Below are 57671 nucleotides of genomic sequence, written 5' to 3' on the forward strand. Positions count from 1 at the left end.
TGTAAGCAATCAAGCAAACAGATCACTTCGCACAATCAACAGCAGAATCAGCAGAATCAAGTAAAACAGGAGAAACATTGATGCGTCACTTCATGAAACAACGTTTCGCCAATCAGCAGATTTTTGTTCGTAAATGCACTGTTATTGCCATAATTTTTGCATTTATCAGTATAGGTGCAATAGTAAAGCTGAGCTTTATTCAACTGGTTAACGCTCGTTCTACGGCACAAGCAGCACAAGCAGAGCGTAGCCGTGTGCGGCCGATTCTTGCACGACGTGGGCGGATTTTGGACGCTAATGGCGCTGTTTTGGCGCAAAGTGTAGAACGATTTAATATTATTGGTGACCCTCTTAATGCGCAGGCTTTTAAACCGACACCATGCACGAAACAAACTGAGGGTAATTGTCACATGATTGATGGCAAGCCAGTGGAAGGTACGGGTGCTGTGGCGGTTGCTCGTTTACTTGCACCGTTGTTGCATATGAGTTCTGTAGAACTTGGTGGCAAATTAGCTGGTGTTGGCCGTTACGTATTGTTGAAACGCAACGTTACTCCGGCTGTGAAGCGTGCTATCGATAAGCTTAATCTTTCCGGCTGTATTTATGCCGAAAATAGTAGTGAACGCGTGTATTCTAGTGGACCAATTCTTGGTTCTGTTATTGGTGCTGTAACTCATGCGGATGAAGTTAACCGTAAAGGTATGAAAGGTCGTAAAGGCGAAGTTGGTGTTACTGGTCTTGAATTTACGCATGATTCAACACTGAATGGTGTAGATGGGTATCAGCGTTACCAAGGCAATAACGCGGGCAATGAGAAAATTCCTGGTACTGTAACTGAGTCTAAACCTGCGGTTAATGGAAGCGACGTTAAGCTTACTATCGATAGTGATGTTGATTGGTATGTAAAAAAAGTGTTACTTGACGGTAAGAAACAGTATCATGCAGCTTGGGGTGTGGCTGTAGTACAGGATGTTCATACTGGTGAAATTCTTGCTTTGGAAGATACTGATGATATTAAAGCCGGTACCACTGCTGCTAAAGTAAACGTTTCACGTGCGGTAAGTCAAACTTTTGAACCTGGCTCTATTGGTAAAGCTTTCGCAATGTCGGGTATGCTGCAAACTGGTGCGCATAAGCTTACCGATCAATTTGCAGTACCGAATAATCTTAATAAAAATGGGCAAACGTATCATGATGCTGTTGATCATGGTGTAGAACGTTGGACGTTAGCTGGTATTCTTGCTGAATCTTCAAATGTTGGCATGGTAATGGCTGGTGAAAAGTACCCATTGGACAAGCGTTATGAATATCTTGCTAAGTTCGGTCTTGGACAATATTCTGGTTTGAATTTGCAAGGTGAATCTCGCGGCTTACTTCCTAGCGTACAATCTTGGGATGGTCGCAAAAAAGATACGGTACTATTCGGTCAAGGTTATGCTGTGAATGCTTTGCAACTTACGAATGCCATGGCAACTATTGCTAATAAAGGTGTTAAGTTGCGTCAATCATTAATAAAGTCAGTTATTGATGCTAATGGTCATGTCACAAAACCTGCTCGTCCTGAAGCAACGCGTGTTTTGGATGAAAATGTTGCGGCACAGATGATGAATGCTTTGGAAAATTCTGGTGAACATTATCACCGCTTTGCTGGAGTTGATGGTTATCGTGTTGCAGCAAAGAGTGGTACTGCTGAAGTTGCTGGAGCTGATGGTCGACTCAGTTCTACGATTAGTGACTGGTCGGGTGCTATTCCGGCAGATAATCCTCGTTTTGTTATTACTGTTGTATTGCGTGATCCTCAAGGTGTGTATGGTGGTATGACTGCAGGTCCATTGTTTAAGACCATTGGTGAATTCCTTATGCAGAAGTATGATATTCCAGCTTCGGCTCCGCGCACAAATCCAGTTGCAGTAAATTGGTGATGCACGTATTACAATATTTGTTATACGTAGGGTAGGGTGTGCGATGAATGCTGTTGATGAATATGCAAGAGTAAGAGTGACCTTAGGTTTTGCTGCTAAGAACTATGGTTTTGAAGTTGTTCCAGCTTTTGCTGCTGGAGTAACTATTACTTCACTCGCTCATGATGTGCGTCAAGTGCGTCCCGGCTGCTTATTTGTGCCAGTTGGTCATGTTGATTGTCGCCAGATTGAAGCTGCACGTGATGCTGGAGCGTATGCTGCGTTAGTTCCTCCAGAGATTCGTAGTGAAGCATCTACACTTGGTTTGCCATTATTAGTATCGTCAGCTAATCCTGTTGCGTTGGGGAAGCTTGCTTGTGATATTAACGGTGATCCTTCTTCATGCGTTGCAACATTTGCTGTTGCTGGAGATGATGACGATGAAATCCATGCTAATGTGTTACGCTTAGCTGATTTCTTGCATATGCTTGGCAATCCAGTAGGTATTATGAGCGACGCTGGATCTATGTCGTTACAGCGCGAATTATCTTTGCAATACCCGCTGAATATTGCAGATGTTCAGCACACGTTGTCGGTGTGTGCAGAAGATGGTGCGGCTGCTGTGGTTATTGCGCTTAATGCTGCTACTTTAGCAAAGAATGCGTTACAGTCAGTAAATATTGATGTACTTGGTGCCGAGCTTACTCAACAAAATAAGAGTGCTAGTACTACACCTACGGTTGCGAAAGTAAAGTCAACAGCATTAACCAATGATGCCTCTAGTGAAGCAACTATTGCCAATGCGAAAGTTACGAAAATTCCTGTACCATCGCTCGATTTGCCACCAAAACCGACAATGAGTTTTTATTCATTGCGTCAACGTTATGGTTTTATGAGTCGAGAGCACTCATATTGTGTTTATCGCTCAGCCGAATCCGATGAACTAGCCGAATTAGCTGATCAAATTGGTGGTCGTGATGTTCATCGACATCTTTCCTTAGCTATTGCTATGGTACTTGCTGCTGGTGTGCGTAAGGGGACTATTAAAAGCGCATTGCGCGTTTCGCATGAGTTACGGTAGACATATGTTGCGTTATGTGATGATGGTGCTGTGACAATTGTGGATGTTATGAATAATTATTTTTTGGAGGATGTTATGAGTTGTGAAGTTTCGTGTGCGAATAATCATGAAAAGGTTTCGCACGCGAATATGATGCCGATGACAGTTCATGAAATTGCTGTTGCAGTACGCGGCACAGTTAGTAATAACAATAGTAGTCATGCGGTTGCTGATACTGGTGTTGCTGAAATTGTTGTTACATCAGCTTGTAGTGATTCTCGGCAAGTGCGTCATGGTGCTGTTTTTGTTGCTATTGCTGGTGAGCATGTAGATGGTCATGATTACGTTCAGCGTGCGGAACAAGCAGGTGCTGTGACAGCTATTGTTGAGCATGTAGTTGAGGGTGTTGAGTTTCCTCAGATTGTAGTGTCTGATTCTGTTGAAGCATTAGGGCTTCTTGCCAAGCATAATTTGGAACGTCGTCGCGCATTAGAACAACCATTTACTATTATCGGTATTACTGGTTCTGTTGGTAAAACAACAACCAAAGATATGTTGCACGCTTTGTTGAGTACAGTGGGTGAAACTGTTGCTCCAGTTGGTTCGTTCAATAATAATATTGGATTGCCACTTACAGCGTTGCAAGTGGGGAGTAAGACTCGATTTTTGATAGCTGAAATGGGTGCTAACCATGTTGGTGAGATTGCTAATTTAACGCGTATTGCTCCGCCGGATCTTGCCGTAGTGTTGAAGGTTGGCGTTGCGCATTTAGGTGAATTTGGTTCAGTTGAGCGCATTGCACAAGCAAAAAGTGAAATTGTGCGAGGACTTGTGCCTCATGGTGTAGCTGTGTTGAATGCTGACGATGCTCGCGTTGCTGCAATGGCTCATCTTGTTGAGAATAAGCATGTGCGCTGGTTTGGTCGAAATGTTAACCATAAGATGCTTGAATCAGCGCGTCAAGATGAATATCAATTGTTAGCAAGTGATGTATCGTTAGATTCCTTTGGAAAAGCGATGTTTACTCTTACAGAACGCGTATCTTCTGATTGTATTCATGCAACTCAAGTTCATCTTGCTATACAAGGTGAACACAATGTTATGAATGCGCTTGCTGCAGCGAATGTTGCTCGATCTTTAGGTGTGACTTTATCAACTATTGCTGCGGTATTGGGCGAAGTTTCGCATATTAGTCCTCATCGTATGCAATTAAGCACGGTATCGCATGGTGATGAACAGTTCACGCTTATCGATGATTCGTTTAATGCTAATCCTGATTCTATGAAGGCCGGTATTGACGGTTTATGTGCATACGAGCATACTGCAGATAGGCAAGTGCATAGTCTTTTCCGCATTGCTGTACTTGGTTCAATGCTTGAGCTTGGCAGTAATGAAGATGAATTGCATACGGATATTGGTGAGTATGCTGCTCAATCGACTGTTGATGCGGTTGTAGCAGTTGGTTCTCAAACGGATGCTGAATTAGATAGATTAGCTCAATGTATTGCTCGAGGTGCACAAAGCTCGTGGCAGCATAAGCAACTTTCAGCTATTCATGCAGTACATTGGGTGCACAGTGCGGATGAAGCTGATGCATGTGTTTGGAAACTTGTGGCTGGTCATTCGAGTAGTGTTGTGTTATTGAAAGGTTCACATGCTTCAGGATTAAGCGTGTTAGCTGAGTGTTGGAAAAAACTTTCAGATGATGCGCACTCTCACTGTTCACAATGAACATGTAAGTATGTTTACGAAACATACCATAAAAGAATAATAGTACAAAATAATAAAGCAAAATAACAAAGCAAACGAAACAGTAAACGGAGGTTTAAGCGGTGATTGCGCTTATTGTAGGAATTGTGGTGTCACTCGTAGTGACGATTGTTGGCACGCCTTTGCTTATTCGTTTGGTGCATCGTTTGCACTACGGTCAGTACATTCGTCAGGATGGTCCACAATCTCATCTCGTTAAACGTGGCACACCAACCATGGGTGGAGTGGTTATTAATCTTGCAGTTGTAACAGGTTGGGCTGCTTCAGCGTTATACCGCTACTTGTCTGTAGGTCGTACGCCTTCTTGGTCTGCTGTGCTGGTGTTATTTGCTATGCTCTCTATGGGTTTGCTTGGTTTTATTGATGATTTTGCTAAAGTTCGTAAAAAGCAGAATTTGGGTCTTTCTGTGCATGCTAAATTTATGGGTCAGATTATTTTTGCTAGCATTTATGCGCTTCTTGCATTATTGTTACCGACACAATCTGGTATTGCGAGCGCACAGGCAGGTATGAGTTTTATCGAGCGACCGTTCTTTGATTTTTCAATGCTTGGTAGAGGCGTGGGTATTGTTGTATTTATTGTTTGGGTGAATTTTCTTATTGCTGCATGGTCTAATGCTGTAAATTTGACTGATGGTCTTGATGGTTTAGCTGCAGGATCTTCGATGATTGCTTTTGCTGGTTATGCGTTGATTGCTTTTTGGGAAAGCTATCATGTGCGTGGTGGCGGTCATTTTGGTTTCTCTTATGCTGTTTCTGATCCTCTTGATTTATCGATTATTGCTGTGTGTGCTGCTGTTGCTTGCTTTGGATTCTTGTGGTTTAACTCTAATCCTGCGCAAGTGTTTATGGGCGATACTGGTTCTTTAGCATTGGGAGGCTTATTTGCGGCGCTTTCTATTGCTACGCATACAGAATTTTTGGCAGTAATTTTGGGCGGATTATTCGTTATGGAAGCAGCTAGTGATGTTATACAAGTTGGCTTCTTTAAAGCTACTCATAAGCGCGTTTTCAAAATGGCTCCTATTCATCATCATTTTGAATTGCTTGGTTGGACGGAAACGAAGGTTGTTGTGCGTTTCTGGATGATTGAGCTCATGTTTGTGCTTTCTGCGCTTATGATGTTTTATGCTGATTGGGCTGGACGTTCAGGTTTACTTATTTAATCTGACTTGACGCATGCTGAGCGTAATGAGTACGGCAAATATTCATATGCTTGAAAAAAGAAATAATACTATAACGCAAGCAGTGCCGCATGCAGCATTGTGAACATGGTAACTAATCGGAAGGTTTCAGTATGAATACTGTTATGAATCATGATGCATCTATTTCATCGCAGCTGTGTGCGCGTAATCGTGTATTTCCGTTCCGACGCGTGCTAGTAGCTGGTCTTGGTGTTTCTGGTCGTGGTGCAGTTGACGTGCTGCGTGCGGTTGGTGTTGATTTTCTCACAGTTGATGAGCATAAGCCTGAAGCTGATATTCATGATTTTTCTGCTATCGATTGGTCTGCTATTGATGCTGTGGTGACTTCTCCGGTATTTAATCCGCGTACACCATTTTTGCAAGAAGCTTCAGCGCATCATATTCCAGTAATGAGTGAAGTTGAATTAGCATGGCGGTTGCGTGTGCCTTCTCAGCGCACAAATCATCCTGCTTCTTGGGTTGGTATTACTGGTACGAATGGTAAAACTTCTACTACTGAAATGACTTCTGCGATGCTTACGGCTTGCGGTTTGGATGCTCCGGCAGTAGGTAATATTGGTAAATCTGTTTCTCGCGCAGCTTTAGAAGCTCGTCATGATGCTTTATGCGTTGAATTAAGTTCTTTCCAGTTACATTTTACTGATTCGTTAGCACTCGATTGTGCTGCTATTACCAATATTGCTGCCGACCATTTGGATTGGCATGGCGGTATGGAAGCGTATGCTCGTGACAAGTCAAAAGTATTTCATAATGTTCGTAAAGCTTTAGTTTATAATGCGCAGGATGCGCGTGTAAGCTCGTTGGCTGCTGCAGCAACAGTAGCTGATGGTTGTAAAAAGATTGGTTTTACGTTAGAAGAGCCTCAAGATGGTGAAATTGGCGTACAGGATGGCTGGATTGTTGACAACAGTGGTGTTGCTGGCGGTTTTCCTGGCACGTTGAAGCGTATTGTTGCTTTGCGTGATTTGCAGCATTTATGTGAACCTGATGGCACAGTATATCCGCATCTACTAGCTGATGCGCTTACTGCTTTAGCGTTGGCTCTTGGCTTAACTGGGAATGTGGATGCTGCAGTTCGTGCTTTATGTGAGTTTGCTCCAGGCGGGCATCGAATTCAAACTGTTGCAACTTTGCCGGCTCAAGATTGTAATCCTTCGCATAGTATTCGATTTGTTGATGATTCTAAAGCAACTAATGCGCATGCTGCTGCTGCATCTTTAGCAAGTTTTGCTAATAATTCAGTTGTTTGGATTGCTGGTGGGTTAGCTAAAGGTGGTCATTTTGAAGATTTGGTAGCGCGTCAGCGTCATGTGATGAAGGCTGCAGTAGTTATTGGTGTAGATCAGCGCCCTATTGTTGAAGCTCTTCACTCGCAGGCGCCGAATTTGCCAGTAACACTTGTTGCTCCTGATGGTTCGTCTGCGCAATCGTATAGCAGTGTGGATGATTTGGTGTGTGCGCAAGTTGAGGACCGTTCGCTTATGAATGCTGATTCTTCATTTGGTGAAGCTGTTATGCGTCAAACTATAGAAGCTGCTGGCAGCTATGCTAAACCTGGTGATATTGTGCTGCTTGCTCCAGCATGTGCTTCTATGGATCAATTTGTTTCATATGCTGATCGTGGCAATCGCTTTGCTCAAGAATCTCAACGATGGGTACGTAATCATGGTATTCAATAGTAAGAAGCTCAAGCAGGGGTTACTTTCGCTAGGGCATAAAGTGTCAGAAGTTATGATTCACGATCATATTGAGGCTGATACTGACTCCATTCGCCAAGACAATACTTCCAAGTCAAGCAATACTCGTAAACAGCGGGTAAATTCCATGCGGACTTTTGTAAATAGGTCGTTTAAAAAATCAACTCGTACTCATGCAGGCACTGATACGCCGATGAAACCGGCAGAAGCACCTAAACCTACCAGTCAATCTACTCAGCCTACTCAGCCTGCTAAGTCTACTAAGTCTGCTCAGCAACCTGCTACGTTGTATCGTCGCGTAAATCTATTTCGTACTTTTGCTCATATCTTTGCAACGAAAAAAGATTCGTCTTCGCAATCTTCTTTACAACAAGCGCAAGAGTCTGTATTTAAGCAGTATATTGGTTGGCGTAGTGTGACTAATCCACTATGGTGCTTATACGGTATGCGGGTATCGGTTATTGTTTTATCGATTTTTGGCTTATTTATGGTGTTTTCTAGCTCGTCTGTCACCATGATTACATACGGTGTAGCACCTTGGGGCCAAGGCATAAACCAAACGCTATATTGCATTTTGGGCATGATTGGATACATATTCGCTTCTCGTGTGCCTGTTACATATTATCGCAGGTATGTTGCTATTATTTATACCGTTTCTGCGGTAGCACAGTTCCTCACATTTGTACCAGGTTTACGTCGAGAAGTTAATGGTAACGCTGGTTGGATTGCATTTGGTCCTATTACTTTACAGCCTGCAGAAATTACTAAACTTGCTCTTTGTATTTGGCTACCAATAGGGCTTCTTGCTGCAAAACGAGCGTATGAACGCGTACGCATGCGCGCTTATATTCCGGTAGCTGTGGGTCTTGGCATATCGTTGCTGCTTGTTATTGCCGGTAAGGATCTTGGTACTGCTCTTATTATTATTCTTATTGCTCTTATAGCGTTTTATCTTGGTGGTTTCCCTACGCGCTGGTTAATAACGGGTATGATTGTTGCCAGCATTATGGTTGCGTTGCTTGTATTAACTAGTCAAAATCGTATGCGACGTATTCTTGCTACCTTGCATGGTTGTGATGCAAAAGCAGCCAAAGGGGTGTGCTTCCAAGCAATCCACGCGCAATACGCTATGGCTTCCGGTGGTTTACTCGGTGTTGGTATAGGTAATTCTCGAGAAAAGTGGAATTATTTGCCATACGCTCATAATGATTTTATTTTCGCTATTATTGGTGAAGAAATGGGATTTTTAGTTGCTTCTGCAGTAATTCTGCTGTACATCATCATCGGATGGTGCATATTAGCTTCAGCATTGCAAACAGAATCAAAATTTATTTCTATCGCATTAATGTGTATTGCTACGTGGATTGTAGGACAAGGCTTAGTGAATATTATGGTAGTTGTGCAATTGCTGCCAGTAATGGGTGTACCAATGCCGTTTGTATCTGCTGGCGGATCTTCGCTGGTGATGTGCCTAGTTGCAGTTGGTGTAGCGGACGGTTTAATGCGCGCTAATCCACGGCTGACTGCAGCAAAATAGTAGTGATTTTGCCGTGTTTGCGTAGTAATGTCAAGATAGTACAGGTAAACATAGGGGGTAACAATGGATGCTAAGAGTGCTCATCATCAAGAAGTGCATATAGTGCTTGCAGGAGGGGGAACTGCAGGTCATGTTAATCCATTACTGGCTGTTGCAGATGCGTTGAGGAAACAGGAAACACAAGCACACGTCAGTGTTATTGGTACAGCTGTTGGATTGGAAAAAGATCTGGTGCCAGCAGCAGGTTATGAACTTGATACTATAGAAAAAGTACCGTTTCCTCGTAAGCTGAATAAAGACGCGCTTACATTTCCATTTCGTTGGATTCGTGAAAAACGTAAAGTGCGCAGTATTTTAGCTCAGCGTAAAGCAGATATTGTTGTTGGATTTGGCGGCTATGCTGCCGCTCCTGTATACACTCAGGCGCATGCACAACATATTCCCATTGTTATTCATGAGCAAAATGCAAAAGCGGGTATGGCAAATCGTTTAGGCGCGCATTGGGCTACAGCAATTGGAACAGTGTATGAGCATACAGGTTTGCGTACAAGTGAAGGAATAGAAGCTGAACGCGTTGGGTTACCGTTGCGTTCCGCTATTGCAAAGTTGTGCGAACAGTTTGAGCAGGATTATAGTTCAGCTCGAATTGAAGGTGCTCGCCAGCTTGGTCTCGATTTTCGCCGTCCAATTATTCTTGTAACTGGCGGTTCTTTAGGAGCAAAAAGCATTAATCTGGCTGTAGCTCAAGCTTCTAAAGAAATTTTGCAGCATGCGCAAGTCATACATTTAACTGGTCGCGCAAAAGCGGAAGAAGTGCGGAGTATAGTTGCAAAAAATGTTGGAGAATCACAAATAAACGATATTCATCCAAATCATGCTGGATTAGGTGATTATCATATTGCAGAATATTTAGAGCGTATTGACTGGGCTTTTGCTTGTGCGGATTTAGTTATTTGTCGTGCTGGAGCTGGAACTGTTGCTGAAATTTCCGCACTTGGTTTACCGGCTGTATATGTGCCGTTGCCTATTGGTAATGGTGAGCAACGTTTTAATGCAGCACCGGTAGTTCAGGCTGGTGGAGCCATCATGATAAACGACGCTGATTTTCATGCTCAATGGTTGTGCAACGAAGGTCTGTCATTATTGCAAAATAAGCAACAGTTACAAGCTATGCGTAAGCAAGCATGGAACTACGGTATTCGTAACGCTGCAGACGTTATGGCACAGCGTATTCTTGAAATCGCAACAGAAAGCAGAAAGTAATGACGAATCTTCATAGCAATACAACTTTATCGCTTAATAATATTGATTTAAACCCGGTAAAATTCGCATTTGATACTTCACAAACTATATCCAAATTAGGGCGAGTACATTTTATTGGCATCGGCGGTGCTGGTATGAGTGTTCTAGCAGAAATGCTTCACGAAGAAGGTGTAAGTGTTAGCGGATGCGACCGCGAAGCCAATGATCACACTCAACGTTTAGAAGCATTAGGTATTGAAGTAGCAATTGGGCAAAATGCTTCGCATGTTGAGCATGCAAATGTGCTTGTATACTCAAGCGCAATCAAACCAACAAATCCAGAAATTGTGGCAGCATACGAGCACGGTATAAAGTTAGTGCATCGCAGCGATATTCTCGCATTATTACTTGCTGCAAAAACTGGAGTTACTGTTGCTGGCGCACACGGAAAAACAACCACCAGTTCGCTTCTTGCGCATATATTAACCACTACTGGTACTGGTACTTTAGCTGATCCAAGTTATGCTATTGGTGGCTCAATACAAGCAGCAGACGGCACAGTTCTTGACGGTGGTCATGCAGGAAAAGGCAACATTATGGTTGCTGAAGCAGATGAATCCGATGGCAGTTTTGAAAAATATCACCCAAGTATTGCAATCGTAACAAATGCAGAAGCTGATCATCTTGATCATTACGGTTCGAGTGAACATTACCGCGAAGCTTTTGTTGAGCATGTAAGTCACGCTCTCCATCACGTAATAATATGCGCAGACGATGAAGGTGCTCGAAAAGTACTCGAAGCATTACCAGATTCGATTTTACGTACAACAATCGCGTATGGTGATGCTGATTCATGGCGTGCGAAAACTAGCGATCGTGTGCAAACTTTAGCAAAGTTCGCTGAAATCATGCATGAAAGTGAGCAGGCTGGCAGTGGGCGAGAAGTATTTACGCTAGTTTTGCCTCAAAGTATGGTAACTGCTGATGCTGAATCTCGTGTGCTAGTAAAGTTACTTATTCCAGGTTTGCACAATGCGCGTAATGCGTCCGCTGCTATTATTGCTGCAGTATTGCTTGGAATGAATCCGCAGGATGCTGCGCGCGGTGCTGAAAGTTTCCGTGGTGCTTCTCGACGTTTTGATATTCGTGGTTGTGTGAATGGCGTAACGGTGGTGGATGATTATGCGCATCATCCAACTGAAATAGCAGCTCTGCTTCATGCTGCGCGTAGACGGTATCCTTCAGCAAAACTGCGTGTTCTCTTCCAACCACATTTATTCTCGCGCACTCGTGCATTTTCTCGCGAATTTGCACAAGCGCTGGCTTTAGCAGACGACGTAATCGTTACGGGAATTTTTCCTGCTCGCGAAAAGCAGGAAGATTTTCCAAATATTCATGCAGAAACTCTTGTGGACGCTGCAAAATCGCAAAATCTTAATATAAACATTGAAGCGATTGACGATATGCGTGAAGCTGCATTGAAATTGACCGCGCGTGCAAAAGCTGGAGATGTTCTTCTTACTGTTGGTGCTGGAAGTGTTACTGCTATGACATCTGTTATGCTTGAAGCATTGTAAATAGCAATGTATATACGTTGTGTATACGTGTTATATTGCCCATACTGCATGCAGTCACTATGAGTATATTGGTAACGTAAATTGTAAAAAGGTTGCTACGAAAGGTAACGGTATGAGTCGCGTAGTAGTAAGTAAATCGAATGATACTGCTGCAGATAATTCGCATCATCGTACCGTTTCCAGCCTTAATTTAGTTCGTACTGCAAAATCTCGTACAGCAAAGTCTCGTACAGCAAAGTCTCGTACAGCAAAATCTTTGAGCTCAAAACCTCGGAGTGCGCAATCTGATAGCACGAAATCTCGCGTTACTGAAAAAAGTAATGCGAAATCGCGTAATATTGCATCACGCATATTCAAATCGCATACTACTAATACTCATATTGCTCAGCCTCGTTCCGCCGCATCATTACGTAAATCGCAGCGTGCTCATAGTCACATAATGAGTCAGCGTACAACGCAAATGCATATTGTTCATAATCATCATGAACAGCATCAAGATAAGTTTGTAGATGCGCGAAGTTTGCCTGGGCTTGATTTTGTGAAAAAAACTTTGAGTCAAAAAACTGGTTCTTTTGGTATGATGACTCGTCCTCATATCGTTGATTTTCGTGAACGTTTAAAAGAACGTAAGTCTGCTTATTTGCATTTTACGCTTCGTCGACTGATTGCTATACTGCTTGTTATTGTCACCATATCGATTATGGCTTGGCTGCTCTTTTTCTCGCCTCTGTTCCGGCTGACTGCTGATGATATTAGTGTTGCTGGCTCTAACGAGTGGGTGAGTGAAGAAAAGATTGCATCAATCGCTTCAACCCAAGTGAACAAATCGCTGTTCTTAGTATCCTCTCAAGAAGTAATCAACCAGCTTAACGACATTCCTGGCGTTACTGAGGCGAAGGTCGTAAAAGATTTTCCTCATAGCTTGCATGTTACAGTGCATGCGCAACGTCCTGCAGCAATGTTGAAAACATCTGATAATACTATGCTTACTGCTGTTGATGCTAAAGGTCGTGTGCTGAATTCTGTAGCGCACGCCTCTACGCAAGGCATACCAGTAATTGAAGTAGTTGATGTACAGCGCAGTTTGAATAATTGTGCTGTGCTAGAAGCTGTAAAAATCGTAAGTTCGCTGCCAGAATCGTTGCGTTCGCGCATTACAAAGGTGAGTGCAAAAACGCAGGATTCCGTTGAAACTGAGCTTGGTGGTGTAAAGCGAACTATTGTGTGGGGTAATGCTTCACAGCTTGAGTTAAAAAAAGCTATTGTTGCTAAAATTATTGATGATTCTAGCAAGATTGGTAATAAGCAACGTCTGGATGTTTCAGCTCCTGTGCGACCGATTCTTAAGTAGTGTGAGCTTTGTTATTTGCTTCAATAATAATATTGTCAAGCTTTGGTGTATAATAGTAACTCGTGTGTGCCAACGGCGTGCCTTATGTAATAGGCGTGCGGGTTGGGATATCCCAAGTGCCAAAGATAGCGCGCAGTAATGTGTGGCTGGAGGTGCAAGGGCCATCGGGCCGGTGGACTGTGGCTTTTACTCTTTAACCGATTCGTGCGTTAAGGTGTGCTGCAGTGTGGCGGTTTCACCAAATAGAACATAGTAATGAATCGGAGAACTTAAGTTGCCTACGATTGAACAACTCGTCCGTAAGGGACGTCAGGCCAAGCCGAAGAAGTCAAAGACTTTGGCCTTGAAAGGTAGCCCGTTGCGTCGTGGCGTGTGCACCCGTGTGTACACTACCACTCCTAAGAAGCCAAACTCTGCGCTTCGTAAGGTTGCTCGTGTGCGCCTCAGCTCAGGTATTGAAGTAACCGCCTATATTCCAGGCGAAGGTCATAACTTGCAGGAGCACTCCATCGTGCTCGTGCGTGGTGGCCGTGTGAAGGATCTCCCAGGTGTGCGTTACCACATCGTGCGTGGCGCGCTTGATACCCAGGGTGTTAAGGACCGCAAGCAGGGTCGTTCCCTGTATGGAGCAAAGAAGGCGAAGTAAAACATGTCACGTAAAGGACCTGCAAAAAAGCATCAGCTGCTTCCTGATCCAATCTACGGCTCGACCGTCGTGGCTCAGTTGATTAACAAAATTCTTCTCGATGGCAAGAAGTCCATTGCAGAAAACATCGTCTACACCGCTCTTGAGCAGGTGAAAGCTAAGACCGAGCAGGAGCCAGTTTCTGTTTTGAAGCGCGCTCTTGATAACATTCGTCCAAGCCTTGAGGTTCGTTCCCGCCGCGTCGGTGGTGCAACCTATCAGGTGCCAGTTGACGTTAAGCCTGCTCGTGCAAACACTTTGTCCCTGCGCTGGCTTACTGACTTCTCCCGCCTTCGTCGTGAGAAGACCATGGCTGAGCGTTTGGCTAACGAAATTCTCGATGCCTCCAATGGCTTGGGTGCTTCTGTGAAGCGCCGCGAGGATACCCACAAGATGGCAGAAGCAAACAAGGCTTTTGCTCACTATCGCTGGTAATCCACAAGATAATCGGTATCTTAAAGAGCTAAGGATAAAATTATGGCACAAGATGTGCTTAACGACCTGAATATGGTTCGTAATATCGGCATCATGGCGCACATTGATGCTGGTAAAACTACTACCACCGAGCGTATTCTTTACTACACTGGTAAGAATTACAAGATTGGTGAAACTCACGATGGCGCTTCTACCATGGACTTCATGGCTCAGGAGCAGGAACGCGGTATTACTATTCAGTCTGCTGCAACCACCTGCTTCTGGAAGCGTCAGACTCATGATGTTGATGACCGCTATCAGATCAACATCATCGATACCCCAGGCCACGTGGACTTCACCGCTGAGGTGGAGCGTTCCCTGCGTGTTCTCGATGGTGCAGTAGCAGTCTTCGATGGTAAGGAAGGCGTGGAACCTCAGTCTGAGACCGTGTGGCGTCAGGCAGATAAGTATAGTGTTCCACGTATTTGCTTCATTAACAAGATGGATAAGCTTGGCGCAGACTTCTACTACTCCGTCAAGACCATCAAAGAGAAGCTCGGCGCAACCCCACTCGTTATTCAGCTTCCAATCGGCGCTGAAAACGATTTCATCGGTGTTGTTGACTTGATTCGTATGAAGGCTTACGTCTGGAACGACGTTAAGGACGATATGGGTGCTCACTACGACACCGTTGACATTCCTGCTGATTTGCAGGAGCGTGCTGAAGAATATCGTGCAGAGCTTATGGATCAAGTTGCTGAAGCTGACGATGATTTGGTTGAGAAGTATCTCGAATCTGGCGAACTTACTGAAGAAGAAATGCGCGCTGGTATTCGTAAGCTTACTATCGAGCGTAAGGCATTCCCAGTAACTTGCGGTTCTGCATTCAAGGATAAGGGTGTTCAGCCAATGCTGGATGCTGTTGTTGACTTCCTTCCAAGCCCAGAGGATGTTCCATCCATTAAGGGCTTCAAGCCAGGCGACGAATCCGTTGAAATCGACCGCAAGCCAGTGAACACCGATCCATTCGCAGCATTGGTCTTTAAGATTTCCACCCATCCGTTCTACGGCAAGCTCGTGTTCGTGCGCGTTTACTCTGGCGAAGTTAAGCCAGGCGATTCTGTGTACGATTCCACGAAGTCCAAGAAGGAACGCGTTGGTAAGATCTTCCAGATGCATGCTGATAAGGAAAATCCTGTAGATTCTGCTGAAGCTGGTAACATCTACACCTTCGTTGGTTTGAAGAACGTCAGCACTGGTGATACTTTGTGCGACGAAAAGAACCCAATCTCCTTGGAATCCATGACCTTCCCAGATCCTGTTATCGAGGTGGCTGTGGAACCAAAGACGAAGGCTGATCAGGAAAAGATGAGCTTGGCTTTGGCTAAGCTTTCTGACGAGGATCCTACATTCCAGGTTAAGACTGATGAAGAATCCGGTCAGACTTTGATTTCCGGTATGGGCGAGCTTCAGCTTGACATTATCGTTGATCGTATGCGCCGTGAGTTCAAGGTTGAAGCGAACGTTGGTAAGCCACAGGTTGCTTATCGTGAGACGATTCGTAAGGCTGTTATGAACCAGGAATACACTCACAAGAAGCAGACTGGTGGTTCTGGTCAGTTCGCAAAGGTTTTGATGAACTTTGAACCTCTCGACACAGAATCCGGCGAAACTTACCAGTTCTTCAACGAAGTTACTGGTGGTCACATTACCAAGGAATTCATTCCTTCTATCGACGCAGGTGTGCAAGAAGCTATGGAATCCGGTGTATTAGCAGGCTTCCCAGTTGTGGGTGTTAAGGCAACCGTCACCGACGGTCAGACTCACGATGTTGATTCTTCGGAAATGGCCTTCAAGATTGCAGGTTCCATGTGCTTCAAGGAAGCTGCTCCAAAGGCTAATCCGGTAATTCTCGAACCGATTATGGCAGTCGAAGTCCGTACTCCAGAAGAGTATATGGGCGATGTCATGGGCGATTTGAACTCTCGCCGCGGTAGCATTCAGTCTATGACTGATGCAACCGGTGTGAAAGTTATCGACGCTAAGGTGCCGCTGAGTGAAATGTTCGGTTACATTGGTGACCTTCGTTCCAAGACTCAGGGTCGCGCAATGTTCACCATGCAGATGGACTCTTACGCGGAAGTTCCAAAGGCTGTTTCGGACGAGATTATTAAGGCTCAGCGCGGCGAATAAAGCGCACGCTACTTCGGTGTTTTCTGTCCCCGGTCAACGCTAAAATTTCCTACGTTGACTGGGTTCTGGCACCGAAGTGGCACCTAACCCAGAAACCCAGTAATATGTAGCGTGAAGGCTTCACATATATGTGTGAGGCAAACTACGAGACGTCCAGGAGGACAAACACATGGCAAAGGAAAAGTACGAGCGTACTAAGCCGCATGTTAACATTGGTACCATTGGTCACGTTGATCACGGTAAGACTACCCTGACCGCGGCTATTTCTAAGGTGCTGCACAGCGAATATCCTGATCTGAACCCTCAGTATGACTTCGATCAGATTGATGCCGCTCCAGAAGAGAAGGAACGCGGTATTACCATCAACATCGCACACATCGAGTATCAGACTGAAGCACGTCACTACGCTCACGTGGACGCTCCAGGCCACGCTGATTACGTGAAGAACATGATCACCGGTGCTGCTCAGATGGATGGCGCAATCCTCGTGGTTGCTGCTACCGATGGTCCTATGGCTCAGACTCGCGAGCACGTGTTGCTTGCTAAGCAGGTCGGCGTTCCGAAAATCCTCGTTGCTTTGAACAAGTGCGATATGGTTGACGACGAAGAGCTTATCGACCTCGTTGAAGAAGAGGTCCGTGACCTCCTCGAAGAAAACGGCTTCGATCGCGACTGCCCAGTCATCCGCACCTCTGCTTACGGTGCTTTGCACGATGACGCTCCAGATCACGACAAGTGGGTAGAGACCGTCAAGGAACTCATGAAGGCTGTTGACGAGTACATCCCAACCCCAACTCACGATCTTGATAAGCCATTCTTGATGCCAATCGAGGATGTGTTCACCATCTCCGGTCGTGGTACCGTTGTTACCGGTCGTGTTGAGCGTGGTAAGCTCCCAATCAACACCCCAGTTGAGATTGTTGGTTTGCGTGACACCCAGACCACCACCGTTACCTCCATCGAGACCTTCCACAAGCAGATGGATGAGGCCGAAGCTGGCGATAACACTGGTCTTCTTCTCCGTGGTATCACCCGTACCGACGTTGAGCGTGGCCAGGTTGTGGCTGCTCCAGGTTCTGTGACCCCACACACCAAGTTCGAAGGCGAAGTTTACGTCTTGACCAAGGACGAAGGTGGCCGTCACTCGCCGTTCTTCTCCAACTACCGTCCACAGTTCTACTTCCGCACCACCGACGTCACCGGCGTTATCACCTTGCCAGAAGGCGTTGAGATGGTTCAGCCTGGCGATCACGCAACATTCACTGTTGAGTTGATCCAGGCCATCGCAATGGAAGAGGGCTTGACCTTCGCAGTTCGTGAAGGTGGCCGTACCGTTGGTTCTGGTCGTGTGACCAAGATTCTTGCCTAGTATTTTCTTAACTGAAAGTATTAGCTAAGGCTTAACAAAGACCCCGCGAGGAAACTCGTGGGGTCTTTTGTTGTTTCGTGCGCGACGACCTGCTTGAGCGCATAAAGCGTAGCGCGCGCGAAGGCAATTCGGAGCGCCGAGCTTGCTTAGGGTTGAAAGCACGGTGTGCTTTCAACGCAAGCGAGGTCTGCCTTCGTCTCGATTGACGAAGGCAGGGCAGAATCGTGTGGTGATACTTAGGAACTAGGTTGTGACTGGTGTGCGCTGACGACCTGCTTTCGCGCTTATTCCTCACGGCATAGCCGTTCGGCTGATTTGCGAATCGACAACTTCGAGCTGCATAATGCGCGAGAAGTCACTTCGATTCGCTGAGCTTGCTCAAGTTGAAAGCACGGTGTGCTTTCAACTTGAGCTCAGTAGCGAGCGCGTTACCCGCGCGAGCGTTAAGCACACTGTGCTTCACAATTGAGCCAAATCACGTTTTGAAGGAGCTTGAAATCCCATTGATTTCAAGCTCGGTCAAAGCGCCTGCTTGAGCGCATAATAGAAAAACCCTGCCGAACGAATCAGCAGGGTTTTTGTGTTTAGAAAATCAGAACTACTAATCTCTACTATCTCCAAGCAATTGTAGGAGATAAATGAACATGTTAATGAAGTCCAAATAAAGCTGGAAAGCGCAGAAAATCGACAGCTTCTTCACCATTTCTGGCTGATTTGCATACTGCTCAAGGAGTGAGCGAGTTGCTTGCGCATCGTAGGCAGTTAAACCAGCAAAAATAAGAACTCCAATAGCCGCAACAATTCGTAATACTCCTGCACCAGGAGCCACAAACATTAAAATAACTTGTGTAATAACTAATACAACGAGCGCAACCATAAGAATTGGTCCTGCTTTAAGCAAATCCTTTTTTGTAGTAAGCGCAAGCATCGTCAAGCAAAGGAAGAATCCAGCAGTTAATGCAAACACGAGAGCAATCGAACCAAGGCTAAACGCCATAAAAATAGTGCTCAGTGTAAATCCAGTTAATGCTGAATAAGCATAAAACAGAACGCGTGCAGTGGTAGTGCTCATTTTCATAATGCGAGTGCCCATGAAAATAGATATAACAATTTGTGCGCCGATAAGTAAAATCCAACCCCAGCCGTGAGTTGCAATCATAAACTGAGAGAATAAATCCGTAGTTTGCGTAAGCATTGCAACAAGTGCAGTAACGATAAGCCCGAGCGTCATTTCTCCGTAAGTGCGGCTTACTGAAACCCTTTTTGCTTCTTCAAAAGCATATGTGGCTTGAGTATCGACGATTTCAGGAGTGCTGCTCCTGTAATAATCTTGTGTAAAGTTTGCCATTGTTTCTCCTTAACAGCAATGAAATAAAACGCTGTCAAGACAACGTTCTCACAATATTCTAACTAATATATCTTAAAAAATACTAAAAATAGTACCATAATTTACTACATTTGTGCCAAACAAACGCACTCGTAAAAAGGTGTTTATGCAAAGCATGTTTGCATAAACACCTGCCATACAGTTGAGCTATATCTTATAATCTTACACTCTGCTATTTGGTGCTTCTTCAACACGAGGAGCGCCGTTAATGTCGCGATGAATACCTTGCATTTGCGCTTCAATATTTTGCAAGCTACGTGCACAGTCAAGCAAAGTTTGCGAATGCTCAGCTAACTTAGCATCTGGCAAACCGGCCTTATATCGCAAAGCATGCTCCAAGCTAGCCCAATAATCCATTGCAATTGTGCGGAACTGCACTTCGACTGGCGTGTAGTGTGCTCCTGATGACAAAAATACTGGCACAGCATAAATCACATGTAAACTGCGATATCCATTTTGCTTAGGATTTTTAATGTAATCCTTAACTTGCAATACTTGGATATCGGTTTGCTTAGAAAGATATTGTGCTACAGAATACACGTCATCGCGGTAGTTACAGATAACGCGGATGCCTGCAACATCGAAAAGATTGTCCCGTATAGAACGAGTAGAAATGTCGAGATGACGACGCTGTAACTTTTCAAAAATCGAGTGTACAGATTTTAAGCGACGTTCCATATGATGAATCGGATCATGCGAAAAACGAACTTGAAACTCACTGTCAAGAATCTCAAGCTTCGTGCTGATTTCGTACATCGCGCCTTCGTACACTTGCATCATGTTCACAAATTCGTCGATTTGATCTTCCGGCAGTGTTGGCGCATTACTTTTACCACACTGAGGACAATGATGCTCAGTGTTATTATGGGTATTGGTTGTATTGTTGCTGTTTGCTTCGTTCATTGTTTCGTTACTATGAAGACGAGCGTACAGCTCTGCTGCGTTTACACGGTTATGACGATCAAGTATCACATTTTTCTATCATACTCGCGACACTGCTCAGTAACGTATATGCGTGATTTTTTAAACTCACCATTGCATCGACTATATTGCGGCAAACATTTCTTTTACACAATATTTTGGTTAGCTTTTTACGAAATGTTTTACGAAATGTTTTATGAAACGTTCAGGAAAGGGGTATGTGTCGATAATATAGCGGTAGAATAGCGATACTAGCGATACTGTAGCACTGGTAACAGTAACTCTATAACGCTATGTACTACACCGTAAGTTTGCGTGCGAATCCGAGGAGCATATTGTGATCGAAAATAAGTATCATCACGTACCGAAGGTGATATCAATCGTAGGACCTACGGCTTCTGGCAAAACAAGTCTCGGTATTGCTTTATCAAAAAGATTACATGAACGCGGTGTATGTGCGGAAATCATCAACGCAGATGCATACCAAATGTACAGGCATATGGACATTGGCACAGCGAAAGCGAGTGCTAAAGAGCAGGCAGCAGTACCACATCACTTACTTGACATTATTGATCCGGAAGAAACAATGACAGTCGCGCGCTTTCAAACATTAGCGCGACAATGCATTCATGATTTGCAGTCACGCGGAGTGAGACCGATTTTAGTTGGCGGTTCGGGATTGTATGCGCGCGCCGCTGTGGACGATATTACATTCCCGGGTACAGATGCGACTATTCGTGCGGCTTTAGAAGAACGAGAGCACAAAGAGGGGGCTGATGCGCTATTTGCAGAGTTGCGGCAGAAAGATCCTGTGGCGGCAGCTCATATGGATGCTCGCAACCCTCGACGCACTATTCGAGCGCTTGAAGTGATTGAACTTACTGGTAAGCCTTATTCTGCAACGCTTCCACAGTACAAGTATGTGATCGATTGTGTGCAAATTGGTTTGGATTTACAGCGTGAAGATTTAGATCAACGCGTGGAATTACGGACGCAATTAATGCGAGAACAGGGGTTTGTGGACGAAGTGCGTGCAATCCGTGGACGATTAGGCGTGACTGCTGCTCGCGCGCTCGGATATCAACAGATTATAGATTATTTAGACGGCGTTTGGAGTGAGGATGAGGCTTTTGCGGATATTGCGCAAAAGACGAAGCGACTTGCTCGCAAGCAGATGGGCTGGTTTGGTAGAGATGCGCGTATTCACTGGCTGGATGCGTTGCGACCAGATTTGGTGGACGCTGCACTTGCTCTGGTAGATGCGGCCGATGCAGGGGAGTTTGATGACGCGAGTGCTGATGCAACGCAGCATCATTTAGGAACACTCGAGTAGAAGCGTTGAGAATTAGTTAAGAATTAGTTGAAAATTAATTGACGATTTCTGCAGTTTTGTTTAGTTTTAGTTGGCATTGGTAGTTGTGATTTAGTTTGGTGCAGCGTGTGCAGAAGTGCGACTGCAAGTCGGATGCTCGTCATCAGCAGGAACAGTATTGCACAGCTACGAGAACGCTGTCAGCAAGCGGCATTGTTGTTTAAAGCCTTTGCTACAAATAGCGCAAGTTTAGTCATTGTTGTTCTCGCTCTTTTTGAGCATAAACCGTGCGTATCGAGCATCACGCTCCGTCTTTTTCTTAGCAAGATCTTCTTTATTCATTTCAATTGCGCGCTCGTAAATTTTCAGCAATTCTTGCGCTTGACTCTTAAAATCATTATTCTTTGAATACTCAAGTACATTCTTCTTAAGCTGCGCCTGCTCAGCTTCGCTCATATTTAAAACTTTACTAAAAACAGTCTTAAAATCTTCACGAGTATCCCACTGATACCCGTTTTGACCACTAATAATCTGGTTTTCATTCGGTAAATCATGTTTTACCAGTGCAAACAAGCCGGAAGCCATTGCTTCAAGCATGGAAAGCGAATGCATCTCGGAAAGTGAGGCAGTAGTGTAGTAGTCCATTGCATGCAAATACTTTGGTATTTCAGTATGTGCAATTGGTCCGAGCAAGTAAATTCTATCGTCAAACCCGTTAGAAGATACGCGTTCGCGCAACGACTCTAAATCCGGACCGCCGCCAATCACAAATAATCGTGCTTTTTCTCGAGGAAAATCACAATACATAAAGTTATCAATCAGTTCTGCAATATTTTTTTCAGCACCAATTCTGCCAACGAACACGAACAGCTTAGTTGAGTCCGAAACACCATATTTTTCGCGGAAAGCTTTACGGAAGGCAAGACGTTCTAGGGTAGGTAAGAATTGCTTATATTCTACTGCATTGTTCAGTACAACAACTTTTTTATCAACCTTCTGACGGTCGATATAAGCTTGCGCCTTAGCAGACATACTTGTAATAATTGTGGCATTCTTTGAGAAACGCATAAAATATTTCGCCGAAAGATTGCGTGAGAACTCAGTAAAATGCTTCAAACCAATGTAAAACAGGAATTTATCGTACTCTGTGTGAAGTGTGTAAATAACAGGAATATGCTCCTTCTTAGCCACTTCCAAGCCGATTTCACCAATACCGAATTCATTTTGGATATGAATAACATCTGGCTTAAAGTTGAGCGGGAATTTTTTACGCATATTGCCAATTGGAAGTGCTACGCGATATTTATAAAGCTTTTTCAATAAGATGCCAGGAACATAGACGACGCCGTCTTCAAGCTTAGTTTTACGCTGTTTTTCAGAGCCGACTGTTACAACCAGCACTTCATGACCAAGCTCCTCATACATTTTCTTGAGCATGTAAGACTGTGTTGCAACGCCATTAATGTATGGTGGATATGTTTCAGTAAAAATCGCGATTTTCAAAGTTTCCTCCGGTTGCATACACGCATACATAGCATCAGTATTGCGTAAGTATCTTGTGTACTCAATTGTGCCACATGTGGTGAATTTTGAGTTAATTTTGTAGTATTTTTTAGTGATTTTGGTGATTTGTAGTTGTTTTTTTCGCGTTTTTACTTGATTTTAGTGTCGAATGGTAACGTTTACGCTAACTGCAGCACCTTTTTCGAGTGTGTGTTTAACAGTGCAACCTTTGGAAATATGGCGTTCCATACGCTCTTTCAGTGCGGCAGCGTTTTCTTCATTGAGTGCTGGTTTTGTTGAGGTTGCGTCGACTGTAACGTCTTCTTGGAAACGCAAGTAAGTTCCTTCTTCCGCATCGTACGTACCATTTACTACTACGCGCGCTCCAGCACCCTCACCGACCGCGTGTTCTACAGCGTACTGGCTACTGAGTGCAGTGCAGCCTGCTAGCGCAATTTGCAATAGTTCAACTGGAGTAAACATGCCTTCGCCGCGACCAAACTTGAGGCTCGCACCATCGTCGCTGTGTGCTTCCCATGTGCCATCTTCGCTACGTTCAACCCACAATCTTCTAGACATTTTTGCTCCTTTGCTGCAATCGTGTTTCTTCATGTTATCGTAAGGATTGTAACTTTGCGCTCAGTTGTCGAAGTTAGCGTTTTGCGCGGTAGGCATATGGTTTTACGAGCGCGATTCTTTAAATTTATTATCGCTTTGTTACCATGGCAGCATGGCTTTAACAGAAGAAGAACTTGCCGCAATTCGCGCGCGCATACCACAAAAACCGCTTTCCAACATTCCAACTCCTTACGAGGATTTAGTGCGAAAAATCCTTACGGAAGGCACTTTAAAATCAGATCGCACCGGCACTGGTACAATCTCACTTTTTGGTCAGCAAATCCGCTTTGATATTAGCAAATATTTTCCGCTTATCACTACAAAAACTGTGTTTTTCAAAGGACTTGCGTACGAGTTGCTTTGGTTCCTTAAAGGTTCAAGCAATGTGCGCTGGTTGCAAGAAAATGGCGTTCATATTTGGGACGAGTGGGCGGACGAAAACGGCGATTTAGGTCCTGTTTACGGCGTGCAGTGGAGGAGTTGGCCGGCGCCGACGGCGGAAAATCCAAACCGCACAATCGACCAAATCGCAAACGTTCTGGATCTTATGAAGCATCATCCAGATTCTCGCCGCATGATTGTTAGCGCTTGGAATCCTGCGGAAGTTGAGCATATGGCGTTGCCGCCTTGCCACTCGCTTTTCCAGTTCTACGTTGCTGACGGCAAGCTTTCGTGCCAGCTTTACCAGCGTTCTTGCGACATGTTCCTCGGTGTGCCGTTTAATATTGCGTCTTATTCGCTTTTGACGATGATGATGGCTCAGCAAGCGGGTCTTGAGCCGGGCGAATTTGTGTGGACGGGCGGCGACTGCCATATTTACGATAATCACGTTGAGCAGGTACTTGAGCAGCTTTCGCGCGAACCATACCCGTATCCGCAGCTTGAAATTCGTAAGGCGGATTCGATTTTTGATTACGATTACAGCGATTTTAAGGTTGTTGATTACAAGCATCATCCGACGATTAAAGCGCCGGTTGCAGTGTGATGTAGTTTGATTTTCGTATGATTTATTCGCGATTTAGCTTTGATTTAGCGTGATTTAGCTTTTAGGGGGCGAAAATGGAAAGTAGCGTAAGTGCGCTGAATAATTTTCCGGTGCGACTGATTTGGGGCGAGGCTTTCGGTTTAGACGGCAAGCCAGGCGCGATGGGCGTGAACGGCGGTATGCCGTGGCGACTTTCGCCGGATTTGCGCTATTTTAAGGCGATGACAATCGGTTGCCCTGTGATTATGGGTCGCGGTACGTGGGATTCGATGCCGCCGAAATTCCGTCCGCTGCCGGGTCGCGAAAATATTGTGGTTACTCGAAATCCTGATTTCGTAGCAGATGGCGCTCGTAGTTTTACTAGCATTGATTCGGCTTTGGATTACGCGCGTGAATGGCTGGAAAATAAGGAAAAGCTGGAAAATAAAGAAAGCGCATCTCAAGACGCAACTCAAGACGCAACTCAAGACTCGCCTTTAGACGGTCCAGCAATCTGGGTTATTGGCGGAGCTGCAATTTTGCGAGAAATGCTTGCAAATTACCACGCGGACGCAGCTTACGTAACGCAAATCGACGCGAAAGTTGCAGCGGACACGTTTGCTCCGAACATTCATGCATTGGTTGATGCCGGAAAATGGCATGTTGCGCGCGAAGGTGAGTGGCAGGAAGCGCCGCTGAAGGTTGGTGGCGAAAGCAATCCTGCGCGATATCGTTTTATGGTATATGAGCCTGCGCAGTAAACGAGGAATCGTGAAGTAATCTGCAGAATGTAAAGAATCTATAAATCACGAAGAATCTATAAATCGCAAAGTAAACGAGGAAATATGACTGAAGAATCAAGCAAAATCAAAGTAGACGCGCGTCACCCATACACAGTGATGACGGTTTGCACGGGCAATATTTGTCGCTCGCCTATGGCGGAAATTGTGCTGCGCAACGAATTCCAGTTGAGGGGATTGGGTGACGTTGTGGCGGTACGTTCCAGCGGAGTTAGTGACGAAGAATACGGGAATCCGATTGACAGACGTGCTCAGCGTGAGCTTACAAAGCGCGGATACAGGCTGCCGGTTTCGCATTTTGCGCATCGTATTGAAGCGGACGAAATTGCGGAAACGAACTTATTTTTGCCAATGACTGCATCACATATGCGATCGTTATTGCGTCTACTTCCTGCAGAAAAGCGTGAGTTGGTGCATATGTATCGTGCTTTTGATCCGTCGCTTCCAAAGCCGCAGCCTGGTCGCGAGATGCTGCTCGACTTGGCAGATCCGTGGTACGGCGGCCCGCACGAGTTTGAAGTTGCGATGGATCAGGTTGAGCAGTGCGCGCCTTATATCGTTGATTGGGTTGCTGCTCGCATTGAGAGGGCTAACTAAACTAAGCGCTCCAAACGTGCGCGACTTTTCTCGTGTTTGGAGGGTTTGGTCCGGCATATTGCTCCAAACGCGCGCAACTTTTCTCGCGTTTCCTCATGTTTGCGGACATAGTTGCGTGCATAGTTTGGGTATAATTTAGATATAGTTTTACAGGCATCAATTACTGCTCTGTTACTTTTATTCGGGAGGATTTATGGCAGGTTTGGCTGTCGAAGACGTGCGCGCTCGCGTGCAAAACGCTTGGAATGACGTAGTTTCTGTGTTGAATAAGAAGATTTCGCTGGCTGCTGTCTCTGCTAAGGGCATTGATGGTGAGCATATGCGCAAGTCCGCGCAATACGTGGCCGGGGTATTGCGTGAAGTTGGTATTGACGCGCGCGTCGAGCAGTCCACGAATCCGGATGGCACTCCAGGTGCTTTTGAAGTAGTCGGCTCTCGCATCGTAAACCCAAGTGCACCAACGGTTTTACTCTACGCTCACCACGACGTGCAACCAGTGCCAGATCCATCTGAGTGGAACACGAACCCATTTGAAGGCAAGGAGATTGACGGTCGCCTCTACGGACGTGGATCTGCAGACGATGGCGGCGGAATCGCAATTCACTACGGAGCTTTGCGCGCACTTAGTGACGATTTGCGCGTAAATATTAAAGTCTTTATTGAAGGCGAAGAAGAAATGGGCTCGCCAAGCTTCATTCCGTTCATTGAGTCACATAAAGATGAGTTTGAATCCGACGTAATCATCGTGGCTGATTCAGGTAACTGGTCTGCCGAAATCCCAAGTCTTACAACGAGTTTGCGCGGAAATACTGACGTGGATGTAAAGGTTAAAGTTCTTGGCCATCAAGTACATTCCGGCCAGTTCGGCGGCCCAATTTTGGATGCTTACACGTTAGCTTCCATGCTTGTTGCATCGCTTTACAACGAGGCTGGCGACTTGGCTGTGCCTGGAATTAAAGCAGAGGAGCCAGTTGGCGGTTTGCAGCGCGATTTAGACGAAGCGCAGGTGCGTGCCGACGCTTCCGTTGTTGATTCTTATAAGCTTGCCGGCACCGGCTCTCTTGCCGCGCGCATGTGGACTAAGCCGAGCCTTACGGTAATCGGCATGGACGCGCATCCTGTTGAGGGCAGTTTTAATGTGATTGCGCACGAAACTAAGTTGCGTCTTTCGCTTCGTACCGCGCCTTCGCAGCGTCCGGAAGAAGCGCAAAAAGCGTTGTGTGACTTCTTGGTATCTCACGCGCCTTTTGGTGCAGAAGTTACTGCAGAGCCGATTGATAACGGCATGGGCTGGGCAATGAACCCAGATGCTGTTGCAACGAAGGATGCGCTCGCTTCTATGCGCGATGCTTTCGGTGTGGAGCCGGTAAATAAGGGCGAGGGTGGTTCGATTCCGTTTATTCCGGAGCTTCAGCGCATCTTCCCGAAGGCGCAGGTGCTGGTGACGGGTCCGGAAGATCCTAAGTCCAATGCGCACAGTCCGAACGAGTCGATTTCGTTGCCGGGATTGCGCGGAAATATTGTTACTGAAGCTCTGCTTTTGGATCGATTGGGCGAGTAATTCTGGCTAATTTTGCGCGTAGGCGGCATAAACTTTGCAACGCTGTAAAGTTTCTGCCGCTTTTTCGTACGTAACCGACTTTTTCTTTACACGTGCGTAAAGTTTATGTCGTTTCCGTCGCGCCTGTATGCGTCTAGTCTGTTGAGTAATCTGCAAACATGACATGGAATCCATTTGCAAAGAAATCCGCAGCCAACGAAACGACAGTCGGCGCGTCGACTCGTTCGGAATCAGCATCGGAATCAGCTCCGAAATCTCGCGAAAAAAATGCGCCTACTCCTAAGCGTAGTGCGGCACAGGCACAAAATCTTCGTCCGCTTGTTCCTGCTGATCGTAAGGCGAGTGCAAAGCAAGCGCGCGCTCGAATAAGGGAGCGCGAAAATATTCAATATGAAGCAATGCGTACCGGAGATGTGGCTCATATGCCAAAGGTGGAGCAGCTTCCGTGGCGTGTATATATTCGCGATTATGTGGATGCACGCTTTAATATTGGTGAATTTTTCGTACCAGTTGCAGTTGTGATTATGGCTTGCTTATTTGCATTTTCGCAGTTTATGACGGTGTACATCGTGCTCGCTGTGCTGTTATATACGTATTTATTTGCTTCGGTGATTGACATGTTCATTATGTGGCGCAAGTTGCGTAAGGAATTGGTTCAGCGTTTTGGTGATGTTGCAGTGTCTCGTAAGTCGCGATCGGGTATGTATGCGTGGAGTCGTGCGATGCAGATGAGGCGCTGGCGTTTGCCGAAACCGAGCAGCCCAAAGCGCGGAAATTGGCCGAAGTAAGCGAAAATAAGCAAAAGTAAGCGAAAATAAATGATATTGTATGCAATAATGTAACGATATTGTATGCAATAATTTATTAATATTTGCACAATCGACTATTATTATTATTTGAGATAGTGTAAAAAATAAGCGCAAAAATAAGCGCGCAACAATAACTCAATAACTCAATAACTCAAGAATAGGCGAATATCAGGGGATAAACGCATGGCACAAGGTAAAGCACAAAGTAAAGCACAAGGTGCATCACAAAATGCGAAGCAATCTGTAAAAAAGCAGGGTATGCTTTCACAGATTATCCGTATTTACAAGTACACGCATGCGGATGATAAGCAACTGCCGCTATGGCTGGCTGTGGCATTTGTGGTGCCAATAGTTGTAGCTGTAGTGGCTGGCTTGGTGCTGCGCTGGTCAATAGTAACGTGGGTTATGATGATTATTACAGCGGTGATGGTTGGTTTGCTGCTGTTTACGTTTGTGCTTACAAAGCGCGCAGATAAAGTTGGTTACGCAAAGTTAGAGGGTCGCCCAGGAGCGGCAGCTGGCATTGTTTCAGCTATTAACAAGGGTGGATTTACTTTTCCACAGCAACCTGTGTGGGTGGATCCTCGTACGAAAGATGCTATTTGGCGCGGTACTGGTTTTAATGGAATTTTCCTTATTGGTGAGGGCAATTATGAGCGTTTAATGCATGCGATGGATCGTCAAGAGCATGCTATAAAAAGCGTAACTGCAGGATCCAATATACCTGTCTATCGTATGGCTGTTGGCAATGGTGAAAACCAGGTGAAGCTTAAGGAATTGCGCGGAAAAGTATTGCGTGCAAAAACCTTACAACCTGTGAAACATAAGTTCGCTTTGATGGATAAGATTCATCCAAACCGCCGCTTCTTCCTCACGAAAACAGAGTTAGCGATTTTGAATGAGCGTTTGCGTACATTGCAAAGCAAGAGTGGTTTCGGTATTCCAAAAGGTATTGATCCGACTCGTCCGCAGCGTATTAGCCGTCGTGCGATGCGCGGTAAGTGAGTTTTTTGAAAATAGGATGATGAGCGTGCGTAAGTGCTGTTTGTTCAGTGCTTATGCACGTTTTTTTATTGTTGTACATCGCTCCAAACGTGCGCAACCTACCTCGCATTTGGAGAGTTTGGGGTTGCTTATCGCTCCAAGCGTGGGGGATTTGTCTCGCGTTTGGAGGGTTATTTGTTGTGTGGCGCTCCAAATGTGGGGGGATTTGTCTCATGTTTGGAGGGTTGGCGTCGACGCAGTGCCGTACAATCGTCAATCGACACGGGTGCTTTGTGTTAACGCGTTTGTGTGTGTTCGTTTGCGCAGAGCTGAGAAGAAACCGCTTGAACGTGAATCCGGGTAGTACCGGCGCACGGAGGTCTATTTTTCCCGTGCCTGAAAAGGTGTTGCAAAGTGTACCGCAGCACACAACAAGAAAGGCACATTTTTTATGTCAGAAGAAAATTATCAAGTAAATATGCAGTGGCGTGTTGCTGATATTGCAGTTGCATCAGTTATTGGTGTTGTTTCTGCTTTTATTTATTGGGTTGTCGCTGTATTTTATGCTGTTCCTTGGGCTGCACTCGACAACATTGTTCCAGGTTTTGGCGGTCTTATTAATGGTCTTTGGCTTTTTGCCGCTCCTTTAGCTGCTGTTATCGTGCGTAAGCCGGGTGCTGCCATTTATGCAGAAGTTGTTGCTGGTGTGCTTGAAGCTTTGATGGGCAACCAGTGGGGTGGTGCTGAAACCTTCGCTATTGCAGTGGTGCAGGGTCTTTTTGCTGAGATTGCTTTCATTATTTTTGCTTACAAAAAGTGGAATTTGAACACCATGATTCTTTCTGGCGCATTGACTGGTATTGGCTGCTGGGGCTACACTTTCCTCGGCAAGTTGCAGGGTATTGACGTTTTAGGTAAGTATGGTCTCCCATACCTCGTCAGCACTGTGGTATCCGGCATTGTTATCGCTGGTATTTTGATGTGGTTCCTGTATTTGGGAATTGCTAAAACTGGCGCACTCGATCAGTTTGCTTCTGGTCGTGAAGCTCGCGCTTAATTACTTAACTACGTAATTACTAAATCTCTCTATAACTCAATATAAAAAACGAAAGTTTCTTCGCTGCGTAGAAGCGAATGCAACAATGTTTTTACTATGAGAAGTTAGTACTATGAGAAGTTAGCAAAATTGCTAAGTTAAGAGAAGCTAAGAAGTAGAGAAGTTAAAAAGAAAAGTTAAGAAGTAGAGAAGTTAAAACTAAAGATTATAACAAAACTAAAGATTATAACTGAATATTAAAAACTAAACACCTATCATTGCCATAAAGGATTTACTATGCCTGATGCTGCTCAACCAGCAGTTGCTGAAACGGATGCTATGAATTTTGCAGATTCTGCGAAGGCATCTTGCATGCGTAAAGCTGAAACTTTCCTTCCGACAGCTTCGCGCGATAATAACGCTAGTAATAGTAGTAATGCTAGTAATGCTGAGCTTAGTTTTAAGAATTGGGGTTATCGTCATGCTTCCCGACGCAACTTTGCTGTGCGCGGATTAAACCTCACAATTCATGCTGGTCAGCGTGTGCTACTGCTGGGTGCATCAGGCATTGGTAAATCCACGATTTTAAGTGGTGCTGCTGGGCTGATTGGCAATGATGTTGTAGTTAAGAATAGTCTTGAAAGCAGTGCTATTAATAGTTCTTCTAATTCTTCTAGTTCTTCAAGCAATTCTGCTCATAATATGGTTTCTGCGAAATCACAGCAGGCTGTGCTTGTTGAAGACGCTGACGGTGGTGTGAGCGAGGGGTGTGTGCTGGTTGATGGTATACCAGTTCGTAAGGCGCGCGGCAGAGTTGGGTTGGTTTTGCAAGATCCGGATGCACAGGCAATTTTCCAGCGTTTGGGTGATAACGTTGCGTTTGGTCCGGAAAATATGAACGTTCCGCGCAGTGAGATTTGGGATCGCGTGCGCGAAAGTCTTAAAAAAGTTGGCTTGGATGGCTTGCAATTGCATCGTGCGACTGCTCATTTAAGCGGCGGCCAGTTGCAGCGTTTGGCGCTTGCTGGTGCGCTTGCTATGCAGCCGAGCGTGTTGCTTTTGGATGAGCCGACTGCGAATTTGGATCCGGATGGCACGCAGCAGATTGTGGGTGCTGTTCGCGCGGTTTTGGATTCGACGCGTGCCACAATGGTGCTTGTGGAGCATCACGCGGAGCCGTGGATTGATATGATTGACCGCGTGGTAGTGCTTGGGCTTAAGAATGATGAAGCTGCGAGCGGAAAAGCTGCGAACGACGAAAGCGTTCACGACGACGATATTGCGCGCGCTGCTTCTTCGCGCACAGTGATTGTGGCGGACGGCACGCCAGACGATGTGTTTACGCGCACTGATTTAGATTTTGAGGATCTTGGTATTTGGCTTCCGGAGCGTTACAAGCGCAACGCAAAATCTTCCGCAAGTAAATCTTCCGCAAGTAAATCTTCCGAAAATGCAGCATCTTCTGAAAAATATTACGAAAACTGCGATCCGGCAGAAGGCTACGGAGAAGTGCTGCTTTCCACAAGGGATCTCGCAATCAGCCATAATAGTGAGCCGATTGCTAAGCACATCAATCTTGAGTTTAGAGCCGGGCAGATTACAGCTTTGGTTGGTGCGAACGGTGCTGGAAAGTCAACGCTTTCGCTCACTTTGGCAGGTCTTTTGCCGGCAGTAAGCGGTGAGGTTGTGGCGAGTGATGCTCTTGCTGAAGGTACAAATGGCACGGATCCAATGAAGTGGAAATCGCCAGATTTAGCGAAACGAATTTCTTACGTTTTCCAGAATCCAGAGCACCAGTTTGCGTGTGGTTCGGTGCTTGATGAGGTTATGTTAGGACCGCTTCGCACAGGGGTTTCAGCGGATGAGGCGCGCGCGAAGGCTGAGGAGTTGCTGAAGCGATTCCGTTTGGCTCGTTATGCGAAGGCGAATCCGTACACGCTTTCGGGAGGCGAAAAACGACGCTTGACTGTGGCAGCTTCTCTTGCTGCGGCTCCGCGTGTGCTGATTTTGGATGAGCCGACTTTTGGTCAGGATCATAAAACTTGGTTGCAGATTATTCGTTTGATTGCAAGCCTTCGCAGCGAAGGCGTGAGTATTATTGTGGTGACGCACGACCGCGAGTTGGTTGAGGCTCTTGGAGCACGTTTAGTTGAGTTGGTGGCGGATACTGAAGTAAGCAAGAATGCTAACGAAAGCAAGAATGCTAACGAAAGTGGGGAAGATTGTGCTTCTGTAGTAGATTCTGATGCTGTGAGTGGGGAATTAGTTGCTGTTGCTTCCCAAAAAACTCGAGTAAGTGGTGAGCGTAAATCGTCTGCCGCACTTTCTGCTACTACTAGCGCAACTGAAATTTCGCGCATTAAAGTGAGCGCTGTCAATAATCGCAATGAGGAAGCGAAACTTTCTAGTCGTTCACCGCTTCTTGCGTCAATGAACCCTGTATTTCGCATTTTTGGAGCGTTCATTGCCTCCATACCGCTGTTATTTACTCTTGATTGTGTTTCAGCGTCTATAGCTTTGCTGCTGGAATTTGTGATTTTTGCGTGCATAAAGCTTCCGCCTTGGCGTGTGATTCGCCTTTCGTGGCCTGTGTGGGTGGGGGCGCCAACGTCCGCGCTCACTGTGCTGTTATACGGTAAAAGTGGTGGAAATACTTGGTTCCAGTGGTGGCTAATGCATGCTACGGATCGCTCAGCAATGCTGGCTGTGGCAACGTCACTGAGGATTTTGGCGATTGGTATTCCTGCGATAGTAACAGTGATTGGCATGGATGCTACAGATTTAGCGGATGCTTTTAGCCAAGTGCTGCATTTGCCGGACCGCTTCGTGTATGGTGGTTTGGCTGGAATCAGGCTGTTTGGTGTGTTGCAGGATGATTGGGCGGCGCTGACGGCATCGAGGCGTTCGCGCGGTTTGGGTGATGAGCATCGCGTGAGGGCTTTCTTCCCTCAGTCATTTGCATTACTCGTACTTTCGATTAGGCGTTCGACAACCCTTGCTACGGCTATGGAAGCGCGCGGTTTTGGTGGAGTTGGAGCGCGTTCACATGCGAGGGTGAGTAGCGTTCATGCGCGTGACTGGTGGTTCCTGGTTGTATGTACGCTCGTGCCGTCGGTTGCTGTTGCGGCAGCGCTTTACTTCGGCACTTTCGCCTTCCTTGGTGGCGCGTGAGTTTTTGCTCCAAACGTGCGCAGCTTTTCTTGCAGTGCATCCTCACTAGCGTGTATACTTTCTCGAGTTGCGGGCTTGTAGCTCAGTGGATAGAGCGTCTGCCTCCGGAGCAGAAGGTCGTGGGTTCGAACCCCATTAAGCCCACTTTTGATTTTCTACTTATCGTCGCTTTGGTCTCGCCTGCCTATTCCCTGCTTTTCCCGTAGCGTTGTAGAATATTTGCATATGCGCTGGTGCATTTAAAGAGTCATCGAATGCTATTGGGGTAGTATTCGCAAAATAAACGATATTTATCCATAGTTTGGAAAAGGGGAAGACGTAGTAATGGATAAGCAATGCGATTCGGATATAAAGAAAGCACGTGTAATTAATAAATTACCTGTAAAGCTTTCGTCAATAAATCAGATAGAACATCTTAAAAAGCAAGGTATAACTTTTAACAAACAATCTGAAGATTCTGCAATTTCCTACCTTTCAACCTTCTCATACTATTTTGAGACTTGTTCATATAAAAAATTGTTTAGCAAGAGAGTTGGTGGATCTAGGGATGGCCAGTATATTGACTTGGATTTTGATCAATTATGCAAAATAGAGCAGCTTAATAGGATGTTTCAAATACTTTTGCTTCTAATAACTTTAGCTATAGAGCATGAGGCAAAAGTTAAGTTAATGAAAATGTTTACTGAAAATCCTAAAGAAGATGGATACTCCATTGTTGAAGATTACATGTCTAGTCTTTATAACGATGACCGCAAAATACTAATTGCGGAATTAGAACGACTTAAAGATGGGAAATATAGCAGAGAATCGGCGGCAAAGTATACAGTTGGAATGCCAATTTGGGTATTTGTTGAAGGTATTACATTTGGAACATTGTTAAGATTTTATCGTTTTTGCGCAAAAAGATGGGGTAGTAGAGAGATGCAGAAGGAGCATCACTTATTGTGCAGGGTAAAATCCGTACGTAATGCTTGTGCTCATTCTAATTCAATATTGGATGGAATTACTGAAAAAAGTTTTGACAACGTGCTTTTGCTTGAAGAAGTAAGTAAAGCTATTGGAGCTGTAGGGTTCAATAAGCGCGCGAGGCGATCGAATATGTGTAATGCGAAGATGAAAGAAATAGTGATAACTGCATATATGTATAAGAAATTTCTGTATAGGAATTATCAATGTGATGAATGCGTGAATGATTAAAAAAGCATTATTAGATACATTGCAGGGGGATTTATAAAAAAGGCATCTGAGTACACAAAAGAGTATGATAAAGCGAGTAAATTTAACTCATTGCTTGCTTTTATTTGTACTGTTATTGACAGTTGGATATGTGAAAGATAGAATTGAAAATGCTTGAAAACCTTAGGGTTTTGGGGGGTGGAAGTGCGAGAGCGCATCTGCCCCGATTTTTTTTTTGCCGTGCAAACGACTTTTTCTGTACACTCATGTAAAGTTTTAGTCGTTTTTTGGTGCGTAGGCGGCATAAACTATTTACGCGTGCGCTGTTTTGGTCCCGCTCCGCATCACGCGCCTTGTACCACAAGCACAAAAGCGCCATGCGCGCACTTCTCGTCGCGAAACATCACATCAAACGCATAGACTTATATATAAGTATGTCAATTAAGAATTAATTAATATTTGCGCGTAAGGAGGGGAAATGGCAATTAGCGAGACAGATTCGCAGTCTGCGGAATCTGCAGAAAATTCGCGAAGTGTAAAACCATACTATCCTCCTGCTCTAACTCCATCAATCGTGCAAAAACTTTGTGCCCCAATTGCCCGCCGACTCGGTGTAAAATCACTATACTTATTCGGGTCGGTTGCGCAAGGAACTGCCAATCGCAACTCAGACGTAGATTTTATATACGAGCTGCAAAGTGAATCGAACGTGGATCGCGAAACGTCACGTATTATGCGCAAACAAGAACTAATGCAATCACTCGCCGATTGCTTGGGCAGAAAAATCGACCTAGTTGACAAAAGTTACGTAACGCAGCAGTTGGCGGACGAAGATGCGGAAATTCAACGAAAAGCGTTCGTAACAGTGCTTAACACAAAGCCAATATTCCAAATTGTGTGAATCGCAACTTTGAGCTTAAAATCCAGCGCGCAATCGAAATATTCATAACAAACCAACAATCGAAATATCTATAACAAAACCAGCAAGGCAAAAATGAGCGAATCCAACAAGTCGAACGATATGGTTCACGTTGCAGCAATACGAAGATATTTACGTGCTGCTACAAAATTTATAGGCAATGTATCATTTGACGAATTCGCTCAAGACGAAGCATATAGCAGCACAAATATAGTGATAAATCTCACACAGCATACAGCAGTGAATCACTGCCACAGCATACAGCGACGAATCGCGCACGGCATATAGTGGTGCGATGTATGCGTTATAACAACATGTAGTACTTTAGGTTGGGGAATTGTGCAGTTTTAGACACGCCGAAGATGCGATTTCTATATTTTTTCGCTGAAAATTATTCAGCAAAAATGCGTTTTAAAAGAGATTTTTTAGCGATATTCGCGAATTATAGAAATTTTTTTACGTCCACGATTATGATAGGTGTTTTGCTTGAAATCCTTCGTGGGGGGGGGGTATAAATGCTAAAGGTTTGAAGATTTCGCTGGTTTACTGATGAACGCACGTAAGCGTTTTTTGGTAGAGCGTATGAGCTTTCTTCGTGCACTTGGAAGATGACAGTGTATTGCGAAAGTTTATGATTTAAACCTACAGCACTCGAGTTACTTGAACAGTTCAGGTATCTCAAGTAGCTGAAGCTAGTTGAGGCTTTAAAAAACTTAAGGCGGTTTAACGTTTGCAGCGACTTGAGTCTGCTGTACATTGAGCGCTTCATCTTCGAGAATGCTCAAGTTGGTTTTGCGTAATCCGTTAAGAGTTTAAGGTTTCAACAAGATTGTGATTGAGCAGAACGTGATTGAGCAGAACGTAACACTCAGAACGTAACTGAGCAGAACGTAACGCTCAGAACGTAACGAGCTTGGATTTGGATTAGCTGTGGCTTTTGTGGCTGCAAAGAATGAGGAAGGCGGGAAAATGTTACCAGCAAAGTTCCGTGGATTCGCATCACGCGTGGGTCGTCTTGCGTCGCGCGCTTTGGCTTGGCATAAGGACGGCGAGCGTGATGCATCGCTCAACGCTACCTCCAGTGCAACCGTATCTAGCGCAACTTCTAACTCTTCTGCTTCTACTTCTACCGTTACTTTTTCTTCTACCTCTGCTTCTTCAAATGGTTGCAGACGTATTCTTTCAAAGCATTACGTTTTCCGTGCGTTTTTAGCGTTGCTTGTTTCTGTTGCCACGCTTCTTGCTGTACTTGTTGTTCCAGCTAAGCCTGCAAACGCAGCTCAGGTTATGTGGTCGTATGGCGGTTATGGATATTTTACTGCTAATGGTAATGGTATTGGTAATGCTGTTGAAAATATGCATATTACGCCAAGTATTACTAAGGACTCTAATGGTACTCATGTGCAGTATGAAATATATTTTAACTATGCTTTTCTTGAGCATCTAGATAACCAGCCTAGGCAGCGTATGCCAGCGCGAGTCACTTTTTATGTAGATCTTCCTAAACAGCTTATTACGGACACTATTAGAGTGAAAAGAGATAGGCGAAATGTTTACGAGAAAAAGTGGAATGAATGGTCAACCCAGAATGATAAAAACATCCCAGAAACGATGAAAACTTGGGATAAGTATTGGGGTGCTACTAGAACAATTTCTCGTTGGCATTATACATATGGCAATACAGATTTCAATGATCAATGGGAAGACACTGTTGGTAATGGCCATTTTGGCTGTGGATATAATCAGGATACTGATCCTACAGCGCGTGATTTTACGAAGAATTACAGTTTATGCGAAATAAAGAAGTGGCATGATAATGGCGACTTTGGTATAATGCTGCGTTCATATGAGAGTGCTAATTCTACGACTTGCTACCGTTGGGTTATTACTGCAGATGTGCCAGATGGTACTGATATTCGTTACATGCCTATTATTGCTGGATACCAATCTACTAATGCTCAATATCATGAGCGTCATTATGCAACTTATGGTCCTTATGATCATGATGGTGATGGCATACCAGACAACGTTGAGTGGGATAATAGTACCGATCCAACTAAGCCTGGTGGATTGCATTTTGAGGAGTCGGAGGATTCGCAGCCTCGTCAAGCTTCTTCTGTAAGAGCTTATACTGATGATGGTCACTGGCAGGAGAATGGTGATGATTACTACAATAATAAGGGTAGTTTTGTTCCTGATTATGGCAGTGACGGTAAAAGAGGTAAGCTGTACAATAATATTCCTAAGAATCTTATTTATTCCATTGATGGTAACGCTTATTTTGATAACAATAAGAGTTCCAATGCTCAAGTTACTTTTGATGATCCTAATAATCAGAAACCAGAGCCTTTACAACAAGGTCATGCGTGGATTGATAAGTCCACAGGCAAAGTGTATTTTAACCCAGCAGACTCGCATAAAAATCATATAGTCTATATACCGATTAAAGTAACATACCCTAATCCAAATAAGTACAACTGTAATCATAATCAGCCTTTTTCAGAGACGGTTGTCGCTAAATTCCGTGTTTGGCCTATGTCTCATTTTTATAAGCCTGTGTATCCAGATTATGATAAAAAACAGGTACAAGCTGGAAACTCAATTACGTCAGTTCCAAAAAACGAGGGGATCACTAAAGGTGATTTTCCTAAAGGCACTAGGTTTGAGCTTGGTACAAATAATAATTATTCTAGTCCAGTGCTTTCTTGGTCAAAAATAACGAATGCTAGTACTGGTGAAGTAACTTTTACTCCAAGTAAACCTCAAGATCCTAAGAATTATGATACTCCTGTAATTGCTTACTATCCTGATGGTTCAAGCACTAAGGATAATGGTCAGGTTTATGCTCACGTTAAAGTAACGCCACTTACTATAGGCAATAACGACTTAGGTTTTTCTATTGCCGAGGGTACAGGTATGCACGATTGGGGTAGTAAGTATGACGACCGTATTACTTATGGTTCGTATCATACGGATCATTACACAAATCTTGATAAAGATAAGCAGATAGATAGTAGTAGGCTTCTTATACCTGACGCATGGTCTGCTAACAACAAGTCTCCGATTACATTCCGTGCTATTTGCCACGAAAAAAATAAGGATAATTATACGCTTCTTAAATGGGATGAAGAGAAAAACAAGTCCGTTGGTGATGTTAACGGATTAAAGTTTACTGCTTTCCATCAATGGAAGATTGCTACGGAAGAGGAAGAAAACAAGTGCAGGAATGATAAAAACTGTAATCTTGATGATTTTAAGTACTCGCATTTAACTAAAGACGAGTATAACACGAATATTATGGCTCGTTCTCGCGCGATTATTACTGGAAAGCCTGAGAAAAGTGGCGAATACGAGTGTCGCGTGTTTGCTTTTAACAGTGCTGATAGGCTGAATGGTTTCGATAATTTGATTAGCAATGACACTGGTGGAAGTGTTATTTATAAGAAAATGGTATTCGCCAATTACGGTAATGATGGTGATATTAAGAAGTCAAAGGGTAAAGATTGGAATGATAGCAGTCTCCATTTTAGCATCAAGCTCAAAGACAACCAAAGGTACAACCCGACCTACACCGAGATTCCAACGATTGAGGCGGGTAGCACTTATGACAAGAATCTTAAGAAAGGCAATAAGGCTGATATAAGCTCTGACGCTCCGCAAAGCAAGAAGAAGGTTACCGAGGGTAGCACCGAGGTTAATGCCAACGGCGTTCCAAAAGAGGATTTGGCGAACGTTAAGGAAGGCGCTTTGCCTCCTGGCACTTGGTACGAGATTAAGCGCTTTGTTAAGGCTGGCGATATTAAAAACTCGAAAGCAAGCAGTTTGCCTTGGGCTAACTTTGAAGACGGCGAAGATAACAAAGCTGACGGTAAGCAGGAAGCAAAAGATAGTAACGCCACTGGCAAAGGCTCCGTCACCTTCCGCCCAGATAAGTGGCAGTCTGCTGGCGAGTATTGGGCTGAGGTTAGGGTTCACTACCCGGACGGCTCTGTTTCGGACGACGATGATTCAATTAACAAGAATCACCCTATCTATGCAAAGGTGAAGGTTACTAGACCAGCTATTGACAGCGGCGATTTGCATCTTAACATTTACAAGCAGTATGAAAATGGCAAGTTTACTGGTCCTGTAGATAGCGTGAATGGCATTACTGTTATGAAAGGCGTTGGTTTGCTGAAGGATATGGGCATTGACTCGTGGTCCACAGCCAAGCCTGAAGGCATTACGCTTAGAGCTTTGTGTAGAGATGACAGTGATGAAGCTAAAAAGAGTACAACTCATATCTGGAGTGAGAATCTAGATAGTCTGTTCTTCAAGCTTAATTGGCAGCAGGCGTGGAAATATCCAACCTTTGCTCGTCAGGAAGCTTGCCGTAAGGGTAGCAATAATGGTGATCACTGCAATACTGGCGATGAGCATTTCCTGTTCGATAGCACTGGCGGAACGATGGAGCGTGCGCGCGGAACTATCACCAGCGACAAAGCTCCTACGAAGTCTGGCAAATACTATTGCGTTGTGCTTGCGATGAAGCTTACGGATTTGGGTAAGTATAAGAATGCTATTAAGAACAGCAAGATTAGCGTTACTAATAATAACTTTGCTAAGGCTATGGGCTTTACCGATACTGAGGGCATTGACTACGCTGCAAAGTTCTTCCCAGTAACTGTGGTCGACAAATTCACTCTGCCAAAGACCGGCGGCGAGGGGATGAGTATGGCGCTGCTGGTGGTGGCAATGATCGGCATGTGCGTTATGTGCGGCGCGTTCTTCGTTGATCAGACGAAGTGGGGTCACGCGATGCTCGCTGGCGCGGCTGCTGGCATGATGGGTGGTTTGCGCGGAATCGCTCGCGGCGTGACCGCAAGCATCACGCAAGCTCGCACTACGCAAGCCAACATCACGCAAAACAGCAACCGTAACAGTAACAGTAAGATTTCCGAAATTTGGCGCGGTTTAGTCAAAAAAGTCAAGGATATTAGGCGATTTGACGATTATTCTGCGTCTGTAAAAGATTTTGTCCGCAAAGTCACCGGATGGTTGCGTGCCGTATTGAGGCGCGTCGGAAGGTGGGCTGCCGAAAGGTGGCGATGCTGATGAAAATTTTCTGCAGCTTAAAAACTGCAGTATTAACGTTCCATGTGCTGGCAGTGTTATTACGCGTTACGTAGTGATGTTACGCAGTGACGTTACACAGTGACGGTAATTATGCCGGAGCATGGTTCGGATTTAATCTTGCTGCGCGCGGCGCAAATCGTAGCCGCCGACAGAGTTCATGCGGCTTTGCGATGACTCCGCCGACCGTGCGCAACACAATAACAATAAAGGGTTATTTCCCAAACAAAGGGTTATTTCCCAAACAAAACGTATTTTCCTCAAAACCTGCCCGTGAGGGCACTGATATAAAGGAGAAGAAAGTGAATAAATTCACTAAACAATGCGTGGCGGCATTCGCCTCGCTCGCAATGGCTGGCACGCTGTGCGTCGCCGGCGCCGTGGTGGCAAACAGCGTAGCATTTGCTAGTGGTGAGACTGCTGGTGCTGCTAAGCCAGCACCATGGTCTACTGCAGGCAGTCAGCTGAAGGGTACTATTACCATTCACAAGAAGGATGATACTACCCAAAAAGGTATTGAAGGTGCTGAGTTTACCATTCAGAAGGTTACCAATATTAAAACTGGTGATAAAGATACCAAGGGTCTTAATGTTGATTTAACTTCTGTGGATGGTTGGACTGAGCTTGCTAAGAAAGTTAAGCAGCTTAATGCAAGTCCTCTTGATGAAAAAAAGCTTACAACAGTTGCTGTGACTGGTGGCACTCAGAAAACTGGTAAAACCGGCGATGCTACATTTAGTAATCTTGACTTGGGCTTGTACTTGGTGAAGGAAACGACTCCACCTACTGGCTATACGTCTGATGTTGTTCCATTCTTCATGACGGTTCCAGAGATTACTCGCGAGAAGAGCGCTACTAACAACACGTATACTTACAATGTTGAAGTAACTCCTAAGAACCACAACGTGAAGAACGCTATTAATAAGACGGCTGATACTAAGGATATGGTTGGTGTTGGTGATGTTTTGCCATACACGATTGATGCTACACCAAACAAGACTAAGGCAACCAACATTAAAGATAATAAGGCTACGGATCTTACTGCCGATGATCTTAAGCAGTACGCAGTCTTCGATGATGCGTTGAAAACTGCTTATAGCAATGCTACTGCAGATGCTGTTTCTGAAGTTACATTTGATTGCGTAGCAACATCTGCTGATGAGTGCAAAGGCAGCAAGAAGACTTTCACTCTTACCAAGGGTACTGGCGCAACTGATGCAGAACATGATTACTATGTGACTGCAGTAGATACTCCTAACGACGCTACTCGTACTCGTATTTCTGTTGTGTTCCTGCAAAAAGGTCTTGAAAAGATTGCTAAGCATTTGAATGCGGTTACTGATGTTCAGAAGCAACCGAAGGTTCATGCAACCTTTAAGTTCAAGATTGCTGAAACTGTTCCTACTGGTAATGGTGAGAACGTGCTTATGAACAAGTATGGTTTCGTTCCTGGTGGTAAGGATGATGAAAACCATACTCCAATCGTGCCTGAATCTCATACTGACACTGAGTTCCGCAAGTTCCACATCTTCAAGTATGACGGTGTGAAGGGTAAGGATGATGCTAATGCCAAGCTTAAGGATGCTAAGTTCAAGGTGTTTGCTGGAGCTACCGGTAATAACACTGCTGATGCCGCGGCTCTTGCTGTAGCACAGAAGTGCGCTGATGATCCTAAAGCAGCGAACGCCTGTGATGCAGCTCTTAAAGGTTTTGGCGAGAAGTCTACTAACGAACAAGGTGTAACTGAAGATTACACTGCTAAGGTTGGTCAGAAGTTCTACATTGTTGAGACTGCTGCTCCTGACAAGTATGCTCGCTCCACCAAGGTTTATGAAGTAACTTTGGAATCTGCTAAAAAGGGTACTGCTGCTCAGGTTGTTGACATTCCTAACGTCCCAACCAAGGACGGTGGCTTCTGGTTCAACCTTCCAAAGACCGGTGCTGCTGGCGTGATTATCTTCGCGTTGGCTGGCGTGTGCTTGGTGTGCTTCGGCATCTTCGTCTTCATGCGTAACCGCAAGAAGGATGAAGAGCAGCAGGCTGCCTGATTCTTCGCAATTCTTAGGAATTGCAAGGCGCTAGGCGATTGAGTTTAGACGCGTGTGTTGTTGCGCGCCGAAACTTTAATCGCCTGGCTATAATTAAATACTCAGCAGGCTGCGCTGTGTTCGCGCTGGCCAGCGTGATGCGTTTGCGGTGTTTGCTGCGACGTTGTGCGTTTGTGCTTTGCGCGAGTATCCCTCTTTCTTCCGCGCAACGCAGTCTGCTGTCTTATTCTTTCTTTTTTCAGTTCAGAAAAAACTTTAATCAATAACAATTAACCCTTTATAGAGAAGAAGTTGCTATGTCAAACGAAGATCCAGATGAAGATAAAGTTTCTTGGTGGAAAGGAATATGTTCCATAAGAACAAGAATCGATTATTATCGTATACATACGGTAAAAGTAATGCTCCACAACAAACGAGATGTAGCAGAGAGAAAATTAAAAGCAGAACTTAGAAAAGTAAGATTTAGCTACAATGTTTGGAATGGCTTTGCTTCAGGATATATAGTATCCCTCTTTGCTGCATTTATTACGTTGTTAGTTGGTAAGGTTCTTCCTGAAAATATTAAGAACTATATTGGATTATGGGCGCTTGCCATAATTTTTATAATTATTTTAGTGGTTCAAGCAATTTTCTTGCGTACAGCAAATACTTCATATGAAAAAATGAAGCTTGTTGAAGAAACACTTAAGAATTTAGACGATAGTAAAGAGTTTGATGAAATAACTATTGGAGAACATTCTAACCCAAAGAGAATAAGCATATTTAATTCTATTAGTCATTCAATAAGATTTAATCGCTAAGGTACGCGGCGAAAGTCTTATCGCACGATTGCATACTTTAACTGTAGGAATAACTTTAACTGTATGAATATTAGTGTGGTAGAGATTTGAGATTTTTTACGCTAAATGCAGACGTTGCTTTTGTAGCTTTGCAGTAGCGCTTCTGCAAACGTTGATTCTGTAGCTTTGCAGTAGCGCTTTGCTAACGCTGAGTACTTGTTGATTCATGGAACTTTAACATTCATGCTCTGCAGACGCTGAGTATTTATTGATTAGCGAACACTAACATCCGAGCTGCTGCGCACGCCAAGCCAAACCCACTCAACCACGCACCCACCCGAAGCTTAGTTATGCGACTTTAGTTGCACTAAGCAAACCACGCACTTACGCAACAAACTTAACAAGTCTATGAGTTTTGTGTTAGAGATTAGCGAAGTAGAGGTCAAGAAAATTTCGAGCAGAGTGCTAAAAGAGGAGCGCAGCGACGGAACGCACGATGCTGAAATTTTCTTGACCTCACAACACTAAAAACCAAACACATCAGACAAAACTCATAGACGATACGCAAGAATATCTAAAGAAAAAATAAACTAAACAAAATAACCTAACCAATCTAAGCCAAATTATCCAACGAAACGAGGAAGCATGAAATTAAACAGCGCCGTTACGAAAGTATATGCTTTCCTCAACAAAATCTCCCAAAACAAGCTTTTCAAAAACCAAACCAACGCAACCCAAACCAACTTAACCGCATCACCTGCAACCGAATCAACCGCAACCCAAACTAACTTAACCGAATCACCCGCAACTGAAACCCACGCAACCGAAGCAAAATCCGCCGTAAGCAATCACAAATCTCAGCAAAAATCTAAGCTCCGCCGCATCATTGAGCCTATTGCATTTGTGCTCGCCGGTTTGTTGTGCTTTGCGTATCCGGTGTGTTCTACGCTTTGGAATAATCGCGTTTCTAAGGAAATTTCTGCAGCTTACGATAAGTATAATCACGATCAAGCTGGTGATGTGCGTCGTGCTCATTTGCGTGCTGCTCGGCGTTACAATGCGCGTCATAAGGCGATTATTACCGCGGATCCTTATAACGGCACTACTGATTACATGAAAACGCCGGAATATAAGGAGTACGTGAAGCAACTGGATGAGCCTATGGGCATTATGGGCATCGTAAAAATCCCGAAGATTGGCGTGAAGCTACCGATTTACCACGGTAGTTCGCAGGAGGTTTTGGCGCGCGGCGCCGGCCATTTGTATGGTACGGATTTGCCGGTGGGTGGTAAGAATCGTCATACGGTTATTACAGCGCATACTGGGCTTGCTGACGCGACTATGTTTGATGATTTGGTGGATTTGAAGAAGGGTGATTTCTTCTACTTTGATGTGCAAGGTGAGACTTTGCGCTATAAGGTATTCCGTATTAGCGTAGTGGAACCGCATGATATTAGTTTGCTGCAGCGCGAGAAGGGGCGTGATTTGGCGACGCTGCTTACGTGTACCCCGTATGGCGTGAACTCACATAGGTTGCTGGTGACTGGTTATCGCGTGCTGCCGGATCCGGTGAAGGCGCCGGAAGATCGTGTGCAGTGGCCTCTGTGGATGACGCTGTTCGTGCTCGCTATGATTCTAACGATTACTGTTTTGACGACGATGATTATGGCAGCTGTGCGTAAGAAGCGTGGGGAGCTTGATGTGCGCGGCAAGCATCTGCTGGCGGTGTCGCGTAGTGTGCTGCGAAAATTGCGCGAACGATCTGCCTGAGCGCAGCATTGCGCGCGCTTGGAGCGCAAAAGTAGTGTCAACGCTCCAAACGTGAGAAGCTTTCCCCGCGTTTGGAGTGCTGCACAACCCCAAACCCTCCAAATGCGAGATGATTCTCTCGCGTTTGGGGGTTATAGGCCAAAAAGTGTGTAAGAAATCATGTCTCACGCATTGTAATACAAGTGTTTTGCGGTAATCGAATCTGTCTGCTGCACATTCGCCACCTGGACAAAAACTGTGTAAAAAATCAGCTCATAACCCTTACGGCAGTAAGGCTCGCAGCATATCGAATGTGGGCTATTTCTTATGCTAAGCGGCATTCCAAGTATGTATTAGCTGAATATAACAATACATCGTCAAACGCTGTTACTAGCGCAGATTACGTACTGCGCGAAGAACGTATAACCCCGCTTATTCGTTATTAACGCAGATTACGTACTGCACCAGTAACATACAACCGTTACTTTCTCAGATACTTGACTGAGTTTTTAACAGTGTTTGAGTGATTACCGTTATTTCCTCAGATAGCTAACTGAGTTAGTAACAGTGTTGAGTCTGTGGCTTATGCCACAGAATATTCATCAGCTTAGCTTTACACACTTTTGGCCTATAACCCCGTTTGGAGCGCCGCACAAACCTACGTTTAGCAAAATCTTCCATCCAAAAACAACTGAGCTCTTGTCCTTAAAGAACGATTTTTAACGAACAAGAGCTCAATGAAATCACGTGTAGGAGCAACCTACACAGGTAAGTTAGAGTCTATCATATTCCCTGAGAATTTGCATTTGTCGTATTATATTTTCGTGTCAAATTCAAACTAAATGTACAATATTTTCATGTCTGCTAATATTTTTTACTCTGCAAGAAGCGCAACAATTTTGTGGCGTGGCTAGATTTAATCGTTATATGCGCGATGCAAATAATGATTTAGGCACAGCTATGCTTATATGCAAATCGAATCATGAATTAGCAGGAATATTACATGAGCAAATTGGATACGTAGAAATATGCGTGCGTAATTCAATTGATTTAGAGCTTCGCAAACTTGCGTTGAAAGAAAAGCAGAATGAGGAATGGACTAATCCTCTTTATACGCCAGATTTGGTTAAAGATTTGATTGAAAATCAAATCAAGCAAGCGAGAGAAATTGCAGTTCACTCGCATGATGGTGGAAGCGTAAATCATGATGACATTTTATCTAAACTCATGTGGGGAACATGGGTAAAGCTTGTTGGATCTTCGGAAACAAAAAATAGCAATCGCATTCAGCAAAAACTTTGGAAAGATGCTGTATGCAATGCGTTCCCATTTGTGAACTACTCAAAAATGAATAAAGATGACGATGGGGATAGGAAAGTAATAGCAAAAAATCTTATTTACATCAAAGAGATTAGAAATAAAGCAGCTCATTTTGATAATTTATACAACATAGCTAAGGGAAAGAGAAATCTTACAAACGCACTGTTTACGCTACTTCATGCGGTTAATGAATCGTTTACGACTGGATGGATTGATCCAGCAAAAATACGTAAAGCTGCTAATAAATATTTGGAACTAATGAAGTAAATTGATGAGTAAGCAGGATTAAAGCAGATGCGTAAGTTGCGCGAACGATCTGCCTGAGCGCAGTATTGCGCGCGTTTCCTCGCGTTTGTGGACTTGGCGTGCGTGACGACGTGCTTGAGCGGCAGCATTGAGCGCGAGCGCCATCTGCGCCAATAACGAAAAAACAGCATTGAGCGTTACTCGCGCAGTACGTCGACTGCATAATTAACGAATATCGGTGTTTTATCGTTGCTCGCGCAGAAAAACAAACGCCGGATAGGTTCCCCACGTTTGGAGTGCCAAGCCCTTCGTAACCCTCCAAATGTGGGGGTAACGTTCTCACTGTGTAGATTTTCTGCCGTTTGCATCTATCGTCGGTTATCTGAAAATTTACGGTTCAAGTTGCGAGGCGCACCAACATTTGTTGGTAATTAGCTCTAAATTTCTTAAAAAATAGTAACATTGTGCATTTTTTCTCAAGCCCCATGTAAATTATATGTTAATACAGAATTTTTTCTATGTTAACATCACAGAAAATATTTGTATAAAAAGGGCTAAATTAAGCCATTTTTTATATAAAAATGTGATTTTCCTCACATTTTTGTTTGTGAAAACGCAATTTTTTTGGAATTGTTTCTGGCTCAAGCAGTGCTAAAGTTTGTGAAAAATATTTTTGTTGCATCTGCTGAAAAGCGGCATTATCTGTCGATTCATATGGGGAGGGGGTATATCTTCCGTGTGATATTTAGCGGAAATGCCTTAAATGAGCGTAACAAAAATATTTACACCTATAGATGAAATTGTGCTGGAAATTTTGCATATATTGCACAAGGTTTCCAAGAAAATTCCACTTGCAGAATTTGGGGCCATTCCCAACATTTTCTTGTGAATTATCTACAAGCAATTTTCACTGGGTAGTTAACCACCATTTTGAAGGAGAGTATGTTTATGAAGTTCAAACGAACGTCATATCTGACTCGTTTAGCGGCATTAAGCGTAGCAGCCGCTACGCTTCTAGTGCCACTTGCTGATGTTTCCCCAGCGTTTGCTGAAGAAACATCAGGCACAGAATTCACTGCAGCGTCTGCCAAAACGCGCAAAAGTACGAATTTTTCCCCAGAACAGCTGCGTCACATTAATCCAACGCTTGCTAAAGCGGTAGAAAAATATCATAACAGCAGTCAGAATGCAAATAAAAAAGTTGCCTCTTCTGAACCAGTAACTGTTATTGTTACGATGAAAAATTATCATCCTGACCGTACTGAAGTTAGTGAAAAAGCCAATATTCAAGAGCAGAAAGATTTTATTAATCGAGTACAGTCAAAATACAATATGACAGTTCGTCGTCAAGTTGGCTACTTGTTGAACGCTTTTGAAGCTACTCTTCCTGAAAATCATATTCAGGCTTTGCGAAAGGAGCCAGGTGTAGTTTCTGTTGCAAAAGAACGCTTGTATTATCCAATGGAAAATACTGCACGTAATTTGCAAGGTGTACAAACTGCGTTTAAAAAGTATCATCTCGATGGAACTGGCATGCTGGTCTCCATCATCGATACCGGCATAGATCCAACTCACCAAGATATGAAGCTTGATGCTTCAGCTAAGCAACATCTTCGATTACAACCAACAGGTAAAGGCAACACTACTGACAAAGTTCCTGCAGGTTTCAATTACGCCGATGAAAACGACAACTTCACAGACTCTGGTGCAGAACAGCACGGTATGCATGTGGCTGGTATTGTTGCTGCAAATGGTGATGAACAGGATTCTCCTGCTTCAGAACATCATCGCGTTGATGGTGTAGCTCCAAACGCTCAGCTGCTTGCTATGAAAGTGTTCTCAAATAATCCTGAGGCACATGGCGCTCGCGATGTTGATATTGTTGCTGCAATCGAAGATTCTGTAAAACTTGGCGCCGATATTATCAACATGTCTCTCGGTTCAACTAATGGTTTTGCTGGAACTTCTAATGCCACTTCAATTGCACTTAAAAAGGCTCGCGAAGCTGGTTCACTACCAGTGATTTCTGCTGGAAACTCTGGCTTGAACTTTTCCCCTTCCGGCGGTGAGGATGATGCGCTTGGCAAGTGGGATGATGCTACTCTCGGTTCGCCATCTTCTTATCCTTCCGCTTTCAGCGTTGCTTCTGTTGAAAATTCCAACATTACGCAGCAAGCAGCAAACTGGACAGGGAAAGATGGCAAATCTCACGCAGTGCCATACAATCTTGCCATTGGTTCTTTAATAGACGCAGTATCTCAGCATGAACTTGTGGATGCTAAAAAAGCTACTGTCGACGATGTAAAAAATCTTGATCTTAAAGATAAGTATGCTCTTGTAGAACGTGGTGGCATTACTTTTACGGAAAAGTTTAAGAATGCTATTGCTAAAGGCGCTAAGGGTGTGATTGTTTATAATCACGACAAAGATTCATCCATGTTTATTGGAATGGGCGGATTGGAGAAAATCAAGGATTGCTTTGGTGCGTCCATCCCTCGTTCTTATGCCTTGCAAATTCTTGCTGCTTTGCATAGCGGCGAGAAAGTAAAGATAGCTTTCACGGACCAATTCACTACTATTGTTAATCCAGATAATGGTAAGCCTTCAACCTTCACCTCTTGGGGACCAACGCCAGAGCTTGATTTCAAACCTCATATTGCTGGCATTGGTGGCAACGTGTGGTCTACGCAGAATGGCAATAAATACACGAGCATGTCCGGCACTTCTATGGCTGCTCCAAACGTTTCAGGTCTTTCTGCTTTAGTGATGGAAAGCTACAAAAAGCGTTTTCCAAAACTTAAAAAGTCTGAGATGATTAAGCGTGTTGAGCAATCGTTGATGAATACTGCGACGATGATTGGACGTAAAGATTCTGCAGATAGTAAGCAGATTCCGTATGCTCCTCGTCAGATTGGCGCAGGTTTAGCGCAGGTTGATAAAGCTGTTGCTACTAACGTGATTGCAACAGTTGACGGCAATTCGTACGTGGCTCTTAGAAACGTGAATGCTGATCGCAAGTTTACAGTTACTTTACATAATTATGGTAAGAATCCAGTAAAATTTGCTGTCCCAGATCAAGATGTTGTCAATGAGTCTAATGAGGTTAATCAAAAGACAGTAACCTCTATTAGTGATACTGAAACGTTGCAATCACAAACGCGTACAGTTACAGTAAAGCCTGGTAAAACCGCTGATGTGAAGTTTACGTTAAGCCCAGATTGTTCTCAAGGCAATCATTATATTGAAGGTTGGGTGCGTTTTGAATCGCTGAGCAATACTCAGCCAGATGTTGCTGTGCCATACCTCGGTTTCGTAGGCGATTGGAATGCTGAACCAATTATGGTAAAGCCGGGAGAAAGCTATGGTGCAAATCATAGTGATCTTACGACATCGTTGCTTTCTGTAGCAGGCAGTATGGGCAAACTTCCAGTCAATAATGAAACGAAGCCGTATGTACTTGGCGAATTTTCACCTGCAAATCAAGATGGGTGGATGGATTACGTTGTGCCATCTATGGCTATGTTCCGTGGTGCGTCCGACATAAAGTATTCTGTGTTGGATTCTCATCATAAAACTAAGATTGTTCTTGGAACAGAACACAATGTAAATCGTTCTACTATCTCTGATGCTAGTGCAACCGACGGTTTAGCTGGAAATTTCGACGGGTCTGTGTGGAATCCAAAAACAAGTAGGTTTGACATTCTTCCTGATGGATGGTATACGTATCGCATTCAGGCTCGCTTAGGAGATAAGTTTGATTGGCAAACTTACGATATGAAGGTAGCAATCGATAATCATGGACCTAAAGTCACAGTATCTGATCGTGATGCTAAAGGCAATGTGAAGATTGTTATTAGTGATGACTTAAGCCCTGATCCTGGCGTACCAACTATTCATCTTCCTGGTGTAAAAGATGCTTTGAACTATGGTGATGAAGACACTCAATGTCCGTTGAATGAAGCAACTCGTACGCGAGTGTGCAAGCCTATCCACATTGGTACTGACGCGCCATATATAGATGTACTTGCTAGAGACAATGCTATGAACCCAACTGAGGTTAAGAAGGTATTCAAGAAGCATACTCAGAAAGACGCAAACGGTAAGGAAGAAGAAATACCGACTAAGAACATTATCATTCCAAATGAAAAAGTTCTTACTTCTCACCAAATTAAAGCTAATGCTCTAGAAGAAAGTAAAACTAACCCGAATATTAATGGCAAGTTCTACATCGAAGGATACCTTACCGATAACGTCGCATCTATACAAGCTTACGTAACTCCTAAGGACGGTAAAAAGCAGAAAGTTACGAATGCTGCAAAACGCAAGGATGAGAATACTTTCTACGCGTTTGTGCCGCTGAAAAATGGCGAAAATACTGTGATGTTTAAGGCGTACGATGCAGAAAATAAGCGTCTTGGTAATAAGAAACTTACGCTAACGTTCAACGCGCAAGCTCCAAACATTACCATGAATGGTCTTGACAACAAGGGTAATTTGCCTGTAGCCGCAGATGGTAAAGTAACTGTTGCTGGTAAAGTAACGGACACTCCTGGAGATACTGTAAAACTAACGTTGAAGTATCAGAAAGCTGCTGACAATACTACGTCAGCTAATGTTGTTGCTGGTTCAGGTGCCCCTCATACTACTGCATCTCCTTCACAAGCTGTTTCTGGAGCTAATACAACTTCAACAGCGAGTATTAATGCAAATGTAAAGCAAGCAGGGGCGGCTGCAGCTGGTAAAGAAACTGAAGAAGTAGTAACTGTTGGCAAAGATGGTAGCTTCAAAACAGTGATTACTCCTGCTGCTAAAGCTGTGACAGTAACGCTCGTAGCTACGGATTCCGCAGAAAATAGCACTACTATGGGTCTAGCGCTTGCTGGTCGTGCAATTGCTGCGCCTGAAGTTCCACAGACAAAAGATTTCGTGCTTACTAATGCCGGTTCTATGGGTTCTTATGCGTGGTTAGTGCATAAGAAAGCTTATGGATCAGATGTTATTGGCAAAAATTATTTTGTTGCTCAAGGTGAAGTGGGTGCTAATGTAACGAGTGTACTGTTCACTCCAGCTACGCGAATTGATGCTAAAACCAAGAAGTTCGTAACTCCAAACCCATTGCGCGCGAATATTAAGAATGGCAAGTTTAGCGTAAAGTTGCCGATGCATCCAGGAATCAACGATTTCCGCTTGCAAGTAAATACAAAAGCAACTGATGAAGATGCTGATGAAGACGATGAAACGAATGTAATCGATACTCCTGCAGCTTTCTACTTCGACATTACGCCTCCAACAGCACGTTTCGATACGCCAAAGTTGTACGGACATACGTTATTTACGAATCGCGATACCGTTACCTTTAGTGGCAATGTGTCGGATGATGCTTTCGGTCAAACTTTGCGAATTAATAATGATTCTGTAGGTGATTTCTACACTTTGGATACGAATGGTACTGAAGTAACTCGTCGCCAATTCTCAACTGATATTCCAGTAAACGATGGTGACAAGTTGTTGCTGCACTTAAGTGATCAGGTTGAATCTCATTTACTCGGTGTGATTCCTGTTGTGCTTGATGAAACGGATCCAAAAGTTGAAGCTGGTTTGGTTGAAGGTGAAGAGATTGCTGATGGTCATGAAATCACTGTTCGAGCAACAGATGATCATTTGAAGTCTTTGCGCGTTATGGTTGATGGTCGTCCAGTAGCGTATACGGAAAATTATCTTCCAGTAAATACTGTTGAAAGCACCTTAGTTGATGTGAAGAACATCAACGATAATCCAACTCCAGATAAGCCAGATTCTACAACATTAACGTTGAAGATTCCGACTGAAAAGTTGGCTGATGGTACTCACACCCTTACTATTGAGGCGACTGATTTTGCTGGCAATACTGCTAGCGATACCAGTGATAATAGTGCTGATGCTACTGCGTACACATTTGTTGTGAAGCGTAGTAAGAAGCATGATGGTGGTGAGAAGCCAAGCAAGCCGGGTGAGAAGCCGGGTGATCACAAGGGTGGTCACGAGGGTGAGAAGCCAAGCAAGCCGGGTAAGCCAGGTAAGCCAAGCAAGCCAAGCAAACCAGGTAAACCAGGCAAACCAGGCAAGCCAGGCAAGCCAGGCAAGCCGGGTGACCATAAGGGTAAGAAGCCAAGCAAGCCAGGCAAGAAGCCAGCTCCTGCTCCAAAGCCAACTCCAAAAAAGCCGGAAACTAAGGATGAATCAACTCAAACGGATTCAGCTCCACTGCCTCCTGCTTCTACAGTAAAATTCACAAAGAATCTGATTGCTTTAGATACTAAGGAAATTGTTGCTGGCAAGGAACAGAGCGTGTATGTTTCTGGAAAACCTGCAGCTTTGAAGAATGCTAAGAAAGATGCTCGCATGTATGCATTCATCTACTCTACGCCTCAGCAACTTAATGGTGAAGATGGTCATGAGTATGTAACAGTGCGTGCTGATGAGAACGGCAAGTACTACTTCAAAGCTATGATTCCAGCTGGTTTAACTGGCAAGCATACCATTCTACTTATGGATGCTGGAGGTAGTCAGCTTGCTTCTGGTGAAGTGACTGTGTTTGCTGCACACGTTGCTGATGCCGATACTCAGTCTGACAATATGCCAGCTCCGAAGAAACCAGCTGGTAAGAAGCCGGCTGAGAAGAAGCCGGAATCTAAGCCTGCTGAGAAGAAACCAGCTCCGAAGAAACCAGCTCCGAAGAAACCAGCTCCGAAGAAACCAGCTCCGAAGAAGCCTGCTGAGAAGAAGCCGGTAGAGAAGAAGCCTGCTGAGAAGAAGCCGACTGAAAAGAAGCCAGCTGATAAGAAGCCGGTAGAGAAGAAGCCTGCTGAGAAGAAGTCGACTGAAAAGAAGCCTGCTGATAAGAAGCCGGAATCTAAGCCAGTGGAAAAGAAGCCGACTGAAAAGAAGCCAGCTGATAAGAAGCCGGAATCTAAGCCAGTGGAAAAGAAGCCGGTAGAAAAGAAGCCTGCTGGGAAGAAGCCAGCAGAATCTAAACCAGCTGATAAGAAGCCGACTGAAAAGAAGCCGACTGAAAAGAAGCCAGCTGAGAAGAAGCCTGCTGAATCTAAGCCGGCTGAATCTAAGCCGGCTGAATCTAAGCCAGCTCCGAAGAAGCCTGCTGATAAGAAGCCGGAATCTAAGCCAGCTGATAAGAAGCCGGAATCTAAACCTGCTCCGAAGAAACCTGCTGAGAAGAAGCCAGCTGAGAAGAAGCCGGTAGAGAAGAAATCAGCTGAATCTAAGCCGGCTGATAAGAAGCCAGAACACACTGATCACAGTCATTCAGATCATGTGCGTCAGCACCATGCTGCTAATCGTTCCTTTACTAAGAAAGGAAAGAATGCTAGTGGTTCTGTCCATGCTTCTGCAGAGTCGAAGTTAGATACTACAGAAGGTGGCGAGAATCATGAGAGTGCTCATGTTGCCACTGCAAATAAGTCCGACAGTATTCAGTCTGAAACTAACGGTGCTACTGATAATAACAGTGCTAACAATTCTGCTGGTGCTGTTGATGGTACTTCAAGTAAGGAACAGACTGCTGAACGTGCAACTGCAAAAGAACTGACTTCAAAGTTAGCTGTTACTGGCAGTGGCGTTGTTGCTGCAGTTGTGACCTTCTTGGTACTGATGGTAAGTGGTGCAATAACATTCACCGCGCGTAACCGTAGGGTGCATGCTGGTTCTAATGCTGCTGTTCGCAAATAAAATAATATAACTAAAAATAACTCGTGATTAGTTGAAAAGCTAAGAATGAGTGAATAAATGAAAAATGACTGAATTTAGTATTGAATTTTGCATATTGAACAATTTCAGTATTGAGTTTTGATTTTGTTAATCAATCTAAGTTTAGTTGTTGCTAACGGCTGGTAAAAGTGCCCACTGCTCTTATGAGTGTGTGGGCACTTTTTATTAATGGTGCTAAGAATAAATATTTGCTTAAGTTTGACTCTGTTGAGATTTCAAGAATTGTAAATCTTCTTCACTCGATTACTGCTGAAAGAAGCACGACGATTTGCTTGAGTGCTGCGGTTTAGCGCGCGTGTTTGGAGTGCTTAACGTGTCGTAGACCTCCAAATGTGGGGTAAGCTCCTCGTAAATGGAGCGATTCACAACAGATAACCCTCCAAATGCGAGATGATTCTCTCACGTTTGGAGTGCTCAGCCCTCCGTAACCCTCCAAACGCCGGAAACTTTCCTCGCGTTTGGAGTGTTACGCTCAAGCAGGTCGTCAGCGCACACCAACCACAACCCAATTTCTAAAGCACAACCACACGAACCCGCCCTGCCTTCGTCAATCGAGACGAAGGCAGACCTCGCTTGCGTTGAAAGCACACTGTGCTTTCAGCATTGAGTCGTCGCTACCGCATCGATTTGCTTGATGCAAAGCTTCTTTGGTCGTCAGATTGTGCTTTCTTAAGATAATAAAGAAAGCACAATCGTGTGCGCGCTTGCGTGGAAAGTCCACTGGACTTTCCACATTGAGCAAGCGCTACCGCATTAGTGTATCGAGAAGCGCGCTGTGCTGCTTCTCGATACTCTAATGCGACACGCCGGCTTGCGCTCAACCGGATTCTGAGTATAGTAGTTACTCGGTTCGCGGAAACGAGCCGAGATAACCAACGCCCCTTTAGCTCAGTTGGTTAGAGCAGCTGACTCTTAATCAGCGTGTCCAGGGTTCGAATCCCTGAGGGGGCACAAACAAAACCCAAGCTTCGTGCTTGGGTTTTTTCGTATCTAATACTTCCGAAAACGCATGCAACAGCGCGTGTTTGTCCCTCTTTCCAGTCAATCTTGAAGTATGACCTTGTCAAATATGATGCCGCAATTATTTCAAGATGATGCGCAGCTTGAACAGTCGAAGCAGCCACAAACGTTCATGCAGCAGTCACAGCAACCACTTACACAGCAACCACTTACGCAGCCGCAGCCACGTCCGCTCCCTCTGAAAGCTGCCGACACAACCGCCGAAAACCCGTGGCCTGTTGCCGTCTTAAGCCAAAAGTTCCACAGCGCCGTAGAACGCTGGCCAGCCGCGTGGATCGAGGGTCAAATCGTCGAAATCAACATGCGCCGCGCCTCTTCCGGCTACATTACTCTTCGCGACAGCAACGAAGAAGTGTCGATTTCCGTAATGGGCTTCAGCAATTTCGTGCAGCAGGCGCGCGAACTTCGCCAGGGCGACCGCGTAGTCGTTCACGGCAAGGCGGATATTTGGGTAAAAGCTACGCGTTTAAGCTTCGTTGCAGACGAAATACGCCGCGTCGGTGCCGGCGACTTAAAAGCGCAAATTGACGAGTTGCGTAAAAAGCTTAAAGGCGAAGGCCTTTTTGACGCGGAAAATAAGATTCCACTGCCGGAGTTTCCTAAGTGCATCGGACTCGTGTGTGCTCCTCAAGCGCGCGCGGAGGGCGATGTTATTACGAACGTGAATTTGCGCTGGCCTGTTACGCGTTTCAAGGTTGTTCACGCGCACGTGCAGGGTGTGCAGTGCCCGGCGGATATTATTGCCGCAATTAAGCAGCTCGATGCGGACCCGGAGGTTGACGTTATTATCGTTGCTCGCGGTGGCGGCAGTTTTGAGGATTTGATTGGTTTTTCGGACGAGGGTGTGGTTCGCGCTACGGCCGCGTGTGTGACGCCGATTGTGTCCGCAATCGGACACGAGGACGATTGGACGCTGATTGATTTGGCGGCAGACATGCGCGCTTCAACTCCTACGGATGCTGCAAAGCGCGTTGTTCCGGACGTTCGCGAGCAGTGGCAGCTTATTGATAACGCGCTGCAAACTATGCGCATGCGAATTTCTGCGCGCATCGATAATGAGATTCGCCTCGTTGAGGGTTACGCGAACCGCCCGAGCCTTACGCGCCCGAGCACTATGCTTGAGCCGCACGAGCGATTGGTTGAGCAGGCTATTGAGCGAATGCGCCACGGTTTGGTGCGACTTCTTGACGATGCGAGCTTGACTGTTGAGAAGGCTCACGCGAGCTTGACTGCATTAAGTCCGCAGTCGACTTTGAATCGCGGATACGCTGTTGTGCAGCTCAGCGGTGGGCGAGTGCTGGACGACGCTTCGTTAGCGAAAGTTGGCGACGATATGACAGTTACGCTTAAAAGCGGCGTGGTTCTTGGCAAGGTGACTGGCACAAAAGTGGCTGCCGTAAAGTCAAGTAAGTAAATTTTTAGATATTTTAGATACAACGAAAGGTTAGATATGAGCGAAAAAGAAACTAAGAACGCAGAAAGTGCAGAAAGCGCGCAAAGTGCAGAATTTGCAAGCACTCTTACGAAAGAAGAGCGCGCTGCGATTGAGGCGATGCCGTATGAAGAGGCTTGCGAAAAGCTTGTTCAGGCGGTTCAGGCGCTGGAAGCTGGTGGTTTGACGCTCGACCAGTCCATGCGTCAGTGGGAGATTGGCGAGGCGTTGGCAAAGCGCGCGCAGGGTTTGCTTGCCACGGTTCGTGCCAAGTTGGACGCGGCACAGGCGGAGCAGTCAGCTACAGCGGCTACGGCCGGCACGCAGTCTAATCTTGAGGATTAGCGCGCGCCGCAGTGACACGCCTTAGTGTATAATTGCCATTTGTTGCTTTGCAGGATGCGTGCGCGTGTTTCATTTTGCGTGTTGCGCGCTGCAATCA

The 57671-nt window shown here is 44.8% G+C and carries 38 protein-coding genes and 2 tRNA genes (1 of these 40 cut by a window edge); 36 read left to right on the forward strand and 4 right to left on the reverse strand.

Going from position 1 to position 57671, the window contains the following annotated elements; translation table 11 throughout:
• The 14 genes from HXT28_RS00680 to tuf form a co-directional block, all read left to right on the forward strand.
• Window positions 1-81: the final stretch of a hypothetical protein gene (locus HXT28_RS00680; protein ID WP_422113672.1), read on the forward strand. Its footprint begins 480 nt before the window's first position; the window shows 81 of its 561 coding nt (coding positions 481-561); its start codon lies off the left edge, out of view; the stop codon is at window positions 79-81.
• The gene (locus tag HXT28_RS00685) at window positions 81-1922 is read left to right on the forward strand and encodes a peptidoglycan D,D-transpeptidase FtsI family protein (RefSeq protein WP_422113673.1); all 1842 of its coding nucleotides are present in this window, start codon (window positions 81-83) and stop codon (window positions 1920-1922) included. The genes HXT28_RS00680 and HXT28_RS00685 overlap by 1 nt, the downstream gene beginning before the upstream one ends.
• A 43-nt stretch (window positions 1923-1965) precedes the next feature.
• Window positions 1966-2982 carry a hypothetical protein gene (locus tag HXT28_RS00690; protein ID WP_016637083.1) on the forward strand — a complete coding sequence of 339 codons (1017 nt, stop codon included), beginning with the start codon at window positions 1966-1968 and terminating at the stop codon, window positions 2980-2982.
• Between the two features lie 75 nt (window positions 2983-3057).
• Entirely contained in the window at window positions 3058-4692 is a 1635-nt protein-coding gene (locus tag HXT28_RS00695) for a UDP-N-acetylmuramoyl-tripeptide--D-alanyl-D-alanine ligase (protein ID WP_422113674.1), read from the forward strand.
• Window positions 4693-4793: 101 nt separating this feature from the next.
• The gene (mraY, locus tag HXT28_RS00700) at window positions 4794-5897 is read left to right on the forward strand and encodes a phospho-N-acetylmuramoyl-pentapeptide-transferase (RefSeq protein WP_016637085.1); all 1104 of its coding nucleotides are present in this window, start codon (window positions 4794-4796) and stop codon (window positions 5895-5897) included.
• A gap of 131 nt (window positions 5898-6028) precedes the next feature.
• On the forward strand, window positions 6029-7615 hold the full coding sequence (murD, locus tag HXT28_RS00705) for a UDP-N-acetylmuramoyl-L-alanine--D-glutamate ligase (protein ID WP_422113492.1): 1587 nt from the start codon (window positions 6029-6031) through the stop codon (window positions 7613-7615).
• Complete coding sequence (locus HXT28_RS00710) at window positions 7602-9170, forward strand: peptidoglycan glycosyltransferase FtsW (protein ID WP_422113675.1); 1569 nt, start codon at window positions 7602-7604, stop codon at window positions 9168-9170. The genes murD and HXT28_RS00710 overlap by 14 nt, the downstream gene beginning before the upstream one ends.
• 63 nt (window positions 9171-9233) lie before the next feature.
• On the forward strand, window positions 9234-10433 hold the full coding sequence (locus HXT28_RS00715) for a UDP-N-acetylglucosamine--N-acetylmuramyl-(pentapeptide) pyrophosphoryl-undecaprenol N-acetylglucosamine transferase (RefSeq protein ID WP_016637088.1): 1200 nt from the start codon (window positions 9234-9236) through the stop codon (window positions 10431-10433).
• Window positions 10433-11989, forward strand: coding sequence for a UDP-N-acetylmuramate--L-alanine ligase (gene murC / locus HXT28_RS00720; protein WP_016637089.1), 1557 nt, complete (start codon window positions 10433-10435; stop codon window positions 11987-11989). Before HXT28_RS00715 ends, murC begins: the two co-directional genes overlap by 1 nt.
• A gap of 112 nt (window positions 11990-12101) precedes the next feature.
• Window positions 12102-13340, forward strand: a complete 1239-nt coding sequence (locus HXT28_RS00725; RefSeq protein WP_422113493.1) for a cell division protein FtsQ/DivIB — start codon at window positions 12102-12104, stop codon at window positions 13338-13340.
• Window positions 13341-13614: 274 nt separating this feature from the next.
• Window positions 13615-13986, forward strand: a complete 372-nt coding sequence (rpsL, locus tag HXT28_RS00730; protein WP_003813881.1) for a 30S ribosomal protein S12 — start codon at window positions 13615-13617, stop codon at window positions 13984-13986.
• Between the two features lie 3 nt (window positions 13987-13989).
• On the forward strand, window positions 13990-14460 hold the full coding sequence (gene rpsG / locus HXT28_RS00735) for a 30S ribosomal protein S7 (RefSeq protein ID WP_016637091.1): 471 nt from the start codon (window positions 13990-13992) through the stop codon (window positions 14458-14460).
• Window positions 14461-14502: 42 nt separating this feature from the next.
• Window positions 14503-16632: an elongation factor G gene (gene fusA, locus HXT28_RS00740; protein WP_016637092.1), complete on the forward strand. Its 2130-nt coding sequence runs from the start codon at window positions 14503-14505 to the stop codon at window positions 16630-16632.
• A gap of 169 nt (window positions 16633-16801) precedes the next feature.
• Window positions 16802-18001 (forward strand): elongation factor Tu, encoded by a 1200-nt coding sequence (gene tuf / locus HXT28_RS00745; protein ID WP_422113494.1) that lies wholly within the window; start codon window positions 16802-16804, stop codon window positions 17999-18001.
• Window positions 18002-18602: 601 nt separating this feature from the next.
• Here the strand turns inward: tuf and HXT28_RS00750 are convergent.
• Both HXT28_RS00750 and HXT28_RS00755 read right to left on the reverse strand, forming a co-directional pair.
• Window positions 18603-19349: a Bax inhibitor-1/YccA family protein gene (locus HXT28_RS00750; protein WP_422113495.1), complete on the reverse strand. Its 747-nt coding sequence runs from the start codon at window positions 19347-19349 to the stop codon at window positions 18603-18605.
• 201 nt (window positions 19350-19550) lie between these two features.
• On the reverse strand, window positions 19551-20360 hold the full coding sequence (locus HXT28_RS00755) for a GTP pyrophosphokinase (RefSeq protein ID WP_064347141.1): 810 nt from the start codon (window positions 20358-20360) through the stop codon (window positions 19551-19553).
• A 286-nt stretch (window positions 20361-20646) separates the two neighbouring features.
• Between HXT28_RS00755 and miaA the strand changes: the two genes are divergently transcribed.
• The gene (miaA, locus tag HXT28_RS00760; protein WP_422113496.1) at window positions 20647-21642 is read left to right on the forward strand and encodes a tRNA (adenosine(37)-N6)-dimethylallyltransferase MiaA; all 996 of its coding nucleotides are present in this window, start codon (window positions 20647-20649) and stop codon (window positions 21640-21642) included.
• Window positions 21643-21870: 228 nt separating this feature from the next.
• Here the strand turns inward: miaA and HXT28_RS00765 are convergent, their stop codons facing one another.
• Window positions 21871-23142, reverse strand: a complete 1272-nt coding sequence (locus HXT28_RS00765) for a glycosyltransferase (RefSeq protein ID WP_422113497.1) — start codon at window positions 23140-23142, stop codon at window positions 21871-21873.
• 141 nt (window positions 23143-23283) lie between these two features.
• Entirely contained in the window at window positions 23284-23703 is a 420-nt protein-coding gene (locus tag HXT28_RS00770) for an OsmC family protein (RefSeq protein ID WP_064347146.1), read from the reverse strand.
• A 151-nt stretch (window positions 23704-23854) separates the two neighbouring features.
• Between HXT28_RS00770 and HXT28_RS00775 the strand changes: the two genes are divergently transcribed.
• The 21 genes from HXT28_RS00775 (at window position 23855) to xseB (ending at window position 57574) form a co-directional block, all read left to right on the forward strand.
• The gene (locus tag HXT28_RS00775; RefSeq protein ID WP_064347149.1) at window positions 23855-24727 is read left to right on the forward strand and encodes a thymidylate synthase; all 873 of its coding nucleotides are present in this window, start codon (window positions 23855-23857) and stop codon (window positions 24725-24727) included.
• Between the two features lie 74 nt (window positions 24728-24801).
• Entirely contained in the window at window positions 24802-25467 is a 666-nt protein-coding gene (locus HXT28_RS00780; RefSeq protein ID WP_422113498.1) for a dihydrofolate reductase, read from the forward strand.
• A gap of 84 nt (window positions 25468-25551) precedes the next feature.
• A complete protein-coding gene (locus HXT28_RS00785) occupies window positions 25552-26103 on the forward strand; it encodes a low molecular weight protein-tyrosine-phosphatase (protein WP_050568100.1) in 552 nt (183 codons plus the stop codon).
• Window positions 26104-26296: 193 nt separating this feature from the next.
• Window positions 26297-27664 carry a dipeptidase gene (locus HXT28_RS00790; RefSeq protein WP_422113499.1) on the forward strand — a complete coding sequence of 456 codons (1368 nt, stop codon included), beginning with the start codon at window positions 26297-26299 and terminating at the stop codon, window positions 27662-27664.
• A gap of 158 nt (window positions 27665-27822) precedes the next feature.
• Entirely contained in the window at window positions 27823-28452 is a 630-nt protein-coding gene (locus tag HXT28_RS00795; protein ID WP_064347157.1) for a DUF3043 domain-containing protein, read from the forward strand.
• Window positions 28453-28656: 204 nt separating this feature from the next.
• Entirely contained in the window at window positions 28657-29478 is an 822-nt protein-coding gene (locus HXT28_RS00800; RefSeq protein WP_064347160.1) for a DUF4191 family protein, read from the forward strand.
• Window positions 29479-29908: 430 nt separating this feature from the next.
• A complete protein-coding gene (locus HXT28_RS00805; protein ID WP_016636963.1) occupies window positions 29909-30514 on the forward strand; it encodes an ECF transporter S component in 606 nt (201 codons plus the stop codon).
• A gap of 276 nt (window positions 30515-30790) precedes the next feature.
• Window positions 30791-33664 (forward strand): ATP-binding cassette domain-containing protein, encoded by a 2874-nt coding sequence (locus HXT28_RS00810; RefSeq protein ID WP_422113500.1) that lies wholly within the window; start codon window positions 30791-30793, stop codon window positions 33662-33664.
• A 71-nt stretch (window positions 33665-33735) separates the two neighbouring features.
• Window positions 33736-33808: transfer RNA gene (locus HXT28_RS00815), tRNA-Arg, on the forward strand.
• 180 nt (window positions 33809-33988) lie between these two features.
• Window positions 33989-34861 carry an Abi family protein gene (locus HXT28_RS00820; RefSeq protein ID WP_422113501.1) on the forward strand — a complete coding sequence of 291 codons (873 nt, stop codon included), beginning with the start codon at window positions 33989-33991 and terminating at the stop codon, window positions 34859-34861.
• A gap of 457 nt (window positions 34862-35318) precedes the next feature.
• A complete protein-coding gene (locus tag HXT28_RS00825) occupies window positions 35319-35741 on the forward strand; it encodes a nucleotidyltransferase family protein (RefSeq protein ID WP_422113502.1) in 423 nt (140 codons plus the stop codon).
• Between the two features lie 987 nt (window positions 35742-36728).
• Window positions 36729-40853 carry a Rib/alpha-like domain-containing protein gene (locus HXT28_RS00830; RefSeq protein WP_422113503.1) on the forward strand — a complete coding sequence of 1375 codons (4125 nt, stop codon included), beginning with the start codon at window positions 36729-36731 and terminating at the stop codon, window positions 40851-40853.
• Window positions 40854-41173: 320 nt separating this feature from the next.
• Window positions 41174-42919, forward strand: coding sequence for a SpaH/EbpB family LPXTG-anchored major pilin (locus HXT28_RS00835; protein WP_422113504.1), 1746 nt, complete (start codon window positions 41174-41176; stop codon window positions 42917-42919).
• A gap of 296 nt (window positions 42920-43215) precedes the next feature.
• A complete protein-coding gene (locus tag HXT28_RS00840) occupies window positions 43216-43719 on the forward strand; it encodes a hypothetical protein (protein WP_064347168.1) in 504 nt (167 codons plus the stop codon).
• Window positions 43720-44343: 624 nt separating this feature from the next.
• Window positions 44344-45468: a class C sortase gene (locus HXT28_RS00845; RefSeq protein ID WP_422113505.1), complete on the forward strand. Its 1125-nt coding sequence runs from the start codon at window positions 44344-44346 to the stop codon at window positions 45466-45468.
• A gap of 885 nt (window positions 45469-46353) precedes the next feature.
• Window positions 46354-47034, forward strand: coding sequence for an Abi family protein (locus HXT28_RS00850; RefSeq protein WP_422113506.1), 681 nt, complete (start codon window positions 46354-46356; stop codon window positions 47032-47034).
• Window positions 47035-47961: 927 nt separating this feature from the next.
• A complete protein-coding gene (locus HXT28_RS00855) occupies window positions 47962-54738 on the forward strand; it encodes a S8 family serine peptidase (protein ID WP_422113507.1) in 6777 nt (2258 codons plus the stop codon).
• Window positions 54739-54920: 182 nt separating this feature from the next.
• Window positions 54921-55067, forward strand: coding sequence for a hypothetical protein (locus tag HXT28_RS00860; RefSeq protein ID WP_196227894.1), 147 nt, complete (start codon window positions 54921-54923; stop codon window positions 55065-55067).
• Between the two features lie 587 nt (window positions 55068-55654).
• Window positions 55655-55728 (forward strand) — tRNA-Lys (locus tag HXT28_RS00865).
• Window positions 55729-55846: 118 nt separating this feature from the next.
• Entirely contained in the window at window positions 55847-57211 is a 1365-nt protein-coding gene (gene xseA, locus HXT28_RS00870) for an exodeoxyribonuclease VII large subunit (protein ID WP_422113676.1), read from the forward strand.
• Window positions 57212-57247: 36 nt separating this feature from the next.
• Window positions 57248-57574, forward strand: a complete 327-nt coding sequence (gene xseB, locus HXT28_RS00875; RefSeq protein WP_422113508.1) for an exodeoxyribonuclease VII small subunit — start codon at window positions 57248-57250, stop codon at window positions 57572-57574.
• The last annotated feature ends 97 nt before the right edge of the window (window positions 57575-57671 follow it).

Origin of the sequence: Gardnerella washingtoni (assembly GCF_049262705.1) — a bacterium.
In the GTDB taxonomy this organism is placed as follows: domain Bacteria; phylum Actinomycetota; class Actinomycetes; order Actinomycetales; family Bifidobacteriaceae; genus Bifidobacterium; species Bifidobacterium vaginale_D.

Bases quoted from the DNA above. Each gene is read 5' to 3' on its own strand.
- HXT28_RS00685 (WP_422113673.1), top strand. From the start codon at position 81: ATGCGTCACTTCATGAAACAACGTTTCGCCAATCAGCAGATTTTTGTT.
- HXT28_RS00690 (WP_016637083.1), top strand. From the start codon at position 1,966: ATGAATGCTGTTGATGAATATGCAAGAGTAAGAGTGACCTTAGGTTTT.
- HXT28_RS00695 (WP_422113674.1), top strand. From the start codon at position 3,058: ATGAGTTGTGAAGTTTCGTGTGCGAATAATCATGAAAAGGTTTCGCAC.
- murD (WP_422113492.1), top strand. From the start codon at position 6,029: ATGAATACTGTTATGAATCATGATGCATCTATTTCATCGCAGCTGTGT.
- HXT28_RS00710 (WP_422113675.1), top strand. From the start codon at position 7,602: ATGGTATTCAATAGTAAGAAGCTCAAGCAGGGGTTACTTTCGCTAGGG.
- HXT28_RS00715 (WP_016637088.1), top strand. From the start codon at position 9,234: ATGGATGCTAAGAGTGCTCATCATCAAGAAGTGCATATAGTGCTTGCA.
- murC (WP_016637089.1), top strand. From the start codon at position 10,433: ATGACGAATCTTCATAGCAATACAACTTTATCGCTTAATAATATTGAT.
- HXT28_RS00725 (WP_422113493.1), top strand. From the start codon at position 12,102: ATGAGTCGCGTAGTAGTAAGTAAATCGAATGATACTGCTGCAGATAAT.
- rpsG (WP_016637091.1), top strand. From the start codon at position 13,990: ATGTCACGTAAAGGACCTGCAAAAAAGCATCAGCTGCTTCCTGATCCA.
- fusA (WP_016637092.1), top strand. From the start codon at position 14,503: ATGGCACAAGATGTGCTTAACGACCTGAATATGGTTCGTAATATCGGC.
- tuf (WP_422113494.1), top strand. From the start codon at position 16,802: ATGGCAAAGGAAAAGTACGAGCGTACTAAGCCGCATGTTAACATTGGT.
- HXT28_RS00750 (WP_422113495.1), bottom strand. From the start codon at position 19,349: ATGGCAAACTTTACACAAGATTATTACAGGAGCAGCACTCCTGAAATC.
- HXT28_RS00765 (WP_422113497.1), bottom strand. From the start codon at position 23,142: ATGCAACCGGAGGAAACTTTGAAAATCGCGATTTTTACTGAAACATAT.
- HXT28_RS00770 (WP_064347146.1), bottom strand. From the start codon at position 23,703: ATGTCTAGAAGATTGTGGGTTGAACGTAGCGAAGATGGCACATGGGAA.
- HXT28_RS00775 (WP_064347149.1), top strand. From the start codon at position 23,855: ATGGCTTTAACAGAAGAAGAACTTGCCGCAATTCGCGCGCGCATACCA.
- HXT28_RS00780 (WP_422113498.1), top strand. From the start codon at position 24,802: ATGGAAAGTAGCGTAAGTGCGCTGAATAATTTTCCGGTGCGACTGATT.
- HXT28_RS00785 (WP_050568100.1), top strand. From the start codon at position 25,552: ATGACTGAAGAATCAAGCAAAATCAAAGTAGACGCGCGTCACCCATAC.
- HXT28_RS00790 (WP_422113499.1), top strand. From the start codon at position 26,297: ATGGCAGGTTTGGCTGTCGAAGACGTGCGCGCTCGCGTGCAAAACGCT.
- HXT28_RS00795 (WP_064347157.1), top strand. From the start codon at position 27,823: ATGACATGGAATCCATTTGCAAAGAAATCCGCAGCCAACGAAACGACA.
- HXT28_RS00800 (WP_064347160.1), top strand. From the start codon at position 28,657: ATGGCACAAGGTAAAGCACAAAGTAAAGCACAAGGTGCATCACAAAAT.
- HXT28_RS00805 (WP_016636963.1), top strand. From the start codon at position 29,909: ATGTCAGAAGAAAATTATCAAGTAAATATGCAGTGGCGTGTTGCTGAT.
- HXT28_RS00810 (WP_422113500.1), top strand. From the start codon at position 30,791: ATGCCTGATGCTGCTCAACCAGCAGTTGCTGAAACGGATGCTATGAAT.
- HXT28_RS00820 (WP_422113501.1), top strand. From the start codon at position 33,989: ATGGATAAGCAATGCGATTCGGATATAAAGAAAGCACGTGTAATTAAT.
- HXT28_RS00825 (WP_422113502.1), top strand. From the start codon at position 35,319: ATGGCAATTAGCGAGACAGATTCGCAGTCTGCGGAATCTGCAGAAAAT.
- HXT28_RS00830 (WP_422113503.1), top strand. From the start codon at position 36,729: ATGTTACCAGCAAAGTTCCGTGGATTCGCATCACGCGTGGGTCGTCTT.
- HXT28_RS00840 (WP_064347168.1), top strand. From the start codon at position 43,216: ATGTCAAACGAAGATCCAGATGAAGATAAAGTTTCTTGGTGGAAAGGA.
- HXT28_RS00845 (WP_422113505.1), top strand. From the start codon at position 44,344: ATGAAATTAAACAGCGCCGTTACGAAAGTATATGCTTTCCTCAACAAA.
- HXT28_RS00855 (WP_422113507.1), top strand. From the start codon at position 47,962: ATGAAGTTCAAACGAACGTCATATCTGACTCGTTTAGCGGCATTAAGC.
- HXT28_RS00860 (WP_196227894.1), top strand. From the start codon at position 54,921: ATGAGTGTGTGGGCACTTTTTATTAATGGTGCTAAGAATAAATATTTG.
- xseA (WP_422113676.1), top strand. From the start codon at position 55,847: ATGATGCCGCAATTATTTCAAGATGATGCGCAGCTTGAACAGTCGAAG.
- xseB (WP_422113508.1), top strand. From the start codon at position 57,248: ATGAGCGAAAAAGAAACTAAGAACGCAGAAAGTGCAGAAAGCGCGCAA.